Origin of the sequence: Treponema sp. OMZ 855, assembly GCF_024181145.1 — a bacterium.
In the GTDB taxonomy this organism is placed as follows: domain Bacteria; phylum Spirochaetota; class Spirochaetia; order Treponematales; family Treponemataceae; genus Treponema.
This window is the reverse complement of sequence record NZ_CP051194.1, coordinates 2,530,344-2,588,014: the sequence shown is the minus strand read 5'-3', so window position 1 is coordinate 2,588,014 and position 57,671 is coordinate 2,530,344. Positions and strand designations below refer to the sequence as shown.

Sequence of the window (57,671 nt, the reverse complement as noted above, 5' to 3'; positions counted from 1 at the left end):
TCAGGATTGCCGCTTTCCATAATAAACTTACTGTTTGTACCGCGGAGTGCTATGCCTCCGCCGCACAGGTTTCCGGTATCACTGACGGCTTTGTTGTTTTTTACCGCACCGCCTTTCATTGTAAACTCTATAGATGAGCCAAGTGTCACGCCGCCGCCACTGCTGTCATTATGCAACAAAGTCCCGTCCGCGGTATTGAAAGAGACGGTACTGTTTTCCATCACAAACGTTTTGTTACCGGTTGACTCAAAGTATATGCCGCCGCCGTTCTCTGCAATATTACCTTTTATCTTGTTGGGTGCGGAATCTGCATAATATTGCTCACCGCCGATGAGTGCATTGTTTGTAAGTTTCAATGTACTGGTGTGTATATACATACCGCCGCCGAACGACGATGCTTTATTGGCGCAGATTTTACCGCCGCTCATCATTATGGTACTGTTTTGACGTGCATAAACAGCTCCACCGTTGCCCGCCTCGCTGCCGGTAATCGTGCAGTTTGTAATATTGATTGTACCGCCGTCTGTGTAAATTGCCCCGCCGCAGTCAGCCGGTGCAGTCCCTTCTGCCTTGCCATTTTTGAGCGTCAGGTTTTCAAGGGTAAGCATTTTGCCGCTTGTTACCTTGAAGATGCGGTGCTTCATCGGAGGGGCATTGGGATCCGTGGTAGTGCCGTTTGCGTTAAGAATATCCGAAGCCGCTCCGGTTTTGCCCTTAATCGTGAGGTTCTTGTTGATAACGATTTCGCCGTAATTGGCTGTCGGGCCCGAACCTTCGTTTGTCGCTTTAATTTCGCCGTTGATAGTGATAATACTACCGTTGGGGAAATTCTGCACGGCATTTTTTAGCTTTTGCCATGCGAGGGAGTCCGAGCCGTTTATAACACTAGGAATCGCTTCCAATTTTCCGTCATTCTTTATTTTCCATAGGTTTGTTGAATCGAAGGTTTGTGTTACACTGAACTTGATATATTCACTGCCGACGGCCGTGCCCGTAAGCACTCTATGCGTATCGCTGTATGGTACAGGTGTAATACGGGCAACAATAGGCTCGGTACTCGTCAAAGCACCATCCACTTTAATCGAAGAACTCTTTGTAATATCCAGACACACGTCATTTTTGCCCGGCGTGTTTACTTCACTGCCGATGGATGGGGTAATAACAGTCTTGCCTTTCAGCACAAGTATGCCGCCCGTTTCGACGTAAGCCGCACCACCTTTGTTGTCAGCAGGCTTACCGTTCATAAGCTTTATATCATTCAGCGTAAGCTCCGTGCCGGCTCCGCTTACTTTGAAGATGCGCCCGTTGTTATTTGCGTTTACAGTGCGGACGGTACCGCTTTGCGAACTAAGCAGTTCCAGTTTTTTGCCGCCGGTTATCGCTATTTCGGTATCGATCGAAGCGTTCAGGTCGTCGCCGATTTTAATATCTATGGGGCTGCTATAATTATACTGCCCCGTACCCGTACCTTGTTCGGGAGCGTTTTTTACAAGGTTTTTAAGTTCGCCGTAGGCTCTTACGGCATCTACCACCTTAATATGCATGGTAGTGGGCGGCCCTTCTATTGTGCCCTTTACAGTCCATACTTCAAGTGTGTGTGCACCGACGGATACCATTATTTCCGCCGGCGCCGACGGCGACTGTTCGGTACCGCTGTCCAGCTTATACTTTACCGTGGTTCCTGCGGACGCACTAAGCGCAAGCTTGCACTGTCCGCTGCGCATACTGTAAATAACCAGCGGGTTTGAGGATATATACTGTCCCGCATCGGGAATGATGTCTTCTGTAACATAGCCTTTAGTGCCTGCGCTGATGCAGTACAAAGAGTTATCGCTGCTGCCAAAAGCCTGCTTCAGTTTAAGGACGGGCAGCTCGTACCGTACCGACTTAATAAAGAAGTCTTTTGAGTCGCTGTCGTCGTAGCCGCTTAACCGAGCTTTGAGAGTAATTTTGTAGAGCGCTTCGGTTTCGCCTGTGCCGAACGCCGGTAAGTTTACCGTAACAGGCGTTATACCGCTTACGGTATCCGTCTCTGTCCAAGCGCTGCCGTTTTTCTTATAGATAGCTCCCGTTATCGCCGCTCCGCTTTGTGCTTTTGCTGTCAAGGTTTTTACGCTCATACCTGCAAATACTTTTGGATTTGCCTCAGATACTCCCGGCGATGTAGGGGTTTCCGCCATTGGGGTGAAACCGTCAAGCAATTTCACATCGCCAAGCTTATTTTGGGGAGTACCTGCCGATATGACCGCAGAACTTACTCCTTGTGCGTCTTTTATGCTGACATCGTATGCTTTTTCAGGACCGCCGACTTTTACATCAGTCTTTAAGCGGAGTATCCAATCCTGCGCGGTCGGTGACGGAAGTTCGGGATCGGACGGTTTAAGTTTTTGTACCGCACTTTCCGCTAAAAGGTCTGCGACCGCTTCAAAGTCTGTCTTGCCTGCATTAAAGTTAAGAGGAAGCTCAACAGGGCTTCCTCCGCCCGCCGTAACAATCAATTCTTTGATGTCTTTATGTACAAGTTGACCGCGTGCTGTTTTGTCCATACCTGTTACACGGAATAAAAGCACATAGTAGTTGTCAGTACCAACCGTCGTTTTTCCGATTCCCGCGTACTCCAAAGCAGGGGCGGTGTCAACTTTTAAATTTAAGTTGAACTTTCTACGAAACACCCTGCGGCCAGTGATGAAGGTAATTTCAGGACTAATGTCACCGTTACCCCACTCGTGCGCTTGCAAAAAGGTCGATTTGTATTTAAGTTCCAGTTTATCGTTTGCGGTTTGCGTTAAAGTGTAGTCTTTCAACTCGCCATACTCAGGCTGCGGCGAAAGCCCGGGAAATGTGATAACCTTTCCTGCATCGAGAGAAGGGGAGTTAGGCATAACGAGCGTAAAGTTTTTCGGATTACGCAGGTTAATCGTAACCGTTACATCGCTTGTTGATGGTATACACAAGACACCGTCTTTATTTGTTGGGTACGGTTTTTGAAGCTGATCAATGCTATAGCTTACCGGAGCAATCTCTGCCGCCCAATACCCCAAATATGTATCTATATCCGAGGTAAACTGCTCACAAGAGGTACATAAAAAAGTGAAAAAAATTCCGGTTAAAAGGGTAAAAACTTTACGCATACGTTCCTTCGTTTTGAGGATAAGGGATTATTAAAACCGATAATAAAAAACAGCTGTATTATGGGCTTGAGTATCTGCTATTTTTATAGAAATAACAAGGGCATCGCTAAAAGCTCAAGCTGCCCCGGCATTCCCTAATATCCAATTGTGCAAATCAATTAAAATGAGTATAGTCCTTTCATGCTTGAATTTTTAGCGCTTTGCGCAGTCGGCGCGGAGCCGATCCTTTCAAATGAATTAAAACTGTTAGACTTTAAGCCGGTTAACCGATTGCCGGGACGTGTTTTTTTTACCTCTACACTGAAGGAGCCTGAAGTTGTAAGCATCATGCGTGCAAACTTTTACCTCCGCACTGCGGACAGGCTCTATCTCGTCCTGAAAGAATTTGCCGCTGATAACTTCGATACACTGTATGACACCGTTGCCGCAGTAGATTGGCAGCGTTTTTTTTCCAGAGATTCCAAGATAACGGTAGACAAGGTGAGAACCTTTAAGAGCAAACTCGCCTCCGAACATGCAGTGCAGCGGGCTGTCCATAAGGCGGTATGCACCGCGCTCTGTTCCGCATGGAAGATGGATGTATTACCGGAAACAGGGAGAGAGTACAGTATACGCATATACATAGAACATAACCGCGTGTATCTGCTGCTTGACCTTTCGGGAGAGCCGCTGCACCGGCGGGGATACCGCTTAAGCGGAGGCGCCGCGCCGATGAGGGAAACGCTGGCGGCTGTTCTGTTGCAGTGTATGCAATGGAAACGGAAGCTGCCGCTGCATGACGCTTTTTGCGGTTCGGGTACCATCCCGATTGAAGCGGCGTGGTATGCCTATAATATCCCGCCCGGAATCGGCCGCAGCTTTGCCTTTGAAACCTTTACCTGTTATTCGTCTAAAAAAGACCGGCAGCTTATTGAAGAAGAGCGCCGGCGCGGTGCGCTCAATATCCGCACGGATTGCTTGGTGCGAGTGAGCGGTTCCGACAACGATCCTGAGGCGGTGCGGCTTGCGCAAACCAATGCGGAGCGCGCTTGTATGCTTGCAGGCAAAGCGCTGCAACGGATTGGAAAAGATAACCGTATCCCGCGCCCCGAATTTATCCAAGCTGATTTTAGCGAACTTGCCGCGCCGTATCCCGAAGGGGTGCTACTTTCCAATCCGCCTTATGGAGACCGCCTCGGCGATGAACAGGAAGCAACCACGCTCTACGAAAAAATGACGTCCATTCCGCACGAGTTTGACAACTGGCGTTTAGGTTTTATTACCGACAAACCGGCTTTTGCAGACATATTCCTGCGTGCAGGCATTACGCTCAAAAAGCGGCCGTTAAAGAGCGGTAACCTCGACACCTGCCTGTATTCATACGGATTGTAGAAAGGTTTTATATGACGGCATTTTTTTCTACCGTACATACGGTATTTACCGGTATCGTGTTGCAGGCGGTGCCGTTCATGCTGCTGGGGGCGCTTTTGTCCTCGGCTCTATACGCTTTTGTTCCCGACCGGCTGCTGGTCAAGATTTTTCCTAAAAAATACGGGCTCGGTTTTTTAACCGCGCTCTTTGCCGGAGCGTTATTCCCCGTTTGCGAGTGTGCTGCCGTTCCGCTGATGCGCAGTCTGATTAAAAAAGGCGTCGCGATGCCTATAGCGGTTACTTTTATGCTTGCGTCCCCCATCGTCAACCCTATTTCGATTGTGTCGACGCTGTACGCCTTTCCGCAACAGCCGTCCGTAGCGTTCTACCGGCTGTTCTTCGGTTTGCTGATTGCATTTGCGATTGGGCTTTTACTGCTGTTTTACCCCGAAGAAAAATACTTAAAGGAAGATTTTGATACGCAACCGACAGCCCAGCCGCATTCCCTTGATAGTGCTGTGGCAGCATTTCGTCTTGCAACAGGCAGAAGTACACAGAACAGCCGCAGCGAAGCTCAATCGGACAATTTCGAGGGCACCGCTACAGAAAGCAAAGCGCAATGGCTGCAAGTAAAAGTATACGCCCTATTGATGCACACCTGTTCGGAATTTTTTACCACAGGCCCCTTTTTAATCCTCGGTGCGTTTATCACCGCCCTGATACGCGCGGCCGTGCCTCAGGAGTTTTTCAGCATAACAAGCGGCAGTGCGGCAGGTTCGCTTCTTGTGATGATGCTTTTCGCTTTTGTATTTTCTGCTTGCTCCACCTCCGACGCCTTTATCGCCCGCAGCTTCTTAAACAGATTTTCCTTCGGTTCAATCCTCGGTTTTTTAGTATACGGCCCGATGATGGATATAAAAAACCTCTTTATGCTGTTGTCTTTGTTTAAAAAGCGGTTTGTGATAGAACTTACGCTTATTATCACGGCGATCAATTTTATCGGCATTTCTGTAGTGACTCGGTTGTTTTTATGATTAGAGGAGGCTTCGGAGAAAATTTCGTAATATTTCTCTTGACTTTTTATTCCAATAAGTATATTATTACCGCCATTACGGGGGCGTAGCGAAGCTGGTTATCGCGCTGGCCTGTCACGCCGGAGATCGCGGGTTCGAGCCCCGTCGCTCCCGAAGAAGCTCACCGCGCAAGTGGTGAGCTTTTATTTTTATAATAGTTACGATATAATCACACAAACGGGCAGTAGCGCAGGGGTAGCGCGCTTGGTTCGGGACCAAGAAGTCGGGGGTTCAAATCCCCCCTGCCCGATATTTTCTAAAATTAAAAAACGATAAGAAGAGCCTATCCTCCCTATCCAAAGATATTGAGTAGATTGCAAATTAAGACTATAGTTCCGCTATGCGGCCGTGTCGCTTGTTTTCAATATTTTTTATCTTTTTTTTCCTCTTACCACCAATACTTTTAGCACAGGACGCAAAGCGTCTCGATACTGCTGAAAAGACAAAAAAATTTCCGGTAAGCGGATTTATCGCATTTTCGCTCAACACCATGATTGCCGAAAGCCGCGAGTATGTGTGCCGTTATGATGCCATTTTAAGTGATCTAAAATGGCCGCTTACACCTTCGGCCTCTTACACGCTCTATGGCGGCGTATATTTCCCGAAAGGGATTCACCTTGAAGGGAATATTTCATTTATGCAGCCGATGGCTACCGCACCCATGACCGATTTGGACTTTGAGGGGATTCTGGCGACTCCTCAGCAGACGGGAATAACCAAATTTTCCAAACATAACTGTACAATCGTTAACGGGCTAAGCTGGATGGCAAAACTCGGTTTACAGTTGCCGATGCCGCAGTCTGCAGCAATGAGGAGCGCCGGTATTGCAATGACGATAGAACCGATGCTCAGTTTTTACTATTCGAAAATCAGTTGGCATTCCTATGGGGGCTATCTGCAATATGCAAAAATACGGCCAAACGGAACGTATGAACCGTGGAGCCCTGCATTACCTAAGGTGCCGCATATAGGATCGGCTGTATCGTATCAACAACAATTAATGATACCGGCAATAGGAGTCGCTTTTGAAGCAACGCTCCCTCATAAACTAACGCTTTTATCGGATTTTCACCTTACTGCCGATATTACAGCTTTCGCAGAAGATATCCACCATGCTACTAACGTGCGATATGTTGACATTCTGGGCGGCGGATGGGCAATGCACGGTAATATCCGGTTGCATTGGAACTGCTTGCCGTTCCTTTTAGTATTCATTAATCTTTTTTATCAATATTGTATAACAATGGAAGGTAGTAGTATTATTTATAATGGCATCACCTCAACTGAGCCAAGCTCCTATACACCACCCAATTCCGCAGGCACGTCTTTACGCGGTTGTACCTGCTCGATCGGGTGTGCCTTCCGGATAGGCCGGTAACTATGCAGCAGATGGCGCAAACGCTCGGGCAACGGCTTGAGCAGCGGATGAGTCAAAGTCAAATCCAATCGCTGGATATATTGGCAATGCCGACCGTCGAACTTCGAGAAAGAATTGCGGAAGAACTTGCTGAAAATCCGGCTTTGGAACTCATCCACGGAACACAACAAGTATCGCCTGCGTCAACCGGTCAAGCAAAACTGCTCGAACGGAAAGAGCCGTACTACCGCAATGACCGAACATCGTCATCCTTTTCGACGGAAGCAAGCGACGTATTCCAGACTTTTTTAGAAAATATTCCGGCGCCTCAGCAGCAGAGCTTACAAAGTCATCTTTTGGAACAACTGTTTGTTCACAAGCTGGATCCGCTTACCGCGTCTTTTGCCGAACGGATTATCGGAAATTTAACAAATGACGGTTTCCATGTTGTCCCGCTAAACGAACTTTTTAAAACGGAACTCTCTAAAAACAAAGGAGAGAAAGCGCTCGCTTTTACGCGGCATAAAATATCTCATGCATTATCGGTTATTCGACGGCTTGATCCTATCGGATGTGCAACACGGGATTTTAAGCAATCGCTTTTGGTTCAAGCAAAGATATTATTCCACAAAAAGACCGAAATAGACCCTGTTTATGCCTATACTATCGATATTTTAGCGAATCATTTTGCTTATTTGGAAAAAGCCCGTCCGTATTCACTCGTCCGTGCAGTCAATGAAGACTCGACAATTCCTTATAAACTGACACAAGAAAATGCGGAAGATATCCTGTCTCTGATAGCCTCGCTTAATCCTTTTCCGGGAAGGGTACTCACTGCTGATATAACACCCGATGAGTATATTATTCCAACAGCGTCCATCGAGCGGACTGGCGAAGAGTTCAGTATAAAAATAAATGATTTTGAAATACCGCTTCTTACCGTCTCACCCGAATTGCAGGACTTAATACATCATACCAAAGATGCGGCGGCTAAAACGTATATAAAAGAGCAGATCCAAAAGGCTAAGGCTTTTATCGGAAGTTTGAATCAGCGGGAAAAAACGATTGTAGAGGTGTTGCGTAAAATAGTGTCGGCACAAGAAGCATTCTTTTTAACCGGTGATAAGCGGCGGCTGGTTCCGCTTACGCAACAACAGATAGCGCGGGAACTGGATATCCATGAATCTACCGTATCAAGAACCGTTGCAGGGAAATATGTACAGTGCCAATGGGGTACTTTTGAAATACAATATTTTTTTACCAATGCCATAGCAGTGCAGCCGCAATCGTCCCCCCAAACTTCTTCGCAATCAGATGTTTCCGCATCGGACGGAACACCCGCCACACGTGAAGGTGTAAAAGATTGTATAAAAGAATTACTGACCGAATACGCTGCAAACGGTTCAAAACTTTCGGATCAAAAAATTTCCGATTTGTTGCAGGCAAAATACGGCATTTCCATTGCCCGCCGTACCGTTGCAAAATATCGGAAAGAACTCGATATCGGCTCATTATATAACCGCGCGTAGAGCGTAATAGGGAATGCGTAGCGGTTCAATACAATTCTTGACAGCCTTCTCTTTTTTACGCTTTAATAAAGCTTTATATTTAGCGAGGTTCATCTATGAAACTAAGTCGCATTGTTTTTTTCAGCTATTTTATATTCTTCAGGTTTTTTCTTTTTGCGCAGACAGAAAATACGGCTATGCCCGATCCCAATAATCCCGATTGCATCTATGAAAAAACACAGCTTGGCGAATTCTTTATCCACATGGCAAAAATTACCGACCCTTCAAAGGGTTCCGCTCCGGCAGTGGAAGTGCTTTTTCATTCCGATTTTCAATGGGAGCCGTGCAACCCCGATGACGGTTGGGGGCGGGAGGGTAAAACATATCGCTATCATGAAGAAGAAGTTCCCGGTACCGCTGTTTTTTTCAGCATTACTAATAAATTGAACGATGTAACCTATTACCGCATAGAAGGAATTCATCCCTTTAATCTACCCCTGTATGATGCCCCAGCTGAAGCGGAAATGCTCAAACGGTTTATTTTCTTTAAATTCACGGCTTATGCAGCGAAGGGCGGATATTTTGAAAATTACCTTAATAATTTAATGTGGGCGGTCGATACCAATACGAAATTACTTTACACGTATGGAATGCCCGGCGATTACAAAAAAATAATCGGAAACAATTATATTCCGCAAAACTGGCTGCCTTATGAAATACACCCGAATACCGCTGATGCAAAGTTGAAATTTTATGAGTACGACCCCATCGGCTTTATTTCCCTTGAGAAAGGCTATCATTTTTTAGGCGTAAAAACAAATGTGTATTTATATGATTGGTGGAACGAATCGGTCGGTGCAGGCTCTTCTATGAAAACGGTAAAACAAAAGCGCTTTATGCCGCGTATTTCTGACGAGGCTCTTGAAGACTGGACCATCCGCGATGTGGCAAAACCCGTGCGTTCACCGTACCGGCGACCATATTAAGCAGAGTGTTTTTGCGTTTATGCCTAAAAAGATGCAGCAAATAAAATATTTGAAGAAAAGAAACCGAGCTATAACAATAGCAAGTTTAACATGACGCAAAAGCTCTGCACCTATTCGCACTGGGATAGTAGTACGATAAAAGAGCGGCAGCTAAAAATGGCAAAAACGGCCGCGGCAATTTGGCATGCGGAGTATTAGATAGAAGAGAATAAAAAAGCAATACTAATGACTATACCGATATTCACCCAAAGATTTATCGGCTGTATCCTTATTTTTAAACTCTTTAATATCAAAAATATTATACTTTTATATGTGTAAATAAAACATAGCAGTCATATACCCTAAAAAACAACAAAAAGTTTCCTTCTTTCCCTCAAAATTCTTAGCCAAAAAGCCGCGCCTGTCACATATAGAGATTAACTTACAAATTCTTAGGAGGCTAAGTAATGAAAAAGCTCTTGTTTCTTATACCGGGTGTCTGCGCGTTGTGCGGAGCAGGGTGTGCAGGTTTTTCCAAACAGCCGATTTTTACCGAGATTATCGGCGAAGAAGCCGAACCCGTCAAAATAGTCAAAACCGCACGGATGGAAAACAATGCCGTGCAGATGTTCTTTTCCGGTACGGCGGAATTTCTTTCGGCGGAAATTTTTATCCCCGAAACGGGAGAAACACAAACATGCAGCGCTGAACGTACGGACATCCCAGACGACTTTGCCGATTCCGAAGGACAATCCTGCAAGGCAGATGCTTATACCGCCTTTACACTTACCCCAACAACTCCGATCGGAATCGGCGCTCCTTTTGTACTGCGCGGTTCCGTATCGGATACGAAGCACAGCGTTCTCGATTTCGCGCTGCCGTTCGAAGGTGCTAACACACGTCCTGCAAAACTGCGGATAACCGAAATTCGTCCGCTGTACAGCAGCAAACCGAAAAGTGAATTTATCGAGTTCATTGTGATGGAAAGAGGCAATCTTTCCGGCATCACCATAACGAATGTCGGGGATAAGCAAAATCCGCACTATCAGTTCCCCGTCGCAGAAGTTTCCGCTGGCGAGACCATCGTATACCACTGGCGTTCCGTCGAAGAAGGTATCCGCGATGAAACAACCGCTAAAATTATTTCAGGCGGAACACAATCATGTCCCGCTGCGCGTGATTTTTGGGGGCCGTATACGAGCATTCCCAAACGGAACGCCAATGTCATTCTGATAAAAGCCGGAGTGAATGGCGATATTCAAGATGCCATTCTTTACTGTACCGAAAAAGAATTTGCCAAGCGAGGCGCAGCTCCTGCATGGAACGATGAGGCGCTGGTACAAGCAGCGGAAGCAGCCGTTGCAAGCGGCGTATGGCGAGACGGTGCCGTTTTAAAGTCAGCGGTTATCGCGCCGATAACCGCCTCAAAGTCGTTAGTACGCGATGCAAAGGCCGGCGTCAATAAAGCCGGCAGCTGGACACTGCGGGATTCGAAGCAAGTTACGATGGGGAAACCGTATTAATTGGTTACCCTTGCATAAACGCATACAGACCCGTAAAATTAAAGCCGTGATAAGGGTACCCGTGTGCTGAATTTTCAACGACCGCTTTCTTTTTTCCTCTTGCTGTTACTGCCGACTTTTGTACTGCTCCGGCGGACGGGGAGATTGCAAGCAGTATCAATAGTGCTGCCGCTTGGAAATTGGAACGGGTTTGTTCCCGAAAAAAATCTGCGGGTGTATCTTGTGCACCGTATCTCCCAGTACACCCTTGCGGCAGCCTTTGTATTCGCCGTCGCTACGCTTGCGGAACCGGTACGGCAAACTTCCGAAGCGATGTATGCCGGTTCGGGACAGGCGCTGATGTTTGTCATCGACACCAGCCCCTCGATGGCGGCACAGGACATGGGAACACTGACACGGCTTGAGGCGGCGAAGCGGATTATCAAGTCTTTTGCGGAAAAATATGAAGGCGACTCGTTGGGTCTTACCGCGCTGGGAAGTTCCGCCGCCGTACTCATTCCGCCGACAATCGATCGGCACACGTTTCTGACTCGGTTGGATCAACTGCAAGTCGGTGAATTCGGTGACGGAACGGCAATCGGTATGGGGCTTGCCTCTGCCGTGCTGCATCTGACGCAGTATTCCGCGATTCCCTCACATATCATTCTCTTTACCGACGGAGATAATAACACCGGCGAGGTGCATCCCCGCGCAGCCGCGGATATCATCAAGCATAAAAAAATCGGGTTTTACATTATCGGGTTGGGGAAGTCGGGATATGCGCCGGTTAAGTATATTGATCCCATTCAAAAAAAAGAAATTTCCGGTACGCTCAACACTGTGTTCAATGAAGCGGAGTTACAAAAAATTGCCGGTTACGGTAACGGCCGCTATTTTTCGGCACAGTCACCCGAATTATTAACGGATATTTTTAATCGATTTATTCAAAAAATACCGGCGACGCCTCCTTCAATGACGATGCGTAAATACGCGTACCTTGACGGGCTGTTTTTATTGATTGCAATGAGCTGCGCGGCAGGAGCATGGCTGCTCCGCAGAATCGGAATGCAGGCGGTGTCATAATGATTGAATTTGAAAAACCGTTTTTCCTGTTGTGTATCATTGCTATTCTGCCTGCGTGCGCCGTTACGTTGTACCGCATAAAAAAATTAAAAGAAAGCTACGCTGCGACGGGAGAGATTCACGCCATTATACGGACACTGCGAATCCGAACGGCGCTTTGGAGCATCGGCTGGCTGTTCCTCAGTATTGCTGCAGCCGTACCGCTCTGGGGTACAAAACAAACCACCGTAGTCAAACACGGGAATGCGGTTATCTTTGCCGTCGATATTTCGCGCAGTATGACCGTTGCCGATATCACACCGAACCGGCTCGAATTTGCAAAGCGTTATGTTTCCTTTTTGATAGAACGTTTACCGGAAACTGCCTGCGGACTCGTTACGATAAAGGGACTGGGTACGCTTGCCGTGCCGCTGAGTTTTAATCATCAGAGTGTACTGACTGCAGCGGAAACGCTGTCGCCGTTCAATGCAACCTCGGCAGGCAGCAATCTTGAACACGGACTGCGTGTCGCATTGGAGGCTTTCCCCGAAAATCGATTAACCGGAAAAACGGTTGTGCTGTGTACCGACGGCGGTGAAACAATCGGTTCGGTGCCGCGTATTCTTCCGCGGTATCGGCAAGAAAATGTTCAACTGATTATCATCGGCTTTGGAACGGAAACAGGCGGTACGCTTTCCATCCTGAATGAAAAACACGAATCGGTCGTGCAAAAAAGTGAGTTGGAGGAATCTATTCTTAAACGCTATGCGGAGCAAGCCTTGAACGGAAGTTTTTATATTTCCGCTGCCGACCTCGGTTCGGCACAGAAGGTGCTGCAATCACTGACGGAAGGCGATGCCGAAAGCGAGAAAATACGATATGTGCAAAAACCGGTACGGCGGACATTTGAGTGTACGGCGATGGCGCTCCTCCTTTTTTGTATCGGTCTTTGTGCAGGAGGTATCCGTGCTAAAAAAATGTAGACGTCCGGCTGCCGTCATATCACCCATATCATCACGTTCAACATTATTATCATCGTTATTTAGATCATCATTTTTGTCGGTGAGTTTTATTTTTTTATTGATGACGATGTTTGTCCTATCGGGATGCAGCGCAGAACAGCAAACCAAACTTGCACACGTAAAAGGGACACTCGCATGGATGCGGAGCGATTGGAATGATGCCGTGTTGTATTTTTATGAGGCTGAAAGTTTAGCGGCGGAATTATCCGATGAGACCATAAAACCGTACACGGACTTTGCGCTTGCATCCGCATATCTGATGCAGGGAGAGGATGAGGCTGCGTCTGGAAAATTACAAAATGGTTTCGAAACGGCGCCTGAGATTTTACGGGCACATCGATTTTATCAACAAGGCATTATTGCGTTTCACTCAAAGGATTATGCAGAAGCGGCGGCATTGTTCCGAAAATCATTGGAGCTGTCCGGCCGCGATACGGCAGCTAAGATTAATTACGAGTTGAGCAAAAAGTTGAGCGACACACAGCGGGAGATGCAGCATCAAGCTCCGCAACAGACGTCCGAAGATCCCGAAGCCGATCTGACGGATTCGATTATTTTAGATATTATTCGCAAAAGAGAGCAAACCGAATGGAAAAAAACACAGCACGAATCGGAACCGGCGATAAACGATTATTAGGATTCTTTGTATGCAGGCTAGTCGCGAAGACGGCAACACTCTTTTTTTTCTTTTGTGCAACCGCAAGCCTCTATGGGCAGCAAAACGATTATGCCGAGCATTTTATTGAGCTCAAAACAGACGGTACCGAATTATCAATTGATCGTGAATTTGAAATTGAAGTAATCATCAAACGAGAGGCTCCGTATTTGCAGAAGAATAATGGCGATACGCCGCGATTTATCCTTGAGCAGAGCGCAGATACGGCAGAGCTGATACAGAGCAGTGCGATTCCCGAACGAGACGGCCTACACCTGCGCTATCGGTATCGGTTTAACAAAACAGGCAGGTTCCGATTCGAACCGGAGCTACAATGGAAACGGCAAACGGTCGAGCTGACACCGCTGGATATAACCGTACACCGGCCGCGGCTGTCGGAACATACGCCGTTTGTGTGGATGCTGTATTCTGTAAGCGGTCTGCCGGTTGCGGACGGCGCAGCCCTTGAACAAGGTACGGAATACATCCTGTGTTTAACCGCAGCCTTTTATTCGGCAGGACATACCGAGCGCTACCGGCACGCTTTGCAAACCGCCTCTGCTCAAATCGAAGCCGCCCGCCTCGAAGCGTCCGGCTCCCAAGAGAACCGCAACAGCACTGCTATTCGGGATATGCACAGTGAGCTGCCGTTACCAGTTGAAATAGTCCGTATCGAATGCGCTCCATCCGAAAGCGCCGCGCTGAAACCGCTTACACTCACAGAACTGCCGTTTGATGCGGCTGTTTTAATAAACTCGGCGGCTTTGTCAAATACGGCAGATTTGCCGGATGCCAGTGTTTCCAGTGCAGTCCTGTCGACTGCATCCGTTCCATGCGAAGATTCCGATGACGAGCATTATGTTCTTGCCGCCTTTAATTTGATACCCTTGCGGATAGGTGTGCAAAGCCTTCCTCAAGCGCAGATATTTTTTACAGCGGGTGGAAAAGCATTTAGCGCTCCTGCTGCGTACCGCATCGACCGGCAGGCAATTACCGAGGCTGCCGATAAAAGCGGTGCGGACGGCTTCACCGCCGCTGCGTTTCAGGCGCTCCCGCCTGAAACGCAGTACAGCGGCAACACTATGACCGAGCAAGAAAAAAGCGCCGCGGCAAAGCAAATAGCCGACTACCGCAAACAGGAAGCCGCGGCGCTTTTTTCTCCCGCAATCCGCCGTGAACGCAGAAAACTGGAAGCTGCGTTGGAGATTGCCCATCCGCTGCCGCTGTATCCGCGCCTGCTCGGCATTCTAACGGCGGTAATCTCCGGCTTATTACTGATCGGTGCGGCAGTGTGCGGTTTCCGCAATAAAAAGCGGTTTATGCTGCTTTGTATCATCATCGCATTGTGTAGCGGAAGCCTCACCGCCGTACTGTTCCGGCTCATACTTCGGCCGCAAGGCGTGTGCATTGAGGATGCCGGCGAAATAGCGGTGCGGCGTATACCGGAAAATACCGGCAGTATCGTGCACCGGCTTTCGGCAGGCCAAAGTGTCATTATCATACGAAAAGCGCCGCAATGGTACTACATTAAAACCGTCGGCGGAGTTACCGGCTGGATACCGCTGCAGTCGGTCATACAGTACAATTAAGTCAGGATAAACAAGTTGTCTTGAGCCATAGAGAGGTTTTAATCCCCTGTTACAGTACGACCTTCACCCTGCATCAGGGTTGTTGATTTCTCTCATAAAAAATGATAAAAAGAAGGAGTATTGCTTTTTACAGGAGTTTTTATGAAATGTAGATTTTGTGAGCAAGATATAAAACCGGTCGGCCATAATTTAGCATCCGCAACCGGCGATATGGTTTGTACCAGGAACCCGACAAAAAAGCATGTTGCCGTATATGACGGTATTCACTGTATCCACTGTGGACGTCAAGTAAGCATTCTTGGTGATAGAATTGTTACCTCAGCCGGAATAAGCTGTCCGGCATCCCCATCAGGGCGGCATGTTGTAAAATAGCGAGGAGCTATCTAAAATAAAATAGAGACAAGCCGTAGAATGGAAAGAGTTAATTTTAAACTCGCTGGGATGTCGAAAAAGCAACCAACTTTTGAAACATCCTCATGCTGCGGCTACAAGTTTAACTTATACCTAAACTCGTTTCTGCCGGGAAACGCAGTCCCCCTGTCAGAGCAGTAAATACCCACATATATTTTTAAAAGAAATATTGACAGCCCTATAAACTCCTTGTATCATACTATATATAATTTTTTTTATAGTTTTATTAAAAAAAATAAAAAACTGGAGGAGTGAAATGAAAAAACATTTCATGGTAGCATTGACAGGCGCATTTATCGGTATTGCGGCTGTCGTATTGGTCAAATTCGGAAACCCGGGGAATATGGGCTTCTGTATTGCCTGTTTCTTGCGCGATATTGCGGGCACCTTAAAATTGCACAATGCAGCCGTCGTACAGTATATGCGACCCGAAGTCATCGGCCTGATAGTTGGTGCGTTTGTAATCGCGCTCGTAAAAAAAGAATTTAAGCCGCGCGGCGGTTCAGCGCCTTTTACCCGCTTTGTATTAGGGTTTTTCGTAATGATCGGCGCATTGATGTTCTTGGGATGCCCGCTTCGTATGTTTTTACGTTTGGGCGCAGGCGACTTGAATGCGGTATTTGGTCTTGTAGGGTTCATCATCGGTATCGCTATCGGAGTGGTATTCCTCAATAAGAATTTCTCCTTGAGCCGCGCGTATCCCCAATCCGGACAGGAAGGTATGCTTGCCCCCATCGTGATGATCGTATTCTTTATTTTATTGGTTGCATTCCCCGCCGTTCTCGCCTTTAGCGAAAAAGGCCCCGGTTCAATGCATGCGCCGATTGCGCTCGCACTCGGTATCGGTCTTGTCAGCGGTGCATTAGCACAACGCAGCCGGCTCTGTACCGCAGGCGGTATCCGCGATGCAATTATGCTCAAAGACTTCCACCTTTTAACGGGAAGCATTGCTATTTTAGTTGCCGTGCTTATCGGAACGCTCGTAACCGGACAGTTTAAGCTCGGACTTGCGGGGCAGGCAGTTGCCCACACCGACGGGTTGTGGAATGCGCTTGGTATGGTGCTGGTCGGATGGGCAAGTGTTCTGCTCGGCGGCTGCCCCTTACGCCAGCTCATCTTAACCGGTGAGGGTAACACCGACTCGGCTGTAACTGTAACCGGTTTGATTGCAGGCGCGGCTTTCGCTCATAACTTCGGTCTTGCCTCTTCCGGTAAAGGCCCGACAAGTGCGGGGATGATTGCCGTTGTTATCGGATTAGTCGTAACAGCCTGTGTCAGCGTATATTACGCAGCAAAAAATAAATAATGTTTTCGCGGCATCCCTAATCATCGACCTCTTAGGGATGCCTCTTTTTTTAACATAGAAAATATTTCAGAAGGAGACAAAAATGGCAGATTATATGGTAGATGCACGGGGGCTTTCCTGCCCCGAACCGGTAGTACGGACAAAAAAAGCATTCGATGCACATCAGAATTTTACGGTGCTTGTCGATAATGAAACCTCAAAAGAAAATGTTATCCGCTTTTGCGATAAGATGAAGGCAAAGACCTCCATTTCAGCAGACGGCAGCGACTGGAAAATCACCGTTTCAAAATGATCTGCGGTTACGTAATAACGTTTCACACTCATTACGAAGCGCTCGTCTGTATGCGCAGTCTCGAAAAGAGCGAGGCTGTGCAAAACGGCGTGATTACCGTTAAGCTTATTCCCGTGCCGCGCGAACTCAGCTCCGCCTGCGGTACGGCGGTTAAAGTTATGATAAAAGACGGCGCGGTGTTCGGCGCAGAGAACTTTGCAAACATTGAACGCGATGAAGTGTTCAGTTTTGACTCCGCCGGCACATATACCGCAGTGGACAATTAAGAGGCAACCATGAGCTGTGCAATCCCGGATAAAAATTTCAGTTTAATTAAATCTTCGTCCTATTCGGGATGAGGGGCAAAATTAAGTGCGGGTGCACTGGATGGATTATTAAAAAGCTTTCCTATTTGCTCCGATCCCCGGCTTTTGGTCGGTTTCGATACATCGGATGATGCGGCTGTTTATAAAATCAATGACGAAACGGCATTAATTTTTACGGCTGACTTCTTTCCGGCCATTACGGATGATCCGTATATGTTCGGGCAGATTGCAGCCGCTAATGCACTCAGCGATATTTACGCAATGGGCGGCGTTCCGAAACTGGCGCTCAATCTTTTTTGTATTTCGGAAAAAATGCCAGAACCCATTATCAAGGAAATACTGCGAGGCGGCGCCGACAAAGCGTTTGAGGCGGGAGCAATTATCTGCGGCGGGCACACCATTTACGACAGCATCCCGAAATACGGTTTAGCGGTAACGGGTTTTGTGCATCCCAATAAAATACTGCGGAATTCAGCCTGCAAAACAGGTGATGTACTGATTTTAACCAAGCCCATCGGCTCCGGTATTTTAACAACGGCAGCGAAGGCTGATATGCTCGGCGCTGATGAGCTTAAAAGCGTGTATGACGTTATGGCCTTCTTAAATGCCGCCGCCTGCACTGTGATGACCAAATATGAGGTTCATGCCTGTACGGATATCACCGGCTTCGGACTGTTGGGGCACTTGTATGAAATGGGAAAGGGAAGCGGCCTCAGTATTGAGCTTACTTGTAAATCGCTGTCGATTTTTGACGCTGCCGTTGAATATGCCGAAATGGGCTTTGTTCCCGCCGGAGCGTATTCAAACAGGAGCTTTGTCGGCGATAATGCTGTGTTGGACGGAGTGCCGCGCGCCTATCAGGATATACTGTTTGACCCGCAGACGTCAGGAGGTCTTGTTATTGCGGTAGCGCAAAAAGACGCGCAGCAGTTATACACAGAACTTTGCACCGTCCTTGAAAATACCGTCTGCGGAAAACCGGCAATTATCGGCACGGTTGTAGAACGCACCGATAAGGTTGTCCGAGTAAACTATTAACTTAAACCGCACAAGATAGTGCGATTTAAGTTAAGTTCAAAAGCCCGACGATAAAAACTTTTCCTAATACGCAAACTCTGCGCTTAACCGAATATAGTGGTTGAACTGCTTACCGATAGCTTTGGCACGCCAGTCTGCAAGCTGTCTGTCAGCTTCTTGCCGAATCGCGGCTTCCCCAATTTGTGCTATGGATTTATCATTCCACCCCGTTGTCGTATGATTTGGCGAATAAATATTTCTTCGTACACCCGGATTGATGTTTGCTTCAAACACATAACCGAATTTGAACAGCATATACCCGCCCGACTTTACAATCGGTAAATGGCAGCTGATATCCAATGCAAGCTGGTTAACATATTGGATGGTCTGTTGTCGCATAAAGGGCGTGGAATATAAGAAGGCATGATTTTTCCAGTCAGTACCGCCATTTTGAGCCCTGCCTGTAATCGTAGGATGATTAAATACCGATCCATCCGTTGTATACTGTCTTGCAAGGTAGTCTTTTATCATACTGATATCCGTAATACTTTCAGTTGTATTAGCATGGCGGATAAAGGTATTGGAAAGGTTAATATCAAGCCCATGGAGCGGACGAAATTTAAGTTTAAGATGAATTCTATCAGAGTTCGGGTCGAGGTTTGTTCCAAGCGGAGAACCGTGATGCGTATAATTTTGATAATTTGGTTTATTATAATCATCATCGTCAACATGTGTATACATATACGGCATCACAAACGTGTAATTTAAATCGACAAAAGAGAACCAATGAGTATTCGGCATGGTATATGAAATTCCAAATTCTCCTGCTAAACGCCATTTTGCATCTTTAAACTTTAGTATTTCATTTAAGCCGATATCATCAACATAAAACGCTGAATCAATACGTAAACCTCTTATAGGTTTGACAGTTGCGCTAAGCCCTATTAAAGAATTATCAGGGAAGCTATAGACACTTTGTCCAAGAAAAAAAGCTGAGAAAGGAATTAAATACATCGGCTCAAATCGCCCGCCATAACTCATTGTATCAATAATAGAAAAAGAGAGCCAGGTCAACGGCCGAATATCAATAGAATGAGATGCTAAAAACTTCTGCGGTCCAATAGAGCCTTTATGATCATTGGTTGCAGCAAGTAACAAAAGAACTTGATTATATGCCCACTTTTTCTTGTTAATCGTTAAAATAAAATGCCCTGCATGGAATGCATCACGGGAAATAAAAATACCGCTGTCATGGAAGGGACCATAAGAAGTCCGCCCTAAGCCGGCAGTAAAATAATATTCTGCAGTACCGAATGTTGCCGAAGTATTAAATGCAGGAAGTAGTTTGAGTTTACCGATATTTCCTGCATCATCGGCAATATCTTTTTGCGAATAGGAATATGCAGGTAACAAACTTTCATTATCCAGCGTATTCATAAGATTAACACTCAGATACGCGGACATAGTTAAAAACTTCATTAGCGAATAGTTAAGCGTACCGAAAGGCGTTATAAAAAATTGTTTTTGGTTATCGGGTGAAGCAAAGTTAAACTCAGCTTTTCCACCAAAGTGAAAAGGCCGCTGAAAAAAACGTGCTTGATATTCAGCAGCTTTTCTACGCTGACCGGCATCTCCTTTTTCCATAACTATTTGCAGTAAGCGCTCAATTTCTTGCAGCGGATATGGTCTGATACTTGGTGCATCATTGATTAAACCACTTCCTTCCCATATCGATAAATCTTCATAGAACGGATCGAACAAATTAACTGGAGCTTGCGCCTGAATACATACCGTATGGAACGCGACGAGTAATAATACAATGCATAAAAGTTTTTTCATACACACCTCATCTTTTTCATAATTATTTCTATAACAAGTGCGAAAGGTATCAAAAATCGGCGATATGCTCAAGCAGGAGCCTACCATATAAGCACATATTACCGGATTGTATATTTAACCGAAGAATAAATATCCACCGCGTGTCCGTTTTTTCTACCGGATACAATTGTCCAGTTCAGCCCTGCATTCAGTTCAAGCTGTTTAATCACCCGGTATGTGCCTTCCAACGAAATCGTATGAAAATATGCAGGGTTCCCATACGGGGTCTTTGCCTGTGCTATTGCTTCATAGTGATCGGCATCAGGGTAATAGATCCCAGGCTTTCCTGGTTTTTCTTTACTGGGATCAAAAAAATTATCTTCGTTTTCTCCCTTCGCCAAAAAACGGTACCCAAGCTTTGCACGGTATTTTTGGGGTTCCGTTAACGTAATCTGTAAAAAAGCCCCGATTGTATCAGGACCATACGGATTAGCAACCCATTGCCGGATGTACGAATCCGTCATTTCCTTGCCTGCAACAGTATCCTTCCGGCGGTGGTAGAGGCTGATATGCTTATTTTCCATTATATACATCCACGGGTTTGCGTATAAAAACTCACCTGTTACGGAAAGGTGTCCAAAACTGAACGGATGGATATACTCAATACCGGCTAAACCGCCGAGGCTGTTAGGAATATTCCGGGCTTTAGGATAGTTTTTCAGCTCAAACGAGGTCTGAAATTGATTTTGACCGTATTGACCATATAACCGCAAACCTCGTATCGGAACTATATCAACACCGACACCGAATTGGCAACCGAGGCTTGATTTGCCGGCTTCTTCAGAAGCATTTCCATTAAAAGTCTTCTCTCGCCAGCCGAAAAAATTATGAAAAATCATCATCGGGTTTAAGTATTTAGGATCAAACGGAGCATTAAGCACGATTCCTTCGTAAAAGCGGAGTGTAATCCAATTAATTGGGCGAAACGAAGCTTCGTGAGAAAATACAAATCGAGTAGGCTCTAATTCCAATACATTCAGTGCTAATCGCACCTTCTTATAGAAAAATGAGGCGGTTATGTAATCCATTCGGTCTACGGTATCTGCAAGCAGCATACTACCTGCTAGCGACCTGCCAATATTTAAAGCCCCACGTCCGATGGTAAGATTAAAGATGCGTCCTCCAAGAGACAGTCCGGCTTGCGTAGGAACGGCAGCCTCAAAGGCATTGCCTTCCAACGGCAGATTGGTATATGGATAGGATAATACCGCCGCCCAGTAATTTTTCTTTAAGCTGAGATTAGCAAAAAAATCAATGTATGGGGTAAACATCATATGCATTGGGACAGAAACAACAGCAGGCGTTCTATTATACCGTAAAAAACTATCCAGCCGCACTTCATTTTCACGGTTGTGTACATATTGCCCTTGCAGCGCAAAAATACCGTTCACATCAAATGCAAAATATTTACGAGTAAATAAAAACGAATGCCCGGAGAAATAATCGTGCATCATACGGTACAGCGGTTCACTCGCCTGAGGTATAGCAGCATTCTCAAAAGTAGAAAAGTATTCAGTAAGTTCTCCTTTAGAAAGCGGCTGACGATCTGCAAGTGTTGTCTGTCGCGATTCGACCGAAAGGATGTGCATTGCATCATAAATCCAATGATCATTTTCTACAAATAGCGCATAAGACGTGTCTGCAAAACAAAATAGAGCAGGCATTAACGATAATAATAGAACAATGATAGAGCGTTTCATTTTTTGACCCTGAGAAATAATTGGTAAATAATAATAGATAAAACAAAGAAAGATGTCCACAGAGTATATCAACAGCTCAGAAAATATTGGATGTATACTACAAGCTCTCACAAAACAATAGGTTTTCCTTAGATTTATTTGCGATGTCTGCCTGAGGTTTCGATATTAATTTTGACATACTTTTGATTTTGCTTGCTTTTACCGCCTAACTGTGCTAGAGTGCCGGAATACAAGCTAACTTATAAAGGGCATATCTATATGCGAATTGCTATTATCGCCGAATACTACCTGCCCGCGATCAATGGTGTTGTATACCACATGGAAGCCTTGAGGACGGGCCTTATAGAAGCAGGACACGAAGTATTAATTGTAAAACCGGATTTTAACACAAAGCATCATCATATTACCGACGGTATTTTATATAGTCCCGCAGTAAAATTACCTAATCTGTATGATTACTGTGTCTCGTATCCATACAGTAAAAGTGAATTAAAACTCTTACAGGAATGGAAGCCGGATATTCTTCATATCCACACGGAGTTTAGTCAGGGTATGTTTGCTCTTTATGCAGCACGCAGGCTCAATATACCGATTGTATACACCTGCCATACCATGTATTACGACTATATGCATTATTTAGGGATATTTAAGAATCTTAAAGCGGCAAAAAATTTTATTAATTGGAGCATTTTAAAATATACCAATGCCGCTAAAGCGGTTATTTGCGCATCAACAAAGATGGAAGATTTTTTAAAGCAATGCAAAGTAACGACCCCTATTTATAAAATCCCAAATGCGTGTATTACATCCGACTTTTCCGAAGAAACACTCAATCAAGAAGTTATTAACAATCTTAAAATCCAGTACGCCATTAAACCTGAGGATTTTATTGCCTGTTTTTGTGGGAGACTTGCCTCCGAAAAAAATCTTTCACTCACACTAGAATATTGGAAACAGTTTGTAGACAGGATGCCGAATGCCAAATTATTTATAATCGGGAACGGTCCTGCCAGAGCAGAACTTGAACAGCAAGCACAGGATTACGGTCTTACCCATTCGGTTATCTTTACCGGTGCGATTCCGCATGAAACCGTTAAATATTATTATCACTTATGTGATGCATATATTATGACCTCGCTTTCGGAAAACCATTCAGTTTCGGCGTTGGAAGCGATGGCCTGCGGTCTTCCCGTTGTCCATTTGTATGACAAAGACAATGAAGATCAATATATTGAAGGATTAACAGGGTTTGCTTTTAAAGATTCAGCGGCATTCGTTAAAATCCTGCATGATATCTATGATAAAAAACAACATGCCGAGGGCGGCGAAACACTCAAAGAAGAAATAAACTCGGCTATGGCCCAAGACAATTATCAAACGATGGCACAAAAAATTGCAGAGGTTTACCAACGGGTATTGGCAGAAACCCATAATCCGTAACAGCCCTTCTGTGCGAAATTTTATCTAAAATTTCGCACATTTTTCCCACAAATGGATAAACGCATCAGGTAGACTAGATAAAAACCGCGGAAAAACTGAGACTGTGAGACCATTTGAACCGCGAAGAGGTTCAACTCTGGTCGAATAGTCTCAGTTTTTCCGTGGGGGTGTTAAAAAACGACCTGATGCGTTTATTCATCCATCCCGTTCACTCTTTTTTTCTTTTAGGCTATACTATCCTTTATGATTACAGTAAGCGATGTTAGTTTAAAATTTTCGGAAAAACCTCTTTTTAAAGATGTCAATTTAAAATTTACCCCCGGGAACTGCTACGGCATTATCGGAGCAAACGGGGCAGGCAAGTCAACATTCCTCAAGCTGCTTTCCGGCGAGTTGGAGCACGACAGTGGAGAAATCAGCATTACACCGGGTGAGCGGATGGCGGTACTGCGGCAGGATCACTTTGCTTTTGATGAATATTCCGTCAAAGACACCGTATACATGGGACACCCGCAGCTCTACAAAATTATGAAAGAGCGGGAAACCATTTACGAAAAAGAAGATTTCAGCGAAGAGGACGGTATCCGCGCCTCGGAGCTCGAAGGTGAGTTTGCCGATATGGGTGGCTGGGAGGCAGAAAATCAGGTAGAACAGATGCTCTCCGGGCTCGGCTTGGAAGAGGCAAACCACGAGCGCATGATGAGCGAGCTTGACGAAAGTCAGAAAGTGCGTGTGCTGCTGGCACAGGCGCTGTTCGGCAATCCCGATATTCTCTTGTTGGACGAACCGACGAACGGTCTCGACCTTGAATCCATCAGCTGGCTTGAGGAGTTTTTAATTGAATTCCCGAATACCGTGATCGTGGTATCGCACGACCGGCACTTTCTAAACACCGTGTGTACGCATATTTGCGATATCGACTTCGGAAAAATCCGTATGTACAGCGGTAACTACGACTTCTGGTATCAGATGAGTCAGATTATGCAGCGGCAGGCACGCGATCAGCAGAAAAAACGCGAAGAAAAGATGAAAGATCTGCGCGAATTTATCCTGCGCTTTGCTTCTAACGCGGCAAAAAGCCGGCAGGCAACCAGCCGCAAAAAAGTGTACGACAAACTTGCCCTGGAAGAACTGGAGGTTACCACTCGGAAATTCCCGTATGTCCACTTTAAACCGGATAGAGAAATCGGGAATAACGTTGTCCGCGTAGAAAAGCTCAACTATATTTCTAAGGAAGAAGGTTCGGGCAACGGCATTACGCTGCTCAAAGATTTCAGCTTGACCGTGAACCGGACGGACAAAATCGCCTTTGTCGGACAGGAGCATAACTCAAAATCGGCTTTCTTCGATATTATCGCCGGTGTTAAAACCGCCGATTCTGGGGATGTGTATTGGGGACAGACCGTTACGAATGCCTACCTCAGCAAGGATAATTCCAGCTACTTTGAAACAGATTTGAACATTACCGATTGGCTGCGGCAATTTTCCACCGAACAGGACGAAGCCTACGTGCGCGGCTTTTTGGGACGGATGCTTTTTACCGGCGATGAGTCGCTCAAACCCGTTAAGGTGCTTTCCGGAGGAGAAAAGGTACGCTGTATGCTCAGTAAGCTGATGCTTTCCGGCGCCAATGTGCTGATTATGGATGAGCCGACCAATCACCTCGACTTGGAAGCGATCACCAGTTTGAACGAGGCGCTCATCGCCTTCCCCGGCGTCGTTCTGTTCAACTCGCATGACCACGAATTCATTTCGTCCATTGCAAACCGCATTGTGGAAATTACCCCCGGCGGTGTAATCGACCGGATGATGCCCTTTGACGACTATATCCGCGATGAGCACGTCCACGAACTCCGCAATGAATATTACGGCGGCACAGCAAAAAAGATATTGATTTGAGCAATTTGTCTATGGAAAAATGTGATAAATCACCATAAAATATCTGGAAAAATGTGATTTTTACCTCGAATAATGCTGGAAAAATGTGATAAAACGTGATAGTATACGGTCATGGATTACAAACTCCGCCGTAAAGATACCGGAATTGTAAATGTGTGTTACAATCTTGCGCAGCCGGAACTGCCTTTAAGAGGCAATTATAATCCGACGGAATATAAAATCTATTATCACGATACGGGAATTTTGATTGCAGCCCTGGATGAAGAGGCGCAGGCAGATTTACGGCAGAACAAAAATTTCAACACATACAAAGGCGCAATCTTTGAGAACATTGTCGGCGATATGCTGGTAAAACAGGGATATGAACTCTTTTATTACAAGAATGAAAAATCTACCGTTGAAATGGATTTTTTTATCCGCGATGCCGAATCTCTTGTTCCTGTAGAAGTAAAGGCAACTGACAGCGCTACGGCTTCGCTTAAAAATCTGATAGAAAAAGAAAAATATCCGGATATTCATTACGGAATAAAACTCTGTGCAAAGAACATTGGATTTAATGGTAAATTTTATACATTCCCGTATTTCTGCACATTTTTATTAAAACGATATATGCTGGAAAAAATCGGTTCAAAACAAAAATATTTACAGGAGCGATACTTGACATAGCACTCAATATCCTATATACTCGCCCTGTTATTTCAAGATATGGGCTATTAGCTCAGTAGGTAGAGCAACGCCCTTTTAAGGCGTGGGTCGATGGTTCGAATCCATCATAGCTCAAAAGACTGCAAGGGGGCTTGCAGTCTTTTTTTTTACGCTATTACTTCCGCTATGATAAATCACGAGGAGGACAAAAATTATGATAGCCCCAATAGAAGTAGAAGTTCGCAGCTACGAACTGGACGCATATAATCATGTAAACAATGCCATATATTTAAACTACTTGGAGTACGCCCGTATGGAATACCTACGCCGTATCGGTTTTGATTATGTCGGACTCATCGATGAAGGCTATATGCTTTATGTAACACATATCGACATTCATTACAAATATTCTGCGCGGCTCTACGATAAACTCCGTATTGACGTTACGCCCATCAAACTCGGCAAACTTTCGGGAACTTTCCGGCAGGTAATCACAAATCCGGAGGGCTTTGTCTGTGCTGAAGCGGAAGTTTCGTGGGGCTGTGTAGATAAAACCGGTAAACCGGCAAAACTACCGGACAAGTATTTTGTTGACGGCCTTGTCCCAGAGAAAAACTAGTTCATAATTTTTTATTTTATAGCAAATCTCTCGAGCCTCTGTTTTTAGAACTTTTCTTTAGATTTAATTTGCTTTACCACCATTACTCATTGCTTGCTGGACACATATCGGCAAAAGGGCTATACTTTTCATGTGTACGCAATATACACGCGGATCCGCTTATTTTTTACCTTCTAAAAGGCGGACAAGATAGGCGGATGTAATCTTTTGTCATAATAAGGAGAGTTTTGACAAAATGAACGAAAAAAGTACCATCCACACCCACCCAAGACAAGCAAAGAAGGCGCAGCCCGCCGCCCAAAAGACACGAAATCGTTTTTCTTTAAAAAAGAAACTTATTCTTATTTTCGGTCTCTTGATCGCACTTGCTTCATCTATTGAAGGATTTCTTGCCGTACATACAGCGCGTAGAGCGGTTCTCGAAAAAATAGAGACGCATCTTATCGATAAGGCAAATGATACTGCAGAAATTATTAACGGACGGATTACTGCATTTTTACAGTTTATTGAAGGTATTGCCCGTATGCCTCTTTTGAGGGATGCCGATGTCTCTGTAAAAGAAAAAGCAGACTTTTTGACTCGAGAGGTTGCTTTTAACACACGCCTCAAGGAAATGAATTTCAGCGATATAAATGGAAAATGTACCCTTCCTGACGGTTCGCTGGTAACCGTTGACGACCGTGAGTGGTTCCGTGCAGCTTTAAGCGGAAAGAAGTATTTTTCTGCTCCGTATATATCACGCGCGACTGGTGAATTGATCGCTGTCCTCTCTGTTCCTATTTATGATGAAAACAGAGCCGTTGCAGGTGTTCTCTCCGCAGATATTTCAGGTTTGTTGCTTTCCGGTGATATTGCAGACATCGTGATCGGTCAAACCGGCAATTGCTATATCTTAGATGATAAAGGCGTTATTATAGCTGACAAAGATTCTTCTCTGGTAGAAAATCAAGCTAATATTATTGAACAAGCTAAGACTAATGCCTCACTGGCGTCTACTGCAGCGTTTTTACAGCAAGTACTAACTACGACGACAAGCAGTGTTGACTATTATACCTATGAAGGGGAGAGCTATATTGCCTCATTTGCTAAAATCGCGTCGGTAAATTGGTCCGTAGTTGTACGTGCACCTGTCAAGGAGTTTTTAGGAACGGTCTATGCACTCCAGTTTTCTATGCTCATTATCGGTGTGATTATTTTGCTTTCAGCGATTGTTGTGGTGTATCTGGTTACCCGTACAATCGTAAAACCTATTCACACTGCTGTTTCCGCTTTACAGGATATTGCCCAAGGCGAAGGCGACTTAACCGTCCGTTTGCCGCTGATAGGAAATGACGAAATCACGGATATGGCAGCGTATTTTAATGAAACCATTACAAAAATAGGCACATCAATCCGGACAGTCGGAATTAACAGTCAAAAAATGGAAGAAATCGGCGATGAACTTGCATCAAATATGACCGAAACGGCAAGTGCCGTCAACCAAATTAGTGCAAACATCGACAGTGTTAAACAGCAAGCTTTAACTCAGGCTGCCAGCGTTACCGAAACGGCATCAACCATTGAAGAAATTGTCCGAACTATTAAGCAGCTGAACGCCAGTATTGACACGCAGGCTGCAAGTGTCGCACAATCTTCATCTTCTGTAGAAGAGATGGTTGCAAATATCGCCTCTATCGGACAAACACTCGGAAAAACCGATGACGTAGTTAAAAGTCTTACAACAGCGACCGGCGACGGCAAAGCAACACTTGTTACCTCTAACACTGTAACACAGAAGATTGCAGAAGAATCCGGTTCTCTAATGGAAGCCAGCAGTGTTATTCAGCATATTGCTTCGCAAACCAATTTACTTGCAATGAATGCCGCAATAGAAGCAGCTCATGCAGGAGAGGCAGGTAAAGGCTTTGCCGTTGTTGCAGACGAAATCCGCAAACTCGCAGAAGAATCTTCGATGCAAGGGAAAACCATCACCACTACATTGAAAGCGCTCAGCGGTGAAATCGAAACACTCTCCACTTCATCCAAAACAGTAGAAGAAAAATTTAACGCAATTTTCAGCCTTGCCGAGCAGGTAAAAGAAATGAGTGCCAACCTAACCGAAGCGATGCGGGAGCAGGAAAACGGCAGCAGAGAGGTACTCACCGCTATTAAGAGTATTAATACGGTAACAATAGAAGTGCAAGCCGGTTCGGAAGAAATGCTGAAAGGCGGGGAAGGAGTGGCAGAAGAGATGCGTAAGCTCGACAACCTGACCCGTATCATCACCCAAAGCATGAACGAAATGGCATCCGGTGCAGTACAGATTAACAATGCAGTGCAGGAAGTAAGCGAGATTACGCAGAAAAATAAGCATAGCATTGAGAATCTTGCAAAAGAAGTCTCAAAGTTTAAAGTGTAATATGTAAAACATAAGGTACCGCTACCGGATTGTTTTACTACATCCTGACATAGAGGAGTTTGAAATGCATACTCGGAAAATTGAGCTTAAAAAGATAAATGCCCTTATATATGCACTGGTCTGTATTATGCTGTTGGGAAATGCCTGTACAGCGCAAGAAAGCAAAAGCAATTCGAAGGGCACGACAGCTATCACGGACATGAAAGGCGCCGAGCTGGACACCATTATGAACGACAAGACGGAAAAAGAGCAGTATCTTGTTATCGATGTGCGTGAAAAATACGAGTATGAGGCAGGGCATGTCCGCTATGCAATCAACATCAGCCTTAACGATATCGGTAACAGACTGAGTGATATTGCCGACCTCAAGGATAAAAATATTATCGTTATTTGCAGAAGCGGAAGACGGAGCCGGGCAGCTGCAGAAATCCTACAAAAGAACGGATTTAAAAAACTGTTCAATGCGGATGGAGTCGATAGCTACTCTTATAAATCGCTCACCAAAGTCGCAAATGTACGGGGAAAGCAGATGCAGGAGTTGGTAAATACCGGAAGCTATTCGGTGGTCGATGCCCGGGAACCTGCGGACTATGCCGTTTCGCATTTAAAGGGCGCGATATCGGGCAATGCGAATACCGTCGCTGAATTACTCCCCAAACTGCCTAAAGACAAACCGGTACTGACCTACTGTTATTCCGGCAACCGCTCTTTTGCCCTTGCGGAAAAATTAGCGGCTGCAGGATACACGGTGATAAACAGTTTAGACGGAACAAAAGAATACTCAGCCTTTGAATTGATAAAATAACGCAAAATGCGCCGCGTTTACTTACACTTCACCGGGGGCAAGTTGGGTTAAAATTTCGGTGTGGTCTTCAAAGATGGCAACCGTGTGCTCCATGTGGCAGGAACAGGACTTATCGGCGCTGACAACCGTCCATCCGTCGGCGCGGGTTTTAACATCCGCCGTACCGAGGTTAATCATCGGTTCAATCGCAATCACCATGCCGGGTACCAACCGAGGATTTGGCCCGCCGCGCTCCGGTACGTTCGGAATATTCGGTTCTTCATGTACTTTAAGCCCGACCCCATGGCCGCAGTATTCATATACAACGCCGTATTTATACTGCCGTGCCAAATCGTACACCGCGCGGGATATTGCATTTACACGCTTTCCCGCCTGACAAGCGGCGATACCCGCATAGAGACAATCGGTAGTAACCTTTAAGAGCTGGGCTCGTTCAGGGCTTACCTTCCCGACCGGTACCGTTACGCAGGAATCGCTGATGTATCCGTTGAGGTCAATACCGATATCCAGCGATACGAGGTCTCCTTCCTGTACGATTTTCTTTTTGCTGGGAATGCCGTGAATAACTTCTTCGTTGATGGAGATACAGGCTGCCCCCGGAAAATCTTCTGCATACCATGCGGGAATACCGCCGATGCTCTTAATGTACTCAACACAAAAGTCATCCAGCGCTTTAGTGGTTACGCCCGGCTGTACACGAGGAGTCAGCTCTTTAAAGAGCCGCGCCAATGCCTTACAGGATAGGCGGATACCGTCTATCTGTTCCTTTGTCTTAATCCGTATCATATATTCCTTACCTTTTGCGCAGCCTTATCGTCTTAGGAGGATACACCGGTTATCTTGTGTTAAGGATATCCGGCACACCGTTAACGCCAAAGCTGCTGCTGATAGTTTTTTTTCAACTTCGTTATACCGCGGATACGGGGATTCATACGCACGGACGCCGCCGCGCATCCGTCACCGGTGCTAAAATCACCCATCCGGTAATAAATTTCCGCCATCTTTTTTAATATCTCTGCATTATCCGCTTTACTCAACCCAAAATCCAGCGCGGCTTCGCAGCAATCGAGCAGTAAATCATCGGCAAGAGTATAGATGAGTTTCTCGCGGATAAGCTTGCGGGCTAAGATAAGCACTTCGGGGAAAAAATGGCGGAAATATGCCTGCTTCTGCTCTTCGCGGATAATCCGGTCAAGCAGCAAAAAAGACTCATAATAATGATCGCGGAAATACAATTCCTCTGCAAGAACAAAACCGCAATCCATAAAATCTCCCCTGCTAAAGTAATGGCGGAGCGAAAACGAAGGCTGTACTGACCGGAGCCGTAAAAACTCCTGTACCGCTTCGTCTTCTGCATTATGGAAAAGGTCAAAAAAAATCAGCGTAGCTCTGCTTTCAGGATCCGCCCGTTCTTTTAACCATGTGCGGTAATCAAAACTTTCACCTTTTTTGGCTGTCTTATTATAGAAAAAATCAAACTCCGCCCGACGTTTTACATCAAGCAATGCTTCATAGGCGCGGATAAGCCGCATCAGCGCCTGCTCATTTGCTTTTTTACCGCCGGTATTCCGAATATTATGCGGAATATCGGGATGCAATTCTTTAGCTTTTTTTCTAAATGCCCGTTTGATTTCTGGGGTCGAAGCAGAAGGAGAAATATCTAAAATCTTATAATAATCTTCTATTTCTAGAACTTGATGAGCTGATCGATTTCTGCATCCTTCTTCGCTATCCTGCTGTCCGCTTTCCGCCTTACTACCCAATATTTGCCCCCGCACGGCGAGCATCCGCAGCATTCCGCAATGTATCGAAGTAGTCAATCATAAAACCGCAGCTTTCCAATGCATTCATCACATTCCGGGTAAATTTATCCGAAAACAAGCCGCGGCTTACGGTCAGAACGCAGCCTTTACAGCCTTCTTTTAGGCCGTGTTCTTTTAGGATAGTTACAACAGCAGAATCGGGTTTGGAGGTAAAAAGCGGTTTTTCGGCGCAGAAAACGGCAACATACCCATACATATTAAGCCGATCGGTATCGGTCAGTGCATATCCATCCAAAATATGGAACTCATCGCACCGACTATGAGCTCCCTCTTTTAAGGCTTCCAGAAAAAGCTTGGTTTGAGCTGTTTTCCCTTTATCAAAATATACCAATACTGCTGTCATAAGCGATATAATAAAAAAAATAAATCTCTTGTGCAAGCAACCTTCATTATCCTGCGATTTTTATCTACTTTGCCAGACATGATTGCTTATCGTATATCAGTGTTCTAGTTGCTGCGAAGGTAGGCATCGCGGATTTCACAGAAATAGACGTAGTGAAAATCTTTCTTGGGATAACAGTCGATAATAACCTGCGGATCTAAAAACAAATCCATATCGAATTGACTTCGATAGAGTTTCCGGCATGATATGGTAAGCTTCGCTTCCTCAAATCCGATAACGGTATTGTCATGGAATACCGGCGTAAGCCCTGCACGAGCAGCCTTGTCTTCATCTCTTCCCGAAACAGTGCCGCAAATTTTAAGGGCTTCGCACATTTTTTCATCGGCAGTATCCAAAAAGGACACGCTCAAGTAATCTTCTTCTTCGGCAAATACCGCAGTATGCCGCTGCGGTCTGATAAACAAAGCAACCATCGGCCGGTTCCATAAATGCCCCATCAATGCCCACGATGCGGTCATAGTATTCCACTCGCCGCGCTCCGTTCCATGTCCGGCACTGACCAATACCCCGTGCTCCGCTAACGCAGAAAAAGGTTTAATTACCTTGTCTACTAATTCAGGTGTTACTTGTAAAGATTCAAACATACATTCCTCCCACTCAAAAAGATATACGGTTATTACTCATCGGTGACATCTTCTTTCTGTTCCATTGCTTCCCCTCTTTTAGAAAAGAATGAGACGGTTATATAACCGATAAGAAATACCGTTCCGGAAACAAGCCGCATCATAAAAGGCTGACAACTGGTACTCGAATAGAGATAAAGTATCGAACCCGCAACCAAGCCGAGAATAAAAGCATACATCGGTGCAGGAAAGCGTTCCAGCAATACGGCAATCAGCCGTGCTCCGACAACGAGCCCTGCACCAACGCCAAGCGCAATAGGTATAAGCAATAGCATATTAAAATCCGCGACCGCTTGCAGCACTGTCGGGTATACGCCGAGAATCAACAACACAAATGAGCCGGAAATACCCGGAATCAGCATCGCAACCGCAGCCAAAGCTCCCATTAGCGCTAATTTAACCGCAAACGGCAGCGAAAAAACAGTAACAACGGCAGCTGCCTGTACACCGCGGCGCTGTAAGAAAAACATTCCCAGCATCAGCGCAAAACCGACCGCTCCGCAGCATAGCGTTCCATACAGCCATCCGGATTTTAGGGAACCATTCTCTGCAACTGCCGCAGCAGGAATACCGGCACGAGTTTTTCGGAACAAAAACGGAATGCTCCCCGCCACAACCCCAATAAAAAAGGCACTGGTCTGCGCCGGATACGCGCGATATAGCAGCGTAATCACCTTTGCAAACAGCACAATTCCCGCACCGATTCCCAGTGCAAGGCTCAGTATATCCTGCCACGATTCCTTTATCCGTTTAAAATTAAGCGAACTCAATATGATTAGTTTATCGTAGACATTGCAAATCACCGCAATCGTGCCGCCGGAAACACCGGGCACAACATTGGCAATGCCGATAAATATTCCGATGCAGAAAAGTTTTAGAAGGGAAATCATACCGTATAAACCTTATATTTTTTCATATTGATACCACAGCAGCACATTTCTACTACACTAAGCCGTACATACACGGTTCCGGCCTTGTTCTTTTGCACAGTACAATGCTTCATCGGAATGCTTGAGTATATCTTGCACATTATCGTTATGGGCGCAGGGGACTAAACCGATTGAACAGGAAACAGCCAGCTCAGGATGCTCGTTAAATCTGATGGCGTTTACTCCCTCGCAGACATTTCGGCAGAGCGTTTCGGCACGTTCAAAATTTCCCCCGACGATAAAACAGAACTCATCGCCGCCGTACCGTATCAGTGTATCCTGATGGTCAAAGGTTTTCTTAAATACATCGGTAATTGCAAGTAAAATGTTGTCGCAGAATACACTTCCGTAGGTCTTATTCAAAGTGCCGAAACGGTCAACATCCACCATTGCAAAACTGGCGCCGGTGGTTTCAGTGTTCCGGCGGATAAGGTTTCCGATATTGTCATCCAGATAACGGCGGTTAAAGAGCCCTGTAAAGGGATCAGTAATAGCACGCTTTTTGGCTTCGTCACCCCACTGGATAACCTGCGTCAAAAAGCTGTTTGTCCGCAAGAGGCGGGAAACCGTACTCGACAGCATTTGCTGTAAGATGGAAACGGCAATAACAGGATCGTTTACAATAATCTGAGAAAAGTCACGTGCTTTGAGCATAAAACAGGAGGTGTTTTCCACCGCCGTACAAGAAGCTGAACGGGCTGTTTGCTCCAACAGCGACATTTCACCAAAAAAATCACCGGAACGCAGCCGTCCCAGTTCGATGTTTTCTTCTCCCGATTTTACCGAAATCGATATACACCCCTGCGCTATAATAAAAAGCTCCGAACCGATTTCGCCCTCATATACGAGGGTCTGACCTGCTTCCACCTCACAATAAAAGAGGGAGGAAAGAACAACTGCCATTTGATTGGGGGTTAAGCGTGAAAAAATAGATGTTTTGCGCAAAACTTCAAGCCACCGCTGTTTTACTTCGAGCATTATATATCCTCCGGAAATAAAATCATCGAACCGCCGCGTTGTCTGCCTATGAGCGGTATACCGGAACATCGCGTTACAATATCGGTATAAATTTTACCGTGCTGGGGGAAAAGAACAACACCGAGGCTCATACTTAAAAAGATTTTCTCCCCGTTAAAAATATGAGAAAGATCCAATGTTTCCAGCTCATTTTTAATTTTCTCTGCAAATGCTCGCGCAGAGTCCTTATCGGTATACACATGGGTAAGAACCGCAAATTCATTCCCTTCGTAACGCACTAAAACGGTATTTTCCGAAAAAGCTTTTTTTAGATGGCCGGCAATAAAGATAAGCGCAGTATCACCTGCTTCATGCCCGAAACTGTCGTTGATCTGCTTAAAGTTGTCCGGTTTCATCATAATGAGCGCAAAAGGTTCTTTGCAAAATTCTGCAAAAGATTCTTCTAAATATGTACGGTTAAAGAGACCTGAAAGCTTATCGCTATAGACCTGATTCCTCAGTTCGCGTACAACCGGCGAATTCTCTTTAATGAGCATATTAGCGGCTCTGGTACGTTGAGAGGTAAAAATCAACAATGATTGAAAGAGATGAGCAAGTATCCGCGGATTATCGTGGAATAAGGCTTCGAGCGGAACCCCATCTTTGGGAAATTCCAAAACACGGGCTTGTTTGTGTGCTATTGCATACGCATCATGCGGTTTACCGGTAAGCAAGGTGATTTCACCGAATAATTCCCCGGCAACAAATTCAGCCAATGCGGTCTTTTTATCGGGAGAAAGCACTTCCGCACTGCCGTTCAGCAACAGATAAACCTTCGATCCGTTCTCTTCGGGGGTGAATATTATGCTGCCGTCCTCAAACTCATTTGCCTGACAATGCATCATAATTTCGTCTAATTCTTCATCAGTCCACCCTGAAAAGAAAGAAGTCTTTTGTAAAAAAGTTTTTGCTTGAAGAGCCAAGTCCGCTGATAATGGTATTTCTTGCATACCCTGTACTATATCACAAAACGAACAGGGAGTCATTAATAAAGCACGCAATTTTTTTATTGTAACTACGTTTTCCAATTTATCGGTATGGATTATAACCTTATTTCCGTACCTGAAGCGTCATGCCCCCCCTACTGTACAGATATCAAATATATGTTACAATGCGTTTACAGATATTTCTAAAACCGTGGGAAGTTCTTTGGAGATTTTCTTTTCTTTAACTTATCTTAAACCCTGATAAAAAAGGAGCATTATATCTTTATGGATCACTTTGGAATGTGGGGCATCATACCGCCCGTTTTAACTATCGCGCTTGCTTTCATCACAAAAGACGTTATCGTTTCGCTTTTTTTGGGGATTTTATCCGGTTGTATTATTGTTGCCGGCGGAAATCCTGCTGCGGCGCTTATGAGACTAACGGATCTACTCGCCGGTTCCTTAGCTGACGGCTGGAATATCCGCATCTTCCTATTTTGCGGATTGCTTGGGGCACTGGTCGGTATGCTATCAAAAACGGGAGCAGCCCAGGCGTTTGGATTGTGGATGTCTAAAAAACTGAAAAACAAAACTGCTTCTCAGTTTGCAACGTTTATATTCGGTCTAATCGTTTTTATAGACGACTATTTTAACTCTTTAACCGTTGGAACGGTGATGCGCCCGATAAATGATCAGCATAAAGTACCGCGCGCAAAGCTTGCGTATATTCTGGATTCCACCGCAGCCCCTGTGTGCATTTTAGCGCCTGTTTCAAGCTGGGTTGTTACCGTTATGTCCATCGTGAGAAATTCCGAAGGATTCGGTAAACTCGGCATGAGCGATTTTGAATTTTTTATCCGCGCTATTCCGTACAACCTTTACGCGCTGACGACGATTCTGATGATTCTTGTCATCATCTTTTTTAAATCGGATTTCGGTGCAATGAAAAAATCCGAGGACTTAGCAAGAACATCCGGTCTCCTCTGGAACGAAGAGCTCTACGGCGTTATCTCCGGTGATATTCCCGAAGAGCAGACGACCCGAGCAAAGCCGATCGATATGCTGCTGCCCATTTTGCTTCTTATTGTTTTTGCCATTGCCTTTTTTCCTGCCGTTTCGTGGATTAACGCTATAGACGGCACGACAATTACCAATATATCGCAAGCAGCCGCATCGATGAATCTCCGCGACGCTTTCATTAATACCGATTCATCCTATGCGCTTTTTTATGCCATTATCTTTACCTTAGCCGTTACATACCTTTACTATCTTGCACGCCGCCTTATGAATCTAAAAGAAGCCAGTGAAGCTGTCCGCGACGGTATAAAATCTATGGTTCCCGCCCTCATTATTTTGACGATGGCGTGGTCAATCGGAACGGTTATACGCTCATCTCCTGCAGACGGCGGTTTAGGGCTGGGGCGCTATCTTTCTGAGCTGGTTGTGAGCAGTTCCTTCCCGCTGTGGATACTTCCCGCCATTGTCTTTGCGTTATCAGCGGTTATTGCATTTGCAACCGGCACGAGCTGGGGTACGTTCGGTATTATGATTCCGATTATTATGCCGATCGCCGTCGGATTGACGGAAAACGCCGGATTAGCGCAAAACGCCGCGTTTAATGCCGTCTTTATTTGTATTTCAGCTGTTCTCGGAGGAGCCGTCTTCGGCGACCATGCATCCCCGATTTCAGACACAACGATTTTATCTTCCACCGGAGCAGCCTGCCCGCATCTGGAGCATGTCGCAACACAAATGCCCTATGCGCTTTTTGTCGCAACGTGTTCGTTAGTAGGATTTATCACCGGCGGAATCTTTATGAACATTCTTTCCGCATGGCTCGCCGTTTTAGTGGTATTTATCGGTGGCATGATTCTTCTACCTAAGATAACGAAAGCATAAAGCAGCAAGCAATATGCCGGACTAAGCTTGGGGATGGCTATAACTACTTCCCCAAGCTCGCCGATGGAAAAATCAACACACCTCGATGCAACGTGCCGGGGTATGGCTCCCTCCTTACAAATAAAGAAACCGGCAAGCAGGGGCAGCGTCACATTGTTCCTGTGATTATTCAGTCTTCCCTGCACAAAGCCGTTTTAAAATCCGATATCGTAAAGATCAATGTACTGTCACATATCATGCTTTTTACTGTTTATTTGCAATGTACTTATTGGAAGCCTTGTTCCATTTAATGAAGATAGGCCTAATCTGTCTGTCAATGAGTTGTTTCGGCGAATATTATGGTAGAAAGATGTTGTTGTTTTAATCCCCAATAGTTTAGATTGCAAATGGGGCGTTCCCATGATATTATGAGGAAAGGTCGAAAAGGTGTTGAACGGACGCTTCGCGCCCGTTCAACGGGGCGGCGGAATCTCCGCCTGTCGTCCGGCGCACAGCGCCGTCCAACACGCGGATTAAGCTGACGGCGAAGCTCAAAAGTCTAAAGACTTTCTCGCTTCTTGCAGCTTATCCGCCGCCCCGTTAGGTTGATAGCACTGGAGATATAAATATATGAATCTTTTTACATCAGAAATTGAGCAATTAAACTTTGATACAGAGAAAGAGAAAAAATATAATTCATATTTAGGACGTTGTAGTAATAAATGTATAATACAAGATTGCGAAAATAAAGCAATTTATTCACATGTTATTTCTGAAAAGCGGTATTTAATGAATATAAGTAGAGGTGGGCATTTAATTGGTATTGTATCAAAAAGGAAAAAAAATCAAAAATATCTTAGTATCGAATCAATTGGAATTCAAAAGGCTTCTGGGTTTTCAGGTTTTTGCAAAAATCATGATTCTGAATATTACAATATTGATTGCAATGGCTTAAATACTTATTATGATTTATTGTTTCAATTTAAAAGAGTTTTATATAAACACCTTTATTATCATAATTATTATAAGGAATATGAAAATGATTTTGCCACTATCTGGTTGACTAAGTTTGTAAATTTAATTTCAAAAAAATTAAATATTTGCATAAACAAACTTACACATTTATATAAAGAAGAAGCAAGTCGCAAATTTAAAAAATATCATGAAATTGAAAACTATATCAAAGTTGAAATAGAAAATATAAATATGTTAATTGATTCTATTTCGAAATCAAAAAAACTTGATGATGAATCAGTTTTGTCTCATGAGGATATCTGTTTTTATATAATAAGAAAAAGATGGGCGATAAAGCTACCTTGTGCACTTGATGCTGGGTATTACTATTATTTAAATGATGTTTTACTTGCATTTCATTTTTGTATACTTCCTGAAAATGATAGAACAGAAATATTGATGATTTTACCTAAAAATGATCCTGCAGATATTAATAAAAAAATTGTAAAGCAAATGGAAGATGATTTGGGTATATTAAATTTCTGTGAGGCTCTATTAATGAGTTCAGAAAATTGGTATATTTCACCAGAAGTATTTGATACTTTTTCTGATAAAAAAATAAAATTTATGAAGGATGATTTATATTTTATTAACGAAAGAACGTTTTACAATGAATATGATATGTCTATTTTTGATTCAATAAGACATGATATAATTAAACTTTATGATAAGTCAGTTGTTCAAAATGAAAGAAATAAACTAATTAATTTTCCTAAACGAGCTTCTTCTGAAGATCGAATGACTAAATTTAAGGAAAAAATATTTTCTACCTAACACCCGCTTCAACGCTGACATTTGTTTTGTCACGAAAGTTGCTTAAAGTGCCTATACGGCACCGCAACTTTCGCGCCAACTTTGCCGCCGCTTTGCGCGTCAGCAAAGGCACAAATGCAGGTTAAGCGGCAGTTAGACGTATTATATAGTAATACTTAATATGCCTCTTAAATAAAAGTAAAAAGTGTTTTATAATCAGAAAATATGAAATTTAATGAGTTATGTAGTCTTATTAATGACTTAGCAACAACGATGACATTTCAAGAAGCAGGTAATCAACTTGAAAAAGTAATATTTAACTGCTCGAAGAAAGATTTTATGCCGCTTATTACAGAAATCGGAACAATTCCTGAATGTATAGGACACGATTCAACAGAAGAAAAATTGTATTCAAAAGTTTCGGATATAATACTTGCGAAGTGTTTCCATGAGCTTGGACTTAAAGCCATCGTATTACAAGAACGCAGTAATAGCGCCGATATAGAAGCAAAGAGCATCTATCATGATTATTCACTTGTAGGGGACGCAAAATCATTTCGATTGAGCCGAACTGCAAAAAATCAAAAAGACTTTAAAGTTGAATCAATGGATCATTGGCGAGGTGATCACGATTATTCAGTGTTGGTATGTCCGTATTTTCAATATCCTAAGACAGTAAGCCAAATCTATGAACAAGCATTAAATAATAATGTTTCATTATTTTCATGGGAATATTTTTCTATCCTTTTGCAAAATAATATGAAAGAAACAGAAAAAATCAATCTTTCTATTTTATGGAATCAAAGCTCAGTCATAAGCGGAGATACATCTGTTGCCGATAAAAATAATTGTTTTTTTATTCCGCAAAATAAAAACATTTGTAATTTTATGCATATTTCAGACGATACTTTTGAAGCTCATTTATCTTTATTTAAACAATCAATGATAGAACGTGGTGAAGCTGAAATAGATTTCTGGAAACGGAAAATTGAAGAGATACAAACATACTCCAGAGAAAAAGCAATAAATGAGTTGATTGTGTCCTTAAAGCTCAATGAAAAAATTGCAGCTATTACAAAGTTTACAGATTCCTTGAGGAAAGATTATGGATATAAATAAGATTTATAAAGGAGATTCAATCCAGCTCATAAAAAATATTCCTGATAATTCGATACACTTGATTTTAAGTGATATTCCATACGGTATTAGTTTTGATGATTGGGATGTACTTCATAATAATACAAATAGTGCTTTGCTCGGGTGCAGCCCTGCACAAGAAAAATGTGGTGCTGTTTTTAAGAAAAGAGGTAAGCCTTTAAACGGCTGGTCCGAAGAAGATAGGCAAATAGGTAAACAATACTATGAATGGGTTTTAGAATGGGCTGGAGAATGGCTGAGAGTTTTAAAACCTGGAGCAAGTACCTTTGTCTTTGCCGGCAGGAGATTAAGCCCACGTTGTATATGTGCTTTTGAAGATTCAGGATTTACGTTTAAAGATATGATAGCCTGGAATAAGGGGAAAGCTGCTCATCGTGCTCAACGCTTAAGTGTTGTATATGAGCGGCGTGCAGATATGTTTTCTGCTGAAAAGTGGGCTGGGTGGAAACTTGGAAATTTGCGCCCTGTTTTTGAACCTATTTTATGGTTTCAAAAACCTTATAAGGTTGGAGGAACACTTGCAGATAATATGCTGGACTATGAGGTTGGTGCATATAATGAGCATATTTTTAAAAACTATGGATTAGAACCGAATAACAATATTTTCATGGAGTCAACTATTTCGGACACAGGGTTGCACCCAACACAAAAGCCGTTAAATCTCATGAAACTCCTTATAGAACTCACAACAAGTGAAAATCACATCGTTCTTGATCCCTTTTGCGGCAGCGGTACAACCTTAGTGGCTGCAACTCTATTAAACCGCCTCTATATCGGTATGGAGCAAGATGAAACATTTTATAATACCTCAATTAAACGGCTTGAGGAAGTTGCAAAAGAACGGCAAATGACATTATTTACTTAAAAACGTCTAACACCCGCTTAAGCAGTACATAGTAAAAAGGTGATATTTATGTCAGAATTGGATAAGCAAATAAAAGCCATTGAAGATAATATCGAGACCATTAAATCTAGCTCTTTACCTAATGGAACTAAGAGTGATATTCTTGATACATTAACAAAACTACAAATAGAAATAAAAGAGATTGAACCTTTATATGATAATATCGATTCTTTAAAGAAACTTCTCATTGAACCAACGAATAAACAGATTGCTGAATCATATAGACATTTTGACGCAAATAGTAAAAAATCAGAAAGAAAAAATAATATTTTTTTTATTATCAGCTTTATCTTTGGATTATTAGGAATTGCATTAACTATATTGCCTATAATTCAAACTGGATTGCAACAAACCATAACATATTCGTATAATGATTTGGATCAAATATTTTATGATTTTGATTGGATCAGAAATATTAAATACAACTATCAAAAATCACTATCAGTAAAATCTATAGGTTTTGAACTAACTTCACAAAAACTCGATCAGCTATTGAAACTTGAAATAATAATTTCCAATGATTATTTAAGTGCTATCAAAGATGTTTCAAAGGAAGATCAATTAATAATTACAAAACAAATTGAAACGCTTCTTTCATCGTATTTTGGAGAAAGTGTAGAGATAACACTAATTAAATATGACAATTCTTATAATGGATATGAGTTCTTATTTTCTGTTGATAAGAAGTATCTTGACATTATTGAAATAAATCAAAAGAAAAATGATATATGTGCAATTGTAATAAGAGGTAATATTGATTCTTTTCATAAAGTATCATATAAAAATATTAATTTTGGAAAACAAAAAGAAAAATTTATTTCAGATGTTTGTGCCTTTGTTTATTTACTTACTGGTACTAAATATTGTATACATTTAGAAAGTACGATTGCTCCGAAATATATTCGTGGCTTCTATGACGTGTATAGTCAAGCTATAATACTAGTTGAAATAAAATAAAAAACGCCTAACACCTGCTTCAACCTGACATTGCCTTTACGGCAATGCAGGTTAAGCGTTAGTTAGATGGATGCCTTACGGCGCTAAGGAAAAAGATGATAAAGAGTATGATTGAAGAATCAAAAGATGCAGATAAGATTGCTAAACTTAATGAATCTGTTCAGAATCTGCATTATGAGAGATATCCAGAATATTTCAAGCCATATTCATATGACTCTGTTTTACAGTATGTGAAGGAACAATTGTCAAAAGATAATTATCATGCATATATTATTGGCGATCAGAATAATGAGTATGGATATGTTTTATTCTTTGAACAAAATTACATGGAGAATCCATTTAGGAAAGCTTATAAAGGTATTCAAATTGAACACATATGTATTAAAAAAGAATACAGAAATCTAGGTTATGGGAATAAGTTAATGAATTCACTACAAGAATATGCGAATAAAATAGGGGCAACGCAAATAGAGTTATCATATTGGGAATTAAATACAGAAGCAGAACGATTCTATAAAAATGCCGGCTATAAACGAAACATCAGTTTTGTTGTAAAGAAATTATAGTAGGTTGGTTTTTCTGGTAGAAGAGGAATAATATATTGGTAATTATGTTATTAATTTTAATTGTTACATTTTGCTGTGCAATTATCTCATATATTAAGATTAAAAATGATACTGAGAATCATAATATAAGAATAATTAATAAAATATTATTCATAATTTCAGGAAATATATTTATGTTTATTATAGCAATGGTTATTTCTTGTATATTATGGGAAATGTATATTCATATACAAACTATTACTGAATTGGATTCAAATGCTTCACTTTATTTATTTATAGTTACACTTTGTATTCTATTGATTCGAGGAAGAAATTTACCTGGGTATTATTTTAAACGATTTCTGATGAATATATTTACAAAAGAAGAGTCAGAAATAATTACAAGCTGCGCAACTTCAATTTTTTGTTCTACTATAAAATTATTGATCTATCTAGTAGGATTTATATCTGCTCTAATCCTAAATACTATAACATTAAAAAAAGGCATTATAATTTCAGAAGAGATTAAGGATATAGCTGATATTATCAATTATGCAATAATAACTATTATCGCTTTCGATACATCAATTGAAACAATAATTTGTCAAAAAGGGAAAATAATAAAAGAATGGAAAAAGGAAATCTAACACCCGCTTCAACCTGACATTGACTTTACGGCAATGCAGGTTAAGCGAATGTTAGACGCACAATCTTTTGAGGTGATAGGGAAAGAAAAATGAAAAAATATGTATTAGTTATTTTTAGTATTATTTTACCTCTAAATTTATTTGCACAGAAAAATCAATATGGCTCTTTAGAATATGAGTATTGTTTTAAATTAAATACATTTATAGAATCTATAGAAAAAGAATTTCACTATGAATTTCCTGAGTTTATTAATTTAGATAAAGTAAGAAGATATACTTATGACATTTCAAAATTTACGAAAGAAGAGAGGGATTTTTATACAAATTATGTTGGTTCTTATTTACCAGAAATTGTTTTAACAAAAGAATATCTATCATCTCATTTATCAGAATTTAGCATAACACATATAGAAAATGATATTATTTTTTGGGGATTTACAAAATTAAAAAATGGGATAACTTATGAAATTAACGATAAACAATTTTATGAATATGAAACTTTTTCAACTATGCCAATACATAATATTTCAGAATATCAATCTCCTTACACATATGATAAAGGAAAATACGTAAAATTAAAAGATTTTGATATTATAAAAGCAATAATAGAACAAAAAAAACAGAAAATGAATAGACAACATTTAAATAATATAGAAGAAGAAAAAATACGGAAAATTCTAATCGGATTCTATAGATTACTTGGACAAAAAAAATTCGATGAAATAATTGATACATATTTTGATTCAGGTATTGATAGAAAAGAGTATATCAATATATTGTTTTGGGATTATACAGTGCTAAGCTATCAAACAGCTCCTTTTGATATCTATATTAATACATTTTTTAATGATGGTATTGATAAATACGATGAAAATACTATTTTTGTTGAATTAAAATATTCACACCCAATTAACTATGTAAGTTTTGCAATAAAGAGAATAAATGGGAAATATAAAATAGTACAATATATTAGTAGATATGATGAAGAGTGATGAAAAATACCTTATGTAGACGTATAACATGCTTTTCAAAGCCGACAAAACCTACGGTTTTGCGGTTTAAAAGTCATGTTATATGGACTGCATTATCTCAAGATGCTTTTTTAGCATGGTTTTTTAAATGGGCCGAAAAGAAAAATGAGAAAGAAGATAAAATATTAAACAGTTGCGCGAAAGAATGCTTAAAAAAATTTTTAGGCAGTATTTGTCCATCAGAAATAAATTCTATAAAAATATACAGGCAATCGGAAAATATTGATTTATGGATAACAGTTAATGATACATTTCATTTAATTATTGAAGATAAGACAGGAACTTCTGAACATCATAATCAATTAATCAGATACAAAGAAATTGCTAGAGAATGGTATGAAAGTGAGCACGGAATTGATTTTGATAATCATTTTTCATTCGTTTATTATAAATCTGGTGATATTACACCCAATGAAAGGGATAGAGTTTCTAAAGCTCAATATACAATCATAAATAGAATCGCACTTTTAAATGTTTTTGATAAATACGAAATTTCAAATCAAATTTTTTTTGGATTACAAAGCGAAAATACAAAAGAAGCAAAATTTGCAGGATTCTGTATTTAATATTCCTTTTAAAGATATTCTTAAAAAGAAGAACAAAAGTGAATATGTAAAAGGATTTTATAATATATTAGTTCCAGAATTAGATAGTGCATATTGGAGACTAGTGAATAGTCCAAGTAAACAATATTATGGAATGTGGTGGTACTGGTGCGAATGGACTTACGGCACTTTATATTTACAGTTTGATGAATTTGATTTACAAATTCGATTGTGTGATATAAAAAAGACAAAAAATCGAAGTTTTGCAAGAAATGAGGCCTATACTCAGATAATAAATGTTGTTAAAAAAAGTGATTATAAAGGATTCATTAAGAAACCAAAACGATTTGGAACAGGAGCTTCAATGGCAATTGTAAAAATTGATCAATCTCTTTGGATGAAAACGGTTATCTTGATATGAAAAGAATTCTTGAAAAACTACATAAATTAGAACTTTTTTTGTGGAAAACGGTTTTAGGAAATTAAAACAAAAACAACACATAACACCGTTTTCAAAGCCGACAAACGGGACTGATCCCGTTTGCGGTTTAAAACAATGTTATGCTGACACCCGCACTGGGATACCTAGTAAGAAAAAGAGGAAAAAAATGTTAATTGGAAGAATTTTGTTTGCACTTGCTGCTATTTTTGTAATTCTATTTTTTGTATTCATTATAGTCGCAATTGTAAGACTTATAAAAAAGAAAACGGTAAAAATCTATTTTTTATTATCCATAGTAAGCTTATTAGCTTGTATCGTATCCATTTATTTAGGAATTACACTTCTAGAACAAGCGTATCAGGATGACTGTGATGTAGTAAGGCTTCAACATCTAAGTTATTATGGAAATTTAATTGAAGAATATAAATTAAAAGTCGGAAAATATCCATTTGAAGGTGAAAATCAACAAGTTTATGTATTTATATACAATAATGAGCAAAAAGAATATTGCGATGATACAAATCCATATTCTCACATACAAAAAACTTCTAAAGAATTCTTTTCACAATTGGAAAAAGGATTAGGTCGTCAAATTGATCAATTATTTGATCCTCAATATGTTCCAAGTGGAAGACCTGTTTTTTATATCTACATGATTGATGGAAATCAATATTTCTTTACAGTTCACCTTTCTAAAAAATATCCATTTTCAAAAAAAGTAGCTTCAAAATATTATAAAGCAGAAATTTCAAATATTTCCGATGAAGAATATCAGTTTTATAAAATAGAAGAGTTAGAAAAAAATGAAGATTTTAAAAAAGCTACAAATAAGAATTTCGGCGGATATTTTGAATTAAGAAAAAATCAACATATACGAGAGTATGAATAAATAGCATAACAAAGGTTCGTAGCCGACAGCGGGTCGAGCCCGCTACGGTACAACCCATTGTTGAACGGACGCGTAGCGTCCGTTCAACGGGCGGCGGAACCTCCGCCTGTCATCCGGCGCACAGCGCTGTCCAGCATGCGGATTAAGCTGACGGCGAAGCTCAAAAGCTTACAGCTTTCTCGCTTCTTGCAGCTTATCCGCCGCCCCGTTATACGGATTGCCCTGTGGGCAACTTTTTCCTTTTACCATTTGATTATATTAAAAAATAATGCTATAATAATACTGAAGTATGCATAGATATGGAGATTTTTATGGCAAATGCAACATTAGTACAGTTAAAAGTCGATTCCGAAATTAAAGAAGATGTTTCAAGAATATATGAAAATTTAGGGTTGGATTTACCGACTGCAATAAGAATTTTTTTCAAGAAAAGTATTGCTGTGGGAGGATTACCGTTTGAATTGCGAGAAGAAAATATCAGATGGAAAATATATGATCAAGTTCGAAAAAGTATTCAAGACAATAATGTTCCGGAAATGTCGCTTGAAGAAATAAATGCAGAAATTGCTGAAACGAGAAAACAGGTATTCGGTAAATGAAAAAATATGTTGTTATTGATACAAATGTTTTGGTTTCTGCATTGATAACACGAAATGAAAATGCTCCAACTGTAAAAATATTAAAATATCTTTCTCAAAATAAAATAGTACCGGTATACTCTTCGGAGATAGTAAAAGAATACTATGAAGTTTTAAGAAGAGAAAAATTTAAATTATCTGAGGAAATTGTATCAGCTTTAATAAAAGATATAGTCAATAATGGATTAGAAGTAAGAAATATTGTTGAAGTCAAGGAAGAAATGCCGGATCCGAAAGATGTAATATTTTATGCAGTTACATTGACAACAAGAGATAAAGATACATTTTTGGTTACAGGGAATGGAAAACATTTTCCTGAAAAATATTTTATAGTAACACCGGCTAAATTAATGGATATACTTGAAAAAAATTAAAGTAACGTCTAACACCCGCTTCAACGCTGACAAACAGGTCAAGCCACAAATGCAGATCAAGCCACAAATGCAGGTCAAGCGAATGTTATACGGACTCCCACTAGGGCGCTATAATGGGATAATAAATGAGAAAAATTACGATTATATTTATATTATTTTGTATAGTATTTGTTTCATGTTCACAAAAGCAAATTCCATTTAACAAAAAACAATGGATGAGAGAAAAAAATCGATTTTATATGACCGATTCGCTTATTAAAAAATTAAATGAAGATAAACCGAAAAGAGCTGAAATATTTGATTTGCTTGGAACACCAGAACTTGAAGGACGAATTAAAGATACAGAAGTCTCTTATTGGTTAAAATCTGATGGTTTTCTTGCTATGTGGGAATTATATATTTATTTTGATGATAATGGAATTTTTGAATCCGCTGTGGTTGCATATGCCGACTAAAAAACAAAGAAGTATCTTTTCAGTAAGTCAAGATTGCTGAAAAAATAAATTGAACTTTAAGATTCAGCTTAAAAAGCTTTCTTACATCACATACTCACCGCTTTTATGAAATATTTTGTGTTGACAAATACATAAAATAGTATGTATAATATAGATGTATATGACATTTGAATGAGATGAAAATAAAAACGCTGAAAACATACGGAAGCATAAGGTTTCTTTTGAAAAAGCGCAGGATGCTTTTTTTGATACAAACCGTATGATTTTAGAAGATGTAAATCATTCTGTTTCAGAAAAACGTTATTTTTGTATTGGAAAAACAGACGAAGGAATTTCGACAGTGCGTTTTACAATGCGCGGTCAGAATATTAGGATTTTCGGTGCAGGATATTGGCGCCAAGGAAAGAAACTCTATGAAAAGCATTTACAGTAATCCCGAAAAAGCAGTAATGGAAGCATTGGATTCTGCTGTATTAGTGACGGATTTTCTTCCTTCACCAGCAGAGCTTATAAAAAAAACAACAAAAGAAAAAATAACAATCTCAATAGATTCTGATTGTATTAATTTTTTCAAAGCAGAAGCAAAGAAAAATAATACAAAATATCAGACTATGATGAATGAAGTACTTTCTCAGTATGCAAAGCATTATGCGGTAAATTGAATTGTAGGATAGAAGAATCGTCTAACACCCGCTTCAACCTGACATTGCGTATAAGCCGCAAATGCAGGTCAAGCGAATGTTGGATGGACGCTGCGCGTCCCTTCGCCGCCCCGTTATGTTGATAAGATTCAAAACAATCAAGGAATACGCAAGTGAGTAAGATTAGGATAGCTTTATTACAATTAATGCCCGGAAAATCCCTTGTCGAAAATATGCATATCGGCATAGAAGCTTGTCGTACAGCAAAAAACATTGGGGCAGATATAGCGTTATTTCCTGAAATGTGGAGTATTGGTTACGAAATACCTGAATCTGTAAATGAATTAAAAAGTAAAGCAATTAATAAAAATGATACGTTTATACGTTTATTCTCGGATTTAGCGAAAGAATTACAAATGGCTATCGGTATAACATTTCTTGAAAAGTATGAACCATTACCAAGAAACAGTATATGTCTGTTTGATAGATTTGGCAAAGAACTATATACCTATGCAAAAGTACATACATGTTCTTTTGGAAATGAAAAAGTTTTAATGCCTGGTAATGATTTTTATGTATCTGTATTAGATACAGATCATGGTTGTATAAAAATAGGTTCAATGATTTGTTATGATAGAGAATTTCCTGAGAGTGCACGAATACTCATGCTCAAAGGTGCAGAAATAATACTTGTACCGAATGCATGTCCAATGGAAATTAATAGAATTTCACAATTAAGAGCAAGAGCATTTGAAAATATGGTTGGCATTGCAACTGTTAATTATCCAAAAGGAAAACCTGATTGTAATGGTCATTCTACAGCATTTGACGGCATTGCCTATAACATTGATGAACCATATTCGCGAGATACATTAATAATAGAAGCCGGAGAGGAAGAAGGAATATATATGGCAACTTTTGATATAAAAGAATTAAGAAAGTATAGAAATAGAGAAGTTCATGGCAACGCATACCGGCAGCCGGCAAAATATAAGATTTTATTATCGGAAGAAAAGCACGATCCATTTATCCGTAATGATTATAGAAAATCAACAACCTAACACCTGCTTCAACGCTGACAAGCGGGATAAGCCCGTTTCCCAGCTTAACTGCCTGTTACCCGGATACCCCTCTGGAATGTTTGGAGAATAAAAAATGGTTTTTGATGGTTTTTTACTAATATCATTTTATTTTTTCGTATTCATTCTTCCTGGAGCCGGAATAATTTTTGGTATTATAGAACTTAAAAATAAAATCTCAAATAAGAACGCTGTTTCTAAAAAGAAAAATAATAGATTTGGTATTTATGGTATTGTTTCAATTCTTTTTATAATTTTTCTTCTTTCTTTTCCTATCCATACAGTTCTTTCTTTAAAATATTCAAAACCTGAATCTTTATTAAACTATTTTGAAAAGAACTTTGATTATTTTGAAAAATACAGTTTTGGTTATATGCCATATACCGCAGGAATATCATGGTGCCGTCTTGGAAAAGAAAGAACTCCAAATGAAAAATATGATGGATACATGAAAATTGAATTGGAATATAGAGTAGGAACATTATTTAATACATATCCGGATAAAAAACATTAATTTTATACATGATAAAAGAATGGTTTTCCCTAAAACAAAAAACTATTATTATTATTTCATAAATCGTTTAGATGAATTTGAGAATCCTGAAAATAAAAATCCAGATTTTATATTACATTGGAAATACTCATTTAATTTTACAGTAGCTTTATTTGATTTAGATAGTAATGTTTTATATATCTATGAATTAGATACATAAATAATCACATAATATCGTTTTCGAAGCCGATATTTTTACGTATGCAAAAATGCAGGTTAAGCAAATGTTATAGCGACGGGGTATAATAAAAACGTAGCTTGGAAAAAATGGAAAGAATATGACTTTACTTATCTCAAATCAGATTATAGAACTGGAACAGACAAATGAATAAATTAACACAAAATAAAGTTAGTATTATTAGCATTTATTTCTTTATTTTCTTATTCTTATTTGTATTATCATTATGTATTTACAAAATATCTGATGGATCAATTACATACATCGAAATGTTACAAGAGGACTATTTAATAATTTTACTTGGTGTTCCATTATTTATTCTTTCAAAGCATAGTTTACTTGATAATTTTATGAGTGTTATTATCATTTTAGGGACAATAATTCCAATAGGGTTTTCAGTTAAGAAAAAGAAGCTCCTGCCATTTATTATCATTAATATATTATCAGTAGCGTTATGGTTCTTTATCGGAATGATTGCGTTTGGTATTAGAAAAGGAGAAAGATAAAACTTCTAACACTTGCTTCAATACTGACATTTCAGACAAGCCGCAATTTATGGATAAAGATATTTATGTAAGTTTACTGCTTTTATTCCAGCAAAAACCATAAATACAGATTTACTGCCGCTACCTCTTCCCTTCTGCCGTAATATGCAGCGTTTTCTCTATCTTTAAGAGGAACGGTATCGCTTCCGTTTTACCGGCAGCATCTTTGGAATTATCTACGGGCACCTTTATTTCAAACGGATTATCATTTGACCACACCACAACCGAAAGTGTAAGGGCAGCATCTTTTTTACCTGAAAAATGAATAACAACCGGAAAATTCGGGCGAGGAGAAGATACAAACGTTGCCGTATCGCCGGAAGCATTTTGTTCAAATCGAACATCGGATTCAAAAATTGCAATATCATTCACTGCGCTCAAGGTTACGGCAAATGCTTCAATTTTTAACGGCGAATCAATGGTAATAGCCCCGATGCTGCGCTCAAAGTAATTTTCAAATGAGGTACGAACAGTTAAAAAACTATCCGCAGTTTCCGCTGTACCCTGTGTATTGCCACGGGTATAATCCGTTATGCTTTCTTCCGCCGGAGAATCGATATATTTTTTTACAACACTGCTTTCATCACCGTTAAGATGTTGAATCAACATCCAGCGATTATGAACGGTATTCCTTGTTGCCGGCATAATAAATACCCAAAGCACTAACACAAGAAACAGCCCGCCCATAACCTTACATTGAATCGGTATCCTAAAAAACGGTTTAGTAATTTTTCTTTTCTTATCAATACTGAGACCAAGCCTGATTAAAAACAGATCAAACGGAACAAAAATACATGCTGATGCAAGGTTGATAAAAAATATGATATGAAACATATATTCGCGATAAAGAATAATATGCGTTACAAACGGCATAAGCGGTAAAAAAAGACATACGATAAATATAATTTGCAGTACAATATTTTTAAAATGATAGGCAGCTAACGATACAAAATAAATGGCCATAAAGATGATTGAAAACGAAAGGTTAAAAAATGAAAAAATAAAAATATTTAATAAACAAACCGCGTGCGCAATAAATCCGTAAATAAAACGATTTGCCGGAAGTGGAATAAATTTATTAAATGCGGTAACGGTAAACATAAAAAACAATGCAAACACATATTTAATCAATAGCGCTGTCAACGGGAATGAATTCAGCTCACTTATAGACGAAAAACGCAGGTAAAAAAGTGCTTCCGTTATCTTGGAACCTAAGAAAAAACTAAGCCAATTGATCAAGAAAAAATAGAGCGGCATCCACCACAATTTAAATAAATCTTTTACATGTTGATCCCGTTTTTTCCCGAATAAAAAACTAAAAAATACCAACCATAGCAAGAATATAATTGACGATACGATAAGCGTTATAACTATATGCTGCTCATTAATGACAACAAGCTTTTTATGCAGCTTAAAAACAAAATAATGAGTATCCCATTCATTACTCATACTCTGAATAATTGCAGGCGCAACCGAAGAGAAAAAATCCGATAAATCCGCACCGGTTTCTATTTTTATCGCTGGAATATTCGCCTCATTATAGAGCCGTAAAGCAGGGTCATCAGGCAGCCAACCGAGACGGTGAAACACAACCGCATTAGTATAAAAGTCAATAGGAATATTTTTTTGTTTCAAAGAGGCGTATACCGTCTTTAGGAACCATGCAGGAGTTGTACCTTTCGATGTTCCCGTAACAATCCGCGCGCCATCGGATTTATCGGGGGCAACAAGACATACAGCGGCATTCGGATATGTGATCAAAGTCTGAATTAACGCCTTAGTCCCCTCGTACCGCTTTACGGGAATGTCAACCGGTAATTCTGAAATATCATTTTTCGTAATAGTAACAATGATATGAGTATCCGGCGCTTCAGCGGATAATTTTTGTGCATATTTTTGCAGTTGCAGGGTTATAGCAGTAGCTTGATTATCACTACCTGCCGATGCGGTAAAGACAATAACCTTATCCGTTTTAGGCCCGAATTCATAAAAAATATTTTCTGCAATCAGTCCTTGAACCGGTAAAAGAAGAAAAAAGAATATCCAACACAAACGTACTGCCGGTAACAATACTTTCTGAAATAAATAGTTATACACGCAGCTCATAAACTGTCATAATCCTGTACCTTACCGGTTGAAAACCATATTTCGATACGCTTATAGGAACGATTTATTCTTCGGACAATGGACGCAGCTTGTTGCCGTGCAGATTCCTCGGCAATGACATCGGGATGGTATTTTTTCAATAAGTGTTTCCATGCTTTTTTGCAATAATCAAGCGGAACACCCGGAAGCACTTGCAAAACGGCAAAATCTTCCGTTAAAGCATCGGGAACGGGAACACGTATCGGTTCAACCTTTTGTTCAGGTTCTTTGTATGTTCTTTTTTTAGGAACACGCCGCTCGATTTTATTTCCGGCGCTTCGGTATCTACCCTGCCGGCCTTCTACCGCTTGTTCAAAGGGATCTTCATCCGTGCCGAGCCGATCACGCAGCAAACTGCCGAGGGTTTCGTAATAATCCGACATTATCGCATTTTCCTCTCTATAATATCATCAAACACGGCGCCGGAACCTCCGGTAACATCTTTCTGCAAAATCGACCCGATAAAATAACGCAAATACTCAGGAGACTCTCCGGCGGTTAAATTCTTTTCAGTTCGTAAAACGGCAATATCCCTGTTTTTCAGGACGGCACCTTTCTGTAAATCTTTTATATAATGCAGCGAACGATTCGTTTTGCCGTAATTCTCTTTTTCCGCAGCAGCAAGTTTTTTTTCACCGTCGCCGATAATACGCCGCAAAAAATCCTTGGAATAGCCGTGAGCCTGCGCTGCGTTAAAAATATCTTCATCGGACTTACCGGTTAATTCCCTTACTATTTTTGACATTTGCAAAAACTGTACGGGTTCCAACGCAACAGGATCATCAAGACCGACATCGCTGCGGGAAAGACAAATATGCTTTTCAAGAATACAGGCACCGCTCAATAACCCCGCTATCGGAACTGCAGCAGGATCAAGAGAATGATCGCTGATACCGACAGGACTATTGAACAACATCGATAAGGATTGCAGCACAGCCGTATTATAATCCGTTTCCGGCGCAGGATACGCCGTTACGCAATGGAGCAACGCCCGCATATTGGCAGGCAAGCCGTTGCTTTCCAAACAGCTTATGGCACGTTCAATATCGCCAAGCCGAGAAACACCGGTCGAAAGAATAACCGGCAGTCCGAATGAAGCAACGCGTTCAAGCAGCGGAAAATGATTGAGTTCCGGCGACGCAATTTTTATAAAAGCCGGATTAAGCTGCCGCAATTCATCGGCGGAACGAAGCCCGAATGCCGAAGCTGAAAAAAGCATTCCAAGCTTATGTGTGTACTGTGCCAATTCACCGTAAAAATCAATACTGCACTCCAGCCCTCTAAAGCGTTCATAGAGGGGAATCCTTCCGGTCGGTAAATTCACAAAACCGGTATCGGGATGCAAAATTTCATCCGCATATACAATCTGAAATTTAACCGCATCTGCTCCGCTTTCTTTAGCAGCCGCTACCAATTCTTTCGCCTTCTGCAAGCTGCCGTTATGCCCCGTCCCAATCTCCGCAATAATCAACACATGCTCTTGCGATGAAAATATGTTTTTTCCTACCGTAAACGCTTTTATCATACTGAGCTTAGTATAGTAAAAACCGCCAATCCTGTATATCTCAAAAAATTTTCAGTAGCAGAGCTTTTCAGTCAAGCTATTTCAATCGTCAATTCCTTATTTTCTCCACTGTTCATAACCTCTGCATAATCGATGTAAAACTTGTTTATAAGACTCATTCTACTGTGTATATCTTTTTCAGCTGTGCATAATGATACAAATTGTGAACAATTCAAACATCATTATTCAAACGCTAACTAACGGCTAAACAATGCTTTAACCTAAATATCAAGAAATTCACAGTGCCTACTATTACTATTACTAAATTTATATTATAATAAAGATAACCTCTTTTTAGGAGAAATCATGAAATTTACATTTACTAAAGAAGTTTTACTAAAAGAAATGGCTATTGCTCAAGAAATCATTTCAAACAAAACAGCAATATCCATACTATCAAATGCCCTGCTCATAGCAAAAGAAGGCAGCTTGACAATCCGTGCAACCGATATAAAAGTAGCCTTTGAAACAAAAATCCCCGTCGATGTTGCCGAAGAAGGTGCAACAACCGTATTCTGCGATAAATTCACCAGTATTATCGCTTCAATGCCTTCCGGCGAAATAGAAGCGGAACAAAAAGATCAAAAACTCATTATCCGTTCTATCAGCAAAAAAGCAAAATTCTCTCTTAAAACCATATCAGATAACGACTTTCCTCCTTTTACCGATTCTTCAAATACTCAATTCTTTGAAGTTCCTGCAAAAGAATTTAAAGAAATGATAACTCAAACGATTTTCGCTGTTTCCGATGATGAAACACGTTACTTTATGAACGGCGTCTACATGGAAAAGAAAGAAAACAATCTGATTTTTGCAGCTACCGATGGCAGAAGATTAGCATTTATTCAACATGATTTTGGGATTGCTTTACCTGATTTTAAAGGGAGTATCATTCCTCCTAAAATTCTTTCTATTGTGCAACGTCGATCTTCGGAAGAAGGTATGATTTCTATCGGAATAAGCGAAAAAAACATATTCTTCCGCTTCAATGCTTATAACTTTTCTTCGGTTTTAATAGACGGTCAATTCCCGAACTATGAACGAGTTATTCCCGAATCTCAAGAACATCACTTTGAAGCTCAATGTGATGATTTCTTACAGGCTTTAAAAAGAGTTGCCTTACTTGTAGAACAAAAATCCAAACGGATATTCTTAAAAATTTCTGCCGGTACGCTCTCCATCACGTCAAATGAAAATGAACTTGGAACAGCAAACGAAGAAATTCCTTGTAAATACGAGGGTGAAGAAATAACCATCGCCTTAAACTATATGTATCTTGAAGAACCGCTCAAGGTACTTGGTTCGGAAAATATCCGCATAGAATTTACCGATCCGATGCGGGCTATCACATTACGGCCGGAAACAGATACTCATTTCTTCCATATTATTATGCCGATGCAAATGGAGTAGTATTTGTGCCGTTTTTGTCGATCTCTCCTTACAACTTCAGGAACCTTGAGGATAAGGCAATTGACCTCTCCGCTCCTGAAGTTTTTTTAGTCGGTCAAAATGGGCAAGGTAAAACAAACCTACTGGAAGCGTTATACCTTGCCGCTTATGGAAATTCCTTTAGAACCAGAAACGAAGCGGAAATATATAAAAAAAATACGAATGAATATAGTATCCGTGTCTTATTTAAAGAAAATGAAGAGCGGAGTCATAGAATATCAATTATTTCAAAAGATAAAAAAAAAATCATAGAAAAAAACTTAAAGAAAATACACGACAGAAAAGATTTTATCTCCACTATTCCTTGCATTCTTTTTTGCCATGATGATTTGGATTTTGCGACAGGAGCGCCGGAACGCCGTCGTTTTTTTATCGATCAATCTCTTTCTCTCTATGATCCGTCATATATCGATATTCTACGTAACTTTACAAAATTACTAAAATCACGCAATCTCGTATTAAAAGAAAAAAAGGGCGAAATACTGGATGTTATTGACGCGCAGCTCATTCCTATAGGCATACAAATTATAGAAAAGCGTCGTGCACTTATTGAATCGTTCAATAATATATTCTCTTCGTTATATGAAAATATCGGTGGGATAGATTCCGTGATGATCGATTACAGCCCTTCATGGAAATCAACGAATTTTGATGAAGTGTTAATATCATTAATAGAAAAACGCCAGCTTGATTTTACAATGAATACCAGTATGTCGGGGCCTCATCGCGATAAGATACGCTTTATCCGCAATAAAAAGCCTTTTGTACAAACCGCTTCGATGGGGCAGCAACGCTTACTTTCGCTTGTCTTGAGAGCTGCTCAGGCATTTTTTTATACGGAAAAGACGAACCGATTACCCGTATTGCTGATGGATGATGTTCTTTTGGAACTTGATCCTGAAAAACGAAAAAATTTTACCGAGCATTTACCTCGTTATGACCAGCTTATCTGTACATTCCTTCCGGGTGAGCCGTATCAAAACTACATACGCGAAAAAAGCCGTGTATATATTGTCTCGGAGGGCAGCTTCCGTGCAGAATGACGTAAAAAAGCTTTCAGAATTGATTCTGAACTATCTTGATAAGGTAGGGCTTTTTGAACAATCAAAAGTATTGGAAGTATATTCGTCATGGGCTTCTATTGTCGGAGAGAAGCAAGCTGCCCATTCAAAACTAATCGATATAAAACATCAAACGGCGGTTATTGAAGTTGATCACCCCGGTTGGAGTCAGCAGATTTTATTAAACAAGAAATATATTTTGCGAAACTTTCAAAAAAGATATCCTCAACTGGGAGTTAAGAATATTTCCGTTATTGTTTCATCGCATTATGAGACTTCTCATCAGTTTCGAAATACTGAAAATAGCGGTAGAGCGGTTCCCGATAAGCAACAGGTGACTGAAAAAGCTGACAGACTATCAATACAGCAGGAAACGTCGATAGAAACTGATGATGTTGTAAAAACAGAATTACCGCAAGAAGTACAAAAAGCCTTTGAAAGATTGAGGATGTCTATTAGAGAAAGAGGTTAGAATAAATAACAGCGGATGAGGGGAGTCGGACCCCCGTCACGAGCTTGGGAAGCTCGGGTAATAGCCGTTATACGACATCCGCAGAACTTTTAAAGAGTATCACT

The 57,671-nt window shown here is 41.3% G+C and carries 58 protein-coding genes and 4 tRNA genes (1 of these 62 only partly in view); 48 read left to right on the top strand and 14 right to left on the bottom strand.

Annotated features, from left to right (window positions below; translation table 11 throughout):
- Positions 1 to 3,131: the 5' portion of a right-handed parallel beta-helix repeat-containing protein gene (locus E4N65_RS11770; protein ID WP_253673369.1), read on the bottom strand. 1,669 nt of this gene lie to the left of the window's left edge; only the first 3,131 of its 4,800 coding nucleotides appear in the window; its start codon is at positions 3,129 to 3,131; the stop codon falls past the left edge of the window.
- 180 nt (positions 3,132 to 3,311) lie between these two features.
- Between E4N65_RS11770 and E4N65_RS11765 the strand changes: the two genes are divergently transcribed.
- From E4N65_RS11765 to selD, 18 genes are all read left to right on the top strand, one after another.
- Entirely contained in the window at positions 3,312 to 4,502 is a 1,191-nt protein-coding gene (locus tag E4N65_RS11765; protein ID WP_253673367.1) for a THUMP domain-containing class I SAM-dependent RNA methyltransferase, read from the top strand.
- An 11-nt stretch (positions 4,503 to 4,513) separates the two neighbouring features.
- Positions 4,514 to 5,515, top strand: coding sequence for a permease (locus E4N65_RS11760; RefSeq protein ID WP_253673366.1), 1,002 nt, complete (start codon positions 4,514 to 4,516; stop codon positions 5,513 to 5,515).
- Between the two features lie 79 nt (positions 5,516 to 5,594).
- A tRNA-Asp gene (locus E4N65_RS11755) sits at positions 5,595 to 5,668 on the top strand.
- A gap of 64 nt (positions 5,669 to 5,732) precedes the next feature.
- Positions 5,733 to 5,804, top strand: a tRNA-Pro gene (locus E4N65_RS11750).
- 105 nt (positions 5,805 to 5,909) lie between these two features.
- Positions 5,910 to 6,932, top strand: coding sequence for an omptin family outer membrane protease (locus E4N65_RS11745; RefSeq protein ID WP_253673365.1), 1,023 nt, complete (start codon positions 5,910 to 5,912; stop codon positions 6,930 to 6,932).
- A gap of 2 nt (positions 6,933 to 6,934) precedes the next feature.
- Entirely contained in the window at positions 6,935 to 8,440 is a 1,506-nt protein-coding gene (gene rpoN, locus E4N65_RS11740; RefSeq protein WP_253673364.1) for an RNA polymerase factor sigma-54, read from the top strand.
- Between the two features lie 95 nt (positions 8,441 to 8,535).
- Complete coding sequence (locus E4N65_RS11735; RefSeq protein WP_253673363.1) at positions 8,536 to 9,405, top strand: hypothetical protein; 870 nt, start codon at positions 8,536 to 8,538, stop codon at positions 9,403 to 9,405.
- A gap of 90 nt (positions 9,406 to 9,495) precedes the next feature.
- Entirely contained in the window at positions 9,496 to 9,603 is a 108-nt protein-coding gene (locus E4N65_RS12325) for a hypothetical protein (RefSeq protein WP_371921819.1), read from the top strand.
- Positions 9,604 to 9,851: 248 nt separating this feature from the next.
- Positions 9,852 to 10,907, top strand: a complete 1,056-nt coding sequence (locus E4N65_RS11730) for a lipoprotein TP_1001-related protein (protein ID WP_253673362.1) — start codon at positions 9,852 to 9,854, stop codon at positions 10,905 to 10,907.
- 63 nt (positions 10,908 to 10,970) lie between these two features.
- The gene (locus tag E4N65_RS11725) at positions 10,971 to 11,969 is read left to right on the top strand and encodes a VWA domain-containing protein (RefSeq protein WP_044014417.1); all 999 of its coding nucleotides are present in this window, start codon (positions 10,971 to 10,973) and stop codon (positions 11,967 to 11,969) included.
- Positions 11,969 to 12,931: a vWA domain-containing protein gene (locus tag E4N65_RS11720; protein WP_044014418.1), complete on the top strand. Its 963-nt coding sequence runs from the start codon at positions 11,969 to 11,971 to the stop codon at positions 12,929 to 12,931. The genes E4N65_RS11725 and E4N65_RS11720 overlap by 1 nt, the downstream gene beginning before the upstream one ends.
- Positions 12,915 to 13,607, top strand: coding sequence for a tetratricopeptide repeat protein (locus tag E4N65_RS11715; protein WP_253673361.1), 693 nt, complete (start codon positions 12,915 to 12,917; stop codon positions 13,605 to 13,607). The genes E4N65_RS11720 and E4N65_RS11715 overlap by 17 nt, the downstream gene beginning before the upstream one ends.
- The gene (locus E4N65_RS11710) at positions 13,559 to 15,214 is read left to right on the top strand and encodes an SH3 domain-containing protein (protein WP_253673359.1); all 1,656 of its coding nucleotides are present in this window, start codon (positions 13,559 to 13,561) and stop codon (positions 15,212 to 15,214) included. The genes E4N65_RS11715 and E4N65_RS11710 overlap by 49 nt, the downstream gene beginning before the upstream one ends.
- 141 nt (positions 15,215 to 15,355) lie before the next feature.
- On the top strand, positions 15,356 to 15,586 hold the full coding sequence (locus E4N65_RS11705; RefSeq protein ID WP_044014423.1) for a hypothetical protein: 231 nt from the start codon (positions 15,356 to 15,358) through the stop codon (positions 15,584 to 15,586).
- Between the two features lie 295 nt (positions 15,587 to 15,881).
- Entirely contained in the window at positions 15,882 to 16,931 is a 1,050-nt protein-coding gene (gene yedE, locus E4N65_RS11700) for a YedE family putative selenium transporter (protein WP_253673358.1), read from the top strand.
- An 82-nt stretch (positions 16,932 to 17,013) separates the two neighbouring features.
- Positions 17,014 to 17,223 carry a sulfurtransferase TusA family protein gene (locus E4N65_RS11695; protein ID WP_044014427.1) on the top strand — a complete coding sequence of 70 codons (210 nt, stop codon included), beginning with the start codon at positions 17,014 to 17,016 and terminating at the stop codon, positions 17,221 to 17,223.
- Between the two features lie 50 nt (positions 17,224 to 17,273).
- Positions 17,274 to 17,489 (top strand): putative Se/S carrier-like protein, encoded by a 216-nt coding sequence (locus tag E4N65_RS11690; RefSeq protein WP_253673356.1) that lies wholly within the window; start codon positions 17,274 to 17,276, stop codon positions 17,487 to 17,489.
- Between the two features lie 9 nt (positions 17,490 to 17,498).
- Positions 17,499 to 18,566 (top strand): selenide, water dikinase SelD, encoded by a 1,068-nt coding sequence (gene selD / locus E4N65_RS11685; RefSeq protein ID WP_081984406.1) that lies wholly within the window; start codon positions 17,499 to 17,501, stop codon positions 18,564 to 18,566.
- 63 nt (positions 18,567 to 18,629) lie between these two features.
- Here the strand turns inward: selD and E4N65_RS11680 are convergent, their stop codons facing one another.
- Together E4N65_RS11680 and E4N65_RS11675 are read right to left on the bottom strand one after the other, a co-directional pair.
- Positions 18,630 to 20,384 (bottom strand): hypothetical protein, encoded by a 1,755-nt coding sequence (locus E4N65_RS11680; RefSeq protein WP_044014430.1) that lies wholly within the window; start codon positions 20,382 to 20,384, stop codon positions 18,630 to 18,632.
- Positions 20,385 to 20,482: 98 nt separating this feature from the next.
- The gene (locus tag E4N65_RS11675) at positions 20,483 to 22,123 is read right to left on the bottom strand and encodes a hypothetical protein (protein WP_044014432.1); all 1,641 of its coding nucleotides are present in this window, start codon (positions 22,121 to 22,123) and stop codon (positions 20,483 to 20,485) included.
- Positions 22,124 to 22,381: 258 nt separating this feature from the next.
- Here E4N65_RS11675 and E4N65_RS11670 point away from each other — a divergent pair, with 258 nt between their 5' ends.
- From E4N65_RS11670 to E4N65_RS11640, 7 genes are all read left to right on the top strand, one after another.
- Positions 22,382 to 23,563: a glycosyltransferase gene (locus tag E4N65_RS11670; protein ID WP_044014434.1), complete on the top strand. Its 1,182-nt coding sequence runs from the start codon at positions 22,382 to 22,384 to the stop codon at positions 23,561 to 23,563.
- Positions 23,564 to 23,806: 243 nt separating this feature from the next.
- A complete protein-coding gene (locus E4N65_RS11665; protein WP_044014436.1) occupies positions 23,807 to 25,462 on the top strand; it encodes an ABC-F family ATP-binding cassette domain-containing protein in 1,656 nt (551 codons plus the stop codon).
- A gap of 111 nt (positions 25,463 to 25,573) precedes the next feature.
- Positions 25,574 to 26,128 carry a DUF4143 domain-containing protein gene (locus E4N65_RS11660; RefSeq protein ID WP_235619789.1) on the top strand — a complete coding sequence of 185 codons (555 nt, stop codon included), beginning with the start codon at positions 25,574 to 25,576 and terminating at the stop codon, positions 26,126 to 26,128.
- Positions 26,129 to 26,169: 41 nt separating this feature from the next.
- Positions 26,170 to 26,242: transfer RNA gene (locus tag E4N65_RS11655), tRNA-Lys, on the top strand.
- Positions 26,243 to 26,321: 79 nt separating this feature from the next.
- Entirely contained in the window at positions 26,322 to 26,726 is a 405-nt protein-coding gene (locus tag E4N65_RS11650; RefSeq protein WP_253673354.1) for an acyl-CoA thioesterase, read from the top strand.
- 235 nt (positions 26,727 to 26,961) lie between these two features.
- The gene (locus E4N65_RS11645) at positions 26,962 to 29,124 is read left to right on the top strand and encodes a methyl-accepting chemotaxis protein (RefSeq protein WP_253673352.1); all 2,163 of its coding nucleotides are present in this window, start codon (positions 26,962 to 26,964) and stop codon (positions 29,122 to 29,124) included.
- Between the two features lie 64 nt (positions 29,125 to 29,188).
- Positions 29,189 to 29,929, top strand: a complete 741-nt coding sequence (locus E4N65_RS11640) for a rhodanese-like domain-containing protein (protein WP_253673350.1) — start codon at positions 29,189 to 29,191, stop codon at positions 29,927 to 29,929.
- Positions 29,930 to 29,950: 21 nt separating this feature from the next.
- Here E4N65_RS11640 and map read toward each other — a convergent pair whose 3' ends face one another.
- From map to E4N65_RS11605, 7 genes are all read right to left on the bottom strand, one after another.
- Entirely contained in the window at positions 29,951 to 30,715 is a 765-nt protein-coding gene (map, locus tag E4N65_RS11635) for a type I methionyl aminopeptidase (RefSeq protein ID WP_044014443.1), read from the bottom strand.
- Between the two features lie 80 nt (positions 30,716 to 30,795).
- Complete coding sequence (locus E4N65_RS11630; protein WP_052185484.1) at positions 30,796 to 31,716, bottom strand: J domain-containing protein; 921 nt, start codon at positions 31,714 to 31,716, stop codon at positions 30,796 to 30,798.
- Positions 31,685 to 32,095, bottom strand: coding sequence for a hypothetical protein (locus E4N65_RS11625; RefSeq protein WP_044017075.1), 411 nt, complete (start codon positions 32,093 to 32,095; stop codon positions 31,685 to 31,687). The genes E4N65_RS11630 and E4N65_RS11625 overlap by 32 nt, the downstream gene beginning before the upstream one ends.
- Positions 32,096 to 32,199: 104 nt before the next feature.
- Complete coding sequence (locus tag E4N65_RS11620) at positions 32,200 to 32,739, bottom strand: flavin reductase family protein (protein ID WP_044014444.1); 540 nt, start codon at positions 32,737 to 32,739, stop codon at positions 32,200 to 32,202.
- Between the two features lie 32 nt (positions 32,740 to 32,771).
- Positions 32,772 to 33,668 carry a DUF368 domain-containing protein gene (locus E4N65_RS11615; RefSeq protein WP_253673348.1) on the bottom strand — a complete coding sequence of 299 codons (897 nt, stop codon included), beginning with the start codon at positions 33,666 to 33,668 and terminating at the stop codon, positions 32,772 to 32,774.
- A gap of 57 nt (positions 33,669 to 33,725) precedes the next feature.
- Positions 33,726 to 34,685: a GGDEF domain-containing protein gene (locus tag E4N65_RS11610; RefSeq protein ID WP_044014447.1), complete on the bottom strand. Its 960-nt coding sequence runs from the start codon at positions 34,683 to 34,685 to the stop codon at positions 33,726 to 33,728.
- Positions 34,685 to 35,674, bottom strand: coding sequence for a GGDEF domain-containing protein (locus tag E4N65_RS11605; protein ID WP_235619790.1), 990 nt, complete (start codon positions 35,672 to 35,674; stop codon positions 34,685 to 34,687). The genes E4N65_RS11610 and E4N65_RS11605 overlap by 1 nt, the downstream gene beginning before the upstream one ends.
- A gap of 261 nt (positions 35,675 to 35,935) precedes the next feature.
- Here E4N65_RS11605 and E4N65_RS11600 point away from each other — a divergent pair, with 261 nt between their 5' ends.
- The 20 genes from E4N65_RS11600 (at position 35,936) to E4N65_RS11505 (ending at position 50,837) form a co-directional block, all read left to right on the top strand.
- Complete coding sequence (locus tag E4N65_RS11600; RefSeq protein WP_253673346.1) at positions 35,936 to 37,549, top strand: Na+/H+ antiporter NhaC family protein; 1,614 nt, start codon at positions 35,936 to 35,938, stop codon at positions 37,547 to 37,549.
- Between the two features lie 386 nt (positions 37,550 to 37,935).
- The gene (locus tag E4N65_RS12200; protein WP_255347335.1) at positions 37,936 to 38,070 is read left to right on the top strand and encodes a hypothetical protein; all 135 of its coding nucleotides are present in this window, start codon (positions 37,936 to 37,938) and stop codon (positions 38,068 to 38,070) included.
- 88 nt (positions 38,071 to 38,158) lie between these two features.
- On the top strand, positions 38,159 to 39,316 hold the full coding sequence (locus E4N65_RS11590; RefSeq protein ID WP_253673344.1) for a hypothetical protein: 1,158 nt from the start codon (positions 38,159 to 38,161) through the stop codon (positions 39,314 to 39,316).
- A gap of 204 nt (positions 39,317 to 39,520) precedes the next feature.
- Positions 39,521 to 40,414: a HindIII family type II restriction endonuclease gene (locus E4N65_RS11585; protein ID WP_253673342.1), complete on the top strand. Its 894-nt coding sequence runs from the start codon at positions 39,521 to 39,523 to the stop codon at positions 40,412 to 40,414.
- Positions 40,401 to 41,318, top strand: a complete 918-nt coding sequence (locus E4N65_RS11580; RefSeq protein ID WP_002687479.1) for a DNA-methyltransferase — start codon at positions 40,401 to 40,403, stop codon at positions 41,316 to 41,318. Before E4N65_RS11585 ends, E4N65_RS11580 begins: the two co-directional genes overlap by 14 nt.
- Before the next feature lie 48 nt (positions 41,319 to 41,366).
- Positions 41,367 to 42,314 (top strand): hypothetical protein, encoded by a 948-nt coding sequence (locus E4N65_RS11575; protein WP_253673340.1) that lies wholly within the window; start codon positions 41,367 to 41,369, stop codon positions 42,312 to 42,314.
- Between the two features lie 107 nt (positions 42,315 to 42,421).
- A complete protein-coding gene (locus E4N65_RS11570) occupies positions 42,422 to 42,880 on the top strand; it encodes a GNAT family N-acetyltransferase (RefSeq protein ID WP_044017081.1) in 459 nt (152 codons plus the stop codon).
- Positions 42,881 to 43,053: 173 nt separating this feature from the next.
- A complete protein-coding gene (locus E4N65_RS11565; protein ID WP_044017083.1) occupies positions 43,054 to 43,506 on the top strand; it encodes a hypothetical protein in 453 nt (150 codons plus the stop codon).
- An 89-nt stretch (positions 43,507 to 43,595) separates the two neighbouring features.
- Entirely contained in the window at positions 43,596 to 44,498 is a 903-nt protein-coding gene (locus E4N65_RS11560) for a hypothetical protein (protein ID WP_044014460.1), read from the top strand.
- A complete protein-coding gene (locus tag E4N65_RS11555; protein ID WP_052185486.1) occupies positions 44,498 to 45,103 on the top strand; it encodes a PD-(D/E)XK nuclease family protein in 606 nt (201 codons plus the stop codon). The genes E4N65_RS11560 and E4N65_RS11555 overlap by 1 nt, the downstream gene beginning before the upstream one ends.
- The gene (locus tag E4N65_RS11550; protein ID WP_044014462.1) at positions 45,084 to 45,503 is read left to right on the top strand and encodes a hypothetical protein; all 420 of its coding nucleotides are present in this window, start codon (positions 45,084 to 45,086) and stop codon (positions 45,501 to 45,503) included. Before E4N65_RS11555 ends, E4N65_RS11550 begins: the two co-directional genes overlap by 20 nt.
- Before the next feature lie 40 nt (positions 45,504 to 45,543).
- Positions 45,544 to 46,413: a DUF3810 domain-containing protein gene (locus E4N65_RS11545; RefSeq protein WP_144389660.1), complete on the top strand. Its 870-nt coding sequence runs from the start codon at positions 45,544 to 45,546 to the stop codon at positions 46,411 to 46,413.
- A gap of 311 nt (positions 46,414 to 46,724) precedes the next feature.
- Positions 46,725 to 47,012: a type II toxin-antitoxin system RelB/DinJ family antitoxin gene (locus E4N65_RS11540; RefSeq protein ID WP_044014468.1), complete on the top strand. Its 288-nt coding sequence runs from the start codon at positions 46,725 to 46,727 to the stop codon at positions 47,010 to 47,012.
- Complete coding sequence (locus E4N65_RS11535) at positions 47,009 to 47,425, top strand: putative toxin-antitoxin system toxin component, PIN family (protein ID WP_044014469.1); 417 nt, start codon at positions 47,009 to 47,011, stop codon at positions 47,423 to 47,425. Before E4N65_RS11540 ends, E4N65_RS11535 begins: the two co-directional genes overlap by 4 nt.
- A 125-nt stretch (positions 47,426 to 47,550) precedes the next feature.
- Entirely contained in the window at positions 47,551 to 47,880 is a 330-nt protein-coding gene (locus E4N65_RS11530; protein WP_044014471.1) for a hypothetical protein, read from the top strand.
- A gap of 199 nt (positions 47,881 to 48,079) precedes the next feature.
- Positions 48,080 to 48,313: a BrnT family toxin gene (locus E4N65_RS11525; RefSeq protein ID WP_235619826.1), complete on the top strand. Its 234-nt coding sequence runs from the start codon at positions 48,080 to 48,082 to the stop codon at positions 48,311 to 48,313.
- Positions 48,294 to 48,542: a BrnA antitoxin family protein gene (locus tag E4N65_RS11520; RefSeq protein ID WP_253673339.1), complete on the top strand. Its 249-nt coding sequence runs from the start codon at positions 48,294 to 48,296 to the stop codon at positions 48,540 to 48,542. The genes E4N65_RS11525 and E4N65_RS11520 overlap by 20 nt, the downstream gene beginning before the upstream one ends.
- Before the next feature lie 152 nt (positions 48,543 to 48,694).
- Positions 48,695 to 49,582, top strand: coding sequence for a carbon-nitrogen hydrolase family protein (locus tag E4N65_RS11515; RefSeq protein WP_044014473.1), 888 nt, complete (start codon positions 48,695 to 48,697; stop codon positions 49,580 to 49,582).
- A gap of 94 nt (positions 49,583 to 49,676) precedes the next feature.
- A complete protein-coding gene (locus E4N65_RS11510) occupies positions 49,677 to 50,114 on the top strand; it encodes a hypothetical protein (protein ID WP_235619792.1) in 438 nt (145 codons plus the stop codon).
- A 363-nt stretch (positions 50,115 to 50,477) separates the two neighbouring features.
- Entirely contained in the window at positions 50,478 to 50,837 is a 360-nt protein-coding gene (locus tag E4N65_RS11505; protein WP_044014475.1) for a hypothetical protein, read from the top strand.
- A gap of 120 nt (positions 50,838 to 50,957) precedes the next feature.
- Here E4N65_RS11505 and E4N65_RS11500 read toward each other — a convergent pair whose 3' ends face one another.
- Genes E4N65_RS11500 through E4N65_RS11490 form a run of 3 tightly spaced genes read right to left on the bottom strand, consistent with a single transcriptional unit; the run spans position 50,958 to position 54,546 of the window.
- Positions 50,958 to 52,982 (bottom strand): hypothetical protein, encoded by a 2,025-nt coding sequence (locus E4N65_RS11500; protein WP_044014477.1) that lies wholly within the window; start codon positions 52,980 to 52,982, stop codon positions 50,958 to 50,960.
- Positions 52,979 to 53,404, bottom strand: a complete 426-nt coding sequence (locus E4N65_RS11495; RefSeq protein ID WP_044014479.1) for a J domain-containing protein — start codon at positions 53,402 to 53,404, stop codon at positions 52,979 to 52,981. Before E4N65_RS11495 ends, E4N65_RS11500 begins: the two co-directional genes overlap by 4 nt.
- Entirely contained in the window at positions 53,404 to 54,546 is a 1,143-nt protein-coding gene (locus E4N65_RS11490) for an N-acetylneuraminate synthase family protein (protein ID WP_044014480.1), read from the bottom strand. The genes E4N65_RS11495 and E4N65_RS11490 overlap by 1 nt, the downstream gene beginning before the upstream one ends.
- Positions 54,547 to 54,891: 345 nt before the next feature.
- Here E4N65_RS11490 and dnaN point away from each other — a divergent pair, with 345 nt between their 5' ends.
- Genes dnaN through E4N65_RS11475 form a run of 3 tightly spaced genes read left to right on the top strand, consistent with a single transcriptional unit; the run spans position 54,892 to position 57,567 of the window.
- Positions 54,892 to 55,995, top strand: a complete 1,104-nt coding sequence (gene dnaN / locus E4N65_RS11485) for a DNA polymerase III subunit beta (protein WP_044014482.1) — start codon at positions 54,892 to 54,894, stop codon at positions 55,993 to 55,995.
- Between the two features lie 5 nt (positions 55,996 to 56,000).
- Positions 56,001 to 57,077, top strand: coding sequence for a DNA replication/repair protein RecF (locus E4N65_RS11480; protein ID WP_253673337.1), 1,077 nt, complete (start codon positions 56,001 to 56,003; stop codon positions 57,075 to 57,077).
- Complete coding sequence (locus tag E4N65_RS11475) at positions 57,067 to 57,567, top strand: DciA family protein (protein ID WP_044014485.1); 501 nt, start codon at positions 57,067 to 57,069, stop codon at positions 57,565 to 57,567. The genes E4N65_RS11480 and E4N65_RS11475 overlap by 11 nt, the downstream gene beginning before the upstream one ends.
- Before the next feature lie 10 nt (positions 57,568 to 57,577).
- Here the strand turns inward: E4N65_RS11475 and E4N65_RS11470 are convergent.
- Positions 57,578 to 57,649, bottom strand: a tRNA-Gly gene (locus E4N65_RS11470).
- Positions 57,650 to 57,671 lie beyond the last annotated feature (22 nt).

Bases quoted from the DNA above. Each gene is read 5' to 3' on its own strand.
- E4N65_RS11765 (WP_253673367.1), top strand. From the start codon at position 3,312: ATGCTTGAATTTTTAGCGCTTTGCGCAGTCGGCGCGGAGCCGATCCTT.
- E4N65_RS11760 (WP_253673366.1), top strand. From the start codon at position 4,514: ATGACGGCATTTTTTTCTACCGTACATACGGTATTTACCGGTATCGTG.
- rpoN (WP_253673364.1), top strand. From the start codon at position 6,935: ATGCAGCAGATGGCGCAAACGCTCGGGCAACGGCTTGAGCAGCGGATG.
- E4N65_RS11735 (WP_253673363.1), top strand. From the start codon at position 8,536: ATGAAACTAAGTCGCATTGTTTTTTTCAGCTATTTTATATTCTTCAGG.
- E4N65_RS12325 (WP_371921819.1), top strand. From the start codon at position 9,496: ATGACGCAAAAGCTCTGCACCTATTCGCACTGGGATAGTAGTACGATA.
- E4N65_RS11730 (WP_253673362.1), top strand. From the start codon at position 9,852: ATGAAAAAGCTCTTGTTTCTTATACCGGGTGTCTGCGCGTTGTGCGGA.
- E4N65_RS11720 (WP_044014418.1), top strand. From the start codon at position 11,969: ATGATTGAATTTGAAAAACCGTTTTTCCTGTTGTGTATCATTGCTATT.
- E4N65_RS11710 (WP_253673359.1), top strand. From the start codon at position 13,559: ATGGAAAAAAACACAGCACGAATCGGAACCGGCGATAAACGATTATTA.
- E4N65_RS11705 (WP_044014423.1), top strand. From the start codon at position 15,356: ATGAAATGTAGATTTTGTGAGCAAGATATAAAACCGGTCGGCCATAAT.
- yedE (WP_253673358.1), top strand. From the start codon at position 15,882: ATGAAAAAACATTTCATGGTAGCATTGACAGGCGCATTTATCGGTATT.
- E4N65_RS11695 (WP_044014427.1), top strand. From the start codon at position 17,014: ATGGCAGATTATATGGTAGATGCACGGGGGCTTTCCTGCCCCGAACCG.
- E4N65_RS11690 (WP_253673356.1), top strand. From the start codon at position 17,274: ATGCGCAGTCTCGAAAAGAGCGAGGCTGTGCAAAACGGCGTGATTACC.
- E4N65_RS11680 (WP_044014430.1), bottom strand. From the start codon at position 20,384: ATGAAAAAACTTTTATGCATTGTATTATTACTCGTCGCGTTCCATACG.
- E4N65_RS11675 (WP_044014432.1), bottom strand. From the start codon at position 22,123: ATGAAACGCTCTATCATTGTTCTATTATTATCGTTAATGCCTGCTCTA.
- E4N65_RS11670 (WP_044014434.1), top strand. From the start codon at position 22,382: ATGCGAATTGCTATTATCGCCGAATACTACCTGCCCGCGATCAATGGT.
- E4N65_RS11665 (WP_044014436.1), top strand. From the start codon at position 23,807: ATGATTACAGTAAGCGATGTTAGTTTAAAATTTTCGGAAAAACCTCTT.
- E4N65_RS11660 (WP_235619789.1), top strand. From the start codon at position 25,574: ATGGATTACAAACTCCGCCGTAAAGATACCGGAATTGTAAATGTGTGT.
- E4N65_RS11650 (WP_253673354.1), top strand. From the start codon at position 26,322: ATGATAGCCCCAATAGAAGTAGAAGTTCGCAGCTACGAACTGGACGCA.
- E4N65_RS11645 (WP_253673352.1), top strand. From the start codon at position 26,962: ATGAACGAAAAAAGTACCATCCACACCCACCCAAGACAAGCAAAGAAG.
- E4N65_RS11640 (WP_253673350.1), top strand. From the start codon at position 29,189: ATGCATACTCGGAAAATTGAGCTTAAAAAGATAAATGCCCTTATATAT.
- map (WP_044014443.1), bottom strand. From the start codon at position 30,715: ATGATACGGATTAAGACAAAGGAACAGATAGACGGTATCCGCCTATCC.
- E4N65_RS11630 (WP_052185484.1), bottom strand. From the start codon at position 31,716: ATGCTCGCCGTGCGGGGGCAAATATTGGGTAGTAAGGCGGAAAGCGGA.
- E4N65_RS11625 (WP_044017075.1), bottom strand. From the start codon at position 32,095: ATGACAGCAGTATTGGTATATTTTGATAAAGGGAAAACAGCTCAAACC.
- E4N65_RS11620 (WP_044014444.1), bottom strand. From the start codon at position 32,739: ATGTTTGAATCTTTACAAGTAACACCTGAATTAGTAGACAAGGTAATT.
- E4N65_RS11615 (WP_253673348.1), bottom strand. From the start codon at position 33,668: ATGATTTCCCTTCTAAAACTTTTCTGCATCGGAATATTTATCGGCATT.
- E4N65_RS11610 (WP_044014447.1), bottom strand. From the start codon at position 34,685: ATGCTCGAAGTAAAACAGCGGTGGCTTGAAGTTTTGCGCAAAACATCT.
- E4N65_RS11605 (WP_235619790.1), bottom strand. From the start codon at position 35,674: ATGCAAGAAATACCATTATCAGCGGACTTGGCTCTTCAAGCAAAAACT.
- E4N65_RS11600 (WP_253673346.1), top strand. From the start codon at position 35,936: ATGGATCACTTTGGAATGTGGGGCATCATACCGCCCGTTTTAACTATC.
- E4N65_RS12200 (WP_255347335.1), top strand. From the start codon at position 37,936: ATGGGGCGTTCCCATGATATTATGAGGAAAGGTCGAAAAGGTGTTGAA.
- E4N65_RS11590 (WP_253673344.1), top strand. From the start codon at position 38,159: ATGAATCTTTTTACATCAGAAATTGAGCAATTAAACTTTGATACAGAG.
- E4N65_RS11585 (WP_253673342.1), top strand. From the start codon at position 39,521: ATGAAATTTAATGAGTTATGTAGTCTTATTAATGACTTAGCAACAACG.
- E4N65_RS11580 (WP_002687479.1), top strand. From the start codon at position 40,401: ATGGATATAAATAAGATTTATAAAGGAGATTCAATCCAGCTCATAAAA.
- E4N65_RS11575 (WP_253673340.1), top strand. From the start codon at position 41,367: ATGTCAGAATTGGATAAGCAAATAAAAGCCATTGAAGATAATATCGAG.
- E4N65_RS11570 (WP_044017081.1), top strand. From the start codon at position 42,422: ATGATTGAAGAATCAAAAGATGCAGATAAGATTGCTAAACTTAATGAA.
- E4N65_RS11565 (WP_044017083.1), top strand. From the start codon at position 43,054: ATGTTTATTATAGCAATGGTTATTTCTTGTATATTATGGGAAATGTAT.
- E4N65_RS11560 (WP_044014460.1), top strand. From the start codon at position 43,596: ATGAAAAAATATGTATTAGTTATTTTTAGTATTATTTTACCTCTAAAT.
- E4N65_RS11555 (WP_052185486.1), top strand. From the start codon at position 44,498: ATGAAAAATACCTTATGTAGACGTATAACATGCTTTTCAAAGCCGACA.
- E4N65_RS11540 (WP_044014468.1), top strand. From the start codon at position 46,725: ATGGCAAATGCAACATTAGTACAGTTAAAAGTCGATTCCGAAATTAAA.
- E4N65_RS11535 (WP_044014469.1), top strand. From the start codon at position 47,009: ATGAAAAAATATGTTGTTATTGATACAAATGTTTTGGTTTCTGCATTG.
- E4N65_RS11530 (WP_044014471.1), top strand. From the start codon at position 47,551: ATGAGAAAAATTACGATTATATTTATATTATTTTGTATAGTATTTGTT.
- E4N65_RS11520 (WP_253673339.1), top strand. From the start codon at position 48,294: ATGAAAAGCATTTACAGTAATCCCGAAAAAGCAGTAATGGAAGCATTG.
- E4N65_RS11510 (WP_235619792.1), top strand. From the start codon at position 49,677: ATGGTTTTTGATGGTTTTTTACTAATATCATTTTATTTTTTCGTATTC.
- E4N65_RS11505 (WP_044014475.1), top strand. From the start codon at position 50,478: ATGAATAAATTAACACAAAATAAAGTTAGTATTATTAGCATTTATTTC.
- E4N65_RS11500 (WP_044014477.1), bottom strand. From the start codon at position 52,982: ATGAGCTGCGTGTATAACTATTTATTTCAGAAAGTATTGTTACCGGCA.
- E4N65_RS11495 (WP_044014479.1), bottom strand. From the start codon at position 53,404: ATGTCGGATTATTACGAAACCCTCGGCAGTTTGCTGCGTGATCGGCTC.
- E4N65_RS11490 (WP_044014480.1), bottom strand. From the start codon at position 54,546: ATGATAAAAGCGTTTACGGTAGGAAAAAACATATTTTCATCGCAAGAG.
- dnaN (WP_044014482.1), top strand. From the start codon at position 54,892: ATGAAATTTACATTTACTAAAGAAGTTTTACTAAAAGAAATGGCTATT.